We start from the raw sequence: 51,577 nt of genomic DNA, 5'->3' as shown, positions 1-51,577 counted from the left end.
CAATGACGTCGTGCTTGTGAATGGGCTTTGCTGCGCTCGATCCGTCCAGATTGGTGCCAGAAGCGCTTGCCTCACTTGCTGCGTCATCGCCCGACTCGATCGGGCGACCCAGGATGCCAGAGCGCCGGTGTCGACCGGTCCTCGCCTTTGGATCCCCGCCTGCGTGGGGATGACTACTGGTGACGGCGCGACGGCTGTCCCTATCGAAAGTCGGCTTCTACCTCACTCCGTCCTGGCGTAGCCTGAGACGATTGGTCGAGGGGGCGTAAGCAAGCCATGACTGAAGATCCTGATCCGTCCGCGCCCGAGCGCTCCACCGCGAAGACGGTGCTCGACGGCCTGCGCGCCGACCTCGCCGCGCCGGCGGCGGACGATCTGCAGACGCTGCTGAAGATCGCCGGCGACCTCGACGTGCTCGACCACCGCCACCTCAGCGTGGAAGAAGCCGCCGCCTGGCAGGCCCGCCCCGAAACCCGCCGCGAATATATCCGCGCGATGCACGGCCGGCAGAGCGGCTTCAAGCTCGGCCTGCTGGTCGGGTTCGTCGCCGGCTTCGCCTTGACCGGCCTGTTCGGCGCCATGCTGGCGATGCATTGGCTGGTGGTCGCGCAGCAGTGAGCCGGCGCGCACGGTCCGCGCCCCTCACGCATTCCTTGCCATCAATCCCCCGTCGACCGGAATCACCACGCCGGTGAGAAACGACGCGGCCGGCAGGCACAGGCTCAGCGTCATGTGGGCGACTTCTTCCGGGTCGCCGTAGCGGTGCAGCGCGGTGCGGCGCCTCGCGTATTTCTGCTTGTGGTCGTCGCTGATGCGGCCGGTCATTGCGGTGGTGATCGGGCCCGGGCAGATGCAGTTGACGGTGATGCCTTCGGGGCCGAGCTCGACCGCGAGCGAACGCGTCAGACCCGTGACGCCGGCTTTGGCGGCCGAGTACGCGCTGTGGCCGGCAGTGGCGCCGAGCGCTTCGGTGGAGGCGATGTTGACGATGCGCGGGCTGGCTGATTTGCGCAGATATGGCAGCGCGGCGCGGATCACGCGCGGATGCGCGCTCAGCATCACGTTCAATGCGCGGTCCCAGCCGGCATCGTAGCCGTCGTCGTCGATCGCCAGCCGCACCGAGATTCCGGCATTGTTGATGACGATGTCGAGCCCGCCGAGCGCCTGCGCGATCGCTTCGACGCCTGTCCTGATCGCGCCCCCATCACCGACATCGAGCGCGTATGCGGTCGCGTCGCCGCCGCGCGCTTTGATCGCATCGGCCACCGGCTGCGCGGCCTCGAGCGTCACGTCGGTGACGGCGACGCGCGCGCCTTCGTCGGCGAACACATGCGCGGTGGCGCGGCCCATGCCGCTCGCGGCCCCGGTGACCAGCACGCGCAGGCCTTTGACGGAACGGCTCAGGGGTTTGTAGCTCATCGGTTTCCTCCGGTTGTTTCTTGTTGCGGAATTGCGCGGACCACGTCGCGGTCCGGCTCCGATTGACAAGGCTCGCATCGATTGGGACACAGGTCAAACGCGCGCCGTCAGAGCCGCGACACGACAACAAGGGAGAAACCGCGATGAACGATCTCGATTTTGGCGGCCAGCAGATGCTGATCGTCGGCGGCTCGAGCGGCATCGGCAACGGCATCGCGCAGGCGTTTCGCGCCCGCGGCGCGAAAGTCTGCGTCACCGGCACCCGGGCGCAAACGACCGACTACGCGCCCGAGGACGGCAGCGATTTCGACGGGCTGACTTACGCGCAGCTCGACGTCAGCAAGCCGCAGGCGATCGAGGCGTTCGCGCCGCCGCTGGAGCGGCTGGACGTGCTGGTGCTGGCGCAGGGCGCGGTGATCTATCGCCGCGGCGAGTTCGCGATGGACGGCTTCCGCCACGTGATGGAAGTCAATCTGATCAGCCTGATGGCCTGCGCGGGCAAATTCCATCCGCTGCTGAAATCCTCCGGCGGCAAGCTGATCATCGTGTCGTCGACCGCGGCGTTCCACGCCACCAAGGGCAACCCGGCCTACAACGCGTCGAAGACCGGCGCGATGGGGCTGACGCGGACGCTGGCGCAGGCCTGGGCCGAGGACGGCATCCGCGTCAACGGCATCGCGCCCGGACTGGTCGATACCAAGATGACCAAGGTCACCACCGCCAATCCGGCACGGCTCGCCGGCGCGATCGAAGGCATCCCGATGAAGCGGCTCGGCACGCCGCAGGAGATGGCCGGCGCCGCATTGTTTCTCGCCTCGCCGCTGTCGTCCTACGTGCTCGGCCAGACGCTGGTGGTCGACGGCGGGCTGATTTTGTAGCGCAACAGCTTCGGCCTCATCCTGACATGCGGGCCGCCAAATCAACGCCCTATCCCCGTCATTGCGAGCGAAGCGAAGCAATCCAGTGCGCCGAGCACAAGAGTCTGGATTGCTTCGTCGCTTCGCTCCTCGCAAAGACGAACTGAAGCGCCTGATATTGTTGCTCTCATTTTGAGTCAGGCTCTGAGGAGCGCGCTTGCGCGCATCTCGAAGGATGGCGGCGCGGCCCCTGCCGCCTCATGGTTCGAGACGCCCGGCTTCGCTACGCGATGCCGGGCTCCTCACCATGAGGGGCGGGTGTGTGGGCGCGTTGAACGCTCGTCGGTGATCGCGTCGCGCTGGATCAGCGGAAGATCGAGAAGAAGCCCGATGCGGTCGGCGGCGGTGCGCGGCGGGTCTGCGGCTGCTGCGGCGCCGGCGCGAAGCCGAAGAAGCCGGAGGCGGCGGGCGGCGGTGGCGGCGGCGCGGCGCGGGCGACGCGCTTCTGCGGTTGCGGCTGGGCGGCGGCGGCCGGCGCAGCGCCGCCCGGCGTCGTGCTCGCCACCGGCACCGCGCTCTTCGGCGGCTCCTTCGGCGGCGGCGGCTCCTGCGCGCGTTCGACCACGATCTCGCGGCGCGGCCAGGCGTAGTCGTCGGCGCGGCCGGCCGGGGCGGCGAGCGGTTCGCCCTTCGTCAGCGTGCGCGCGACCAGCGCATCGACCGGCGCCGGCGCGACGCCGGGGCCGCCGAGCAGTCGTTCGGTCGAGACCGACGAGGCCACCAGCGGCATGATCGGGCCTGCGATCGGCCGCGGCGCCGGACCATCCGGCTTGGCGTTTGCATCCGGCGTGCCGGGATCGGTCGGCAAGGCGATCGGCCCGGAACGTGCGGCGAGCAGGCGGGCGATCTCGCGCTCGACATAATGCGCCAGCTTGCGGGCGCCGGACTTGGTGAAATATACGCCGTCATAGGAGCGCAGCCGGCGCGTCTGGCCCTCGAAGTCGGGGCCCTGCAGCACATAGCGCCCGGCCTCGTCGACGAAGCCGTCCCAGACGTCGACATAAGTGATCCCGGCCTTGCCGGCGGCATCGCGAAACAGCGCGTTGAGGAACTGCGCGTCCGAGGTCGATTTGGTGCCGCGCACCGCGGGCAGGCCGACCCACAGCACCGGCACGCCCTTGGTCTTGAGCACCGCGATCATTTCCTCGAGCTTCCTGTTGTAGAGCTCGATCCAGCGATCATCGCGGAACTGGGCCGTGCCGTTGCCGGCGCGCTTGCCCTTCTCCGGCGTCATGATCCGCAGCGGATCGTCGTCATCGTCCGCATCGTCGGCATCCGCCGCCTTGTCGTCCGGCTTCGCATTCGGCTTGGCGGCGCCGTCGGCGTCGTCCGGCTTGCCCTTGCCATCCTTCTTCTTGTCCTTCTCGGCCGCCGGTTCGGCGATCGGGACGCGGTCGCTGAGGCCGAGCATCACCACGATCGCGTCCGGGTTCTCGGCGGCGAGGATGTCCCTGGCGGCCGCTGCCCAGTCGGACGGCTCGCCCTTGGGCTGGTAGCGCAGCAGGCCGGAGACGGTCTTGTGCTTGCGGATCACGCCCATGTCGGGCTGCTCGGCATAGGCCTGTTCGAGGCCGTAAGCGAGCCAGTCGGCCATCGCGTCGCCGAGCACCACGACGTTGCGCTCGGGCTGCACCGCCTGGTCGCGCTTGTCCGGCGCGGGCGCGCGGGAATAATCCTCGCGCACCGGCGCGCGCTTCGGCGCCTGGTGCTGGAACGGCGCGAACACGTCGCTGCCGAAGAAGCCGCCGCCGCCGCCGCCACCGTTGTAGCCGCCGACGCCGCGCGGCGGGCGTGGCGGTTGCTGCGGCGGGCCGCCGAAGCCGAAGAACTGCGCCGAGGCCGGCCCGGCGATGCCGACCAGCAGCAGGGCTGCGACCGCCAGCAGCGCTCCGCGCGCGCTCAGCAGGCCCAGCAGGGTTTTCGGCTTGTCGGACATCCGCGTCGCGCGCTCGCATCGGGAACAGGAACACCGCCTATACTAGCGGATTCGGGCCGCAACCGGGCAGCCTTCGTGACGCATAGGCGGGCCTCCAGCCGCCGCCGTCAAGGGCCGGCTTTCGCAGCGGAAAGCCGGGCATCGATGGCGTTCGCGAGGCCGTCGCCGACGGCCGTCAGCGGCAGCCGCAATTCCGGGCTGTCGATCAGTCCCAGCCGCCACAGCCAGTGCTTCAGCGCCGCCGGCGAGGGCTCGGCGAACAACAGCCGCGGCACCTCGGCGAGCCGCTGCCACGCGATCGAGGCGCCGAGCCGGTCGTCGGCCAGGACGCGCTGCCGCACCGCGCCGAAGGTCTCGGTCTCGACATGCGCCGAGGCCAGCACCGCGCCGTCGCAGCCGCGCACCAGCGCGCCGAAATACAGCGCATCCTCGCCGCTCAGCACCGCAAAGCCGCGCGGCCTGTCGTGCAGCAGCTCGACGGTCTGCCCCGTATCGCCACAGCAATCCTTGACGCCGACGATGTTGCGGCGCCCGGCCAGCCGCAGCATCGCGGCGTTGCCGAGATTGACGCCCGTTCGATAGGGGATGTTGTAGATCATGATCGGCCGGCTGGTTGCGTCCGACAGCGCCTCGAAGTGCAGCACCAGCCCCTGTTGCGACGGCCGCGAGTAGTACGGCGTGGCGATCAGGTAGCCGTCGACCGGCCAGTTCGCGGTGCGCGCCTGCGTCCGCACCATCTTGCGGGTGTCGCTGCCGCACAGGCCGAGCCACACCGGCAGCTTGCGGCCGGTCCAGGCCAGCGCCTCGGCCGTCAGCATCACCAGTTGCTCGACTTCGTCGTCATCGAGCGTCAGGCCCTCGCCGGTGGTGGCGGCGAGGATCAACCCGTCGATCGGCTGGCGCGCATAGTGGGCGATCAGCCGGCGCAGAGAGGCTGCGTCGAGCGCGCCGTCGCGAAACGGCGTGATCAGCGGCAGCCACAGCCCGCTGGGCGGCTCGGATTCGGTCTCCATCGTCGTGTCTCCTTCAAGAGGAGCCGGCCGACGGAGCGCAACAAAAAACCCCGTCGAAACCGGCGGGGTTTGGGTGATCGCGAACTGCGTCTGTCGATCTAGCGCGCGCGTGCATCCCCGGCCCCGAAGGAGGCGCGGTATTTATTGTTGCGATGAGCGGCGCAGTTGATCATGCAATCAGTAGGGCCCGCGACGGGAGTTTTGTCAACAACGAAGGCGAGGAACCACCCGATTCCTGCTATCAATTCGATTGGCACCCGGTCCTGAAATCCGTCATTGGCGGGACAAGCCGGCCAGTTAGTGACCTGATAGTCTGCAGGTCATCTCGATTGCGCACAGCTTCGTCATCCTGAGAGTCTGACTCGGAATGAGAGCAACAAGATCAGGCACTTGAGTTCGTCTTTGCGAGGAGCGAAGCGACGAAGCAATCCAGACTCCTGTGTTCGGCGCACTGGATTGCTTCGCTTCGCTCGCAATGACGGGGATAGGGCCTTGAATTTGCGCCCTGTATTTTCGGTCAGGCTCTGAGGAGCGAGCGAAGCGAGCCTCGAAGGATGCGGCCGCGCGGACGGTGCCGCGGCCACCCTACGAGGTCCGCAAGAGCGTGCACGTCAGAGTCTGACCGAAAACGCGGTCAATGAAATCATGCACTTTCGCTTCAACTCGTCATGCCCGGCCTTGTGCCGGGCATCCACGTCTTGCAGCGGAAGCCGCGAGAAAGGCGTGGATGGCCGGGACAAGCCCGGCCATGACGGAATTCAATCGCAAAACGAGAGATCCACAACAGCGCTTGATTTTGCCGCCGCTTTTTCGGTCAGCCTCTCAGGATGACGGCCGGGATTTTTGCCAGGCCTTGACGAGGGTGGCCCCCGCGTCCGACGTCGCTCAGCGTCCCCTCAACTTCTCCAGCATATCCCCCGTCGCGAATCCGTCCGCGGGTGCGCCGATCGAGGCCTGGAAGTTGCGCAGGCCCTCCCGCGTCAGGCTGCCGAACTGGCCGTCCGGGGTGCCGCGGTAGAAGCCGCGCTGGGCGAGGAGTTGCTGCAGTTCGAGGCGTTCGCTGCGGGACAGCACGCGTTCGTGGCGGGGCCAGGGCTGGACGAAGGGCGGGCCGCCGCGCAGGCGGTCGGCGAAATGGCCGATCGCCAGCGCATAGGCTTCGGCGGGGTTGTACTTCATGATGACGCGGAAATTGGTCAGCATCAGGAAGCCGGGGCCTTCGGCGCCGGCGGGCGCCAAGAGATAGGCCTTGTCGGTGGCGCGTGGAAACGGCTGACCGTTCGGCCGCTTGACGCCCATCTGCTCCCATTGCGCCAGCGTCAGCATCTGCTTGCGGTCGGCCATCATGTAGTCGAAGCCGCGCGGCATCGCGACTTCGTAGCCCCAGGTCGCGCCCGGCTGCCAGCCGTCCTTCTTCAGATTGTTGGCGGTCGAGGCGATCAGGTCGAACGGATTGTCGACGACGTCGCGGCGGCCGTCGCCGTCGGCGTCGACGGCGAAGCGCTTGAACGCGGTCGGCATGAATTGCGTCGGCCCGAACGCGCCGGCCCACGAGCCGCGCAACTGCTCGGGGCGCAGATCGCCGCGATGCAGGATCTCCAGCGCGGTGATGAATTCGTCCTTGAAGTATTTCTGCCGGCGCCCGACGCAGGCCAGCGTCGCGGTCGAGTTCACCACGTAGCGGTCGCCCATCTGGGTCGAGTAGTTGGACTCGATGCCCCAGATGGAAGCAATGATGTAGCGGTCGACGCCGGTGGCGCGCTCCACGGCGTCGAATTGCGGCTTGTATTGCGCGAGGATCTCGCGGCCCCTCGCCAGGCGATTGTCGTTCACCAGGATGTCGAGATAGTCCCAGATCGACTTGGTGAATTCCGGCTGCGAATCCATCAGATCCATCAGTCGCAGATCGGGCGACAGCCCGGCGGTGTAGCGCTCGAAACTCTCGCGCGAGATGCGGCGGCGCTGGGCGTCGGGCCACATCGAGGCGACGCAATTGTCGAAATTCGCGGCGGCCTCGCGGATCGCCTGCGCGGTCATCAGCGGATGTCCGGATCCGCCGTCCTCGCCGCTCCAAGGTTGCACGGCGGGCCGCGCGCTGCCGTTGCCGGGCGGCGGCGCGCTCGGCGTCTGCGCGGTGACGTTGGCCGGGCGCGGGGCGGCGGGCGCGGCGGGCGTCTTGTCCGGCAAGGCGCCGGTGAAGAGGTTGAACACGTCGAACGGGCTCTGCGCCTGGGCGGCGTTTGTCTGCAGCGCGGCACCCAGCAGTGTCATCGCCGCGACGCGTGTCAGCCTGTTGCCGGTTTTCGTCATGCGTGGTCGGATCCCGTCGGCTCGAAAATGCCCCTGGTCAGGAGGCCTCGTTACGGTTTCGATCATCTTAACAAGGCGTTCTTTTGTCTCCGGCGGGCGCTGTGGCGTACCGAGTTTTTCCGCGTGCGGACCGGCTTGACCGGCGCGCCGATTCCGGTCGAGATCGACCGCCATTTCCCTTCGCGCAGGCACAAACGAATGCTCGGCATTCACGACTTCTGGCTGTTCGTCGCCTCCGGGCTGCTACTCAATGTCACGCCGGGGCCGGACACGGCGTTCATTGTCGGTCGCGGGCTGCAGTTCGGCTGGCGCGGCGGTGCGGCGGCGGCGCTCGGCGTCAGCGCCGGCTGCCTGGTGCATGTCACGGCTGCGGCGGTCGGGCTGTCGGCGCTGCTGATGGCCTCGACGCTGGCCTTCACCGCGGTCAAGCTGATCGGCGCCGCCTATCTGATCTGGCTCGGCATCGGCATGATGCTGTCGCGCGCCACCGGCTTTGCGGCGTCTGTCGATGCGCCGTCGCTGCGGCCCGCGCAGGTGTTCCGCCAGGGCATGCTGACCAACGCGCTCAATCCGAAAGTGGCGCTGTTCTTCCTCGCCTTCCTGCCGCAATTCGTCGATGCGGCGGCGCCGCACAAAGCGCTGGCGTTCCTGCTGCTCGGGCTGATCTTCGTCGCCAACGGCACGCTGTATTGCCTGGCGCTGGCGGCGTTCGCGGCGCGCGCCTCGGATCGGCTGCGCCGTTCGGGCAGGGTGCTGCAATGGATCAATCGCGGCCTCGGCGCGCTGTTCGTCGCGCTCGGCCTGCGCGTCGCGCTGATGCAGACGCGCTGATCAGCCGAGCATCCGCACCAGGGTCTCGGCGAACAGATAGCAGCCGAGCCCGGTGATCGAGATCAGGAACCAGCGCCGAAAGACATCCGGGTGCATCCGGTTGCGCACCGCCTGGCCGGCGAACATGCCGGCGAAGGCCGCGACCAGCGCGATTGCGCCCGGCAAAGCGGTGGCGACCGACAGCAGCCCGGCGTCGGTGAGGTTGAACGCCAGCGCCAGCGTCGCCGTGGTGAAGAACACGCCGAGGGCCTGCACCAGTTCGTTCTTCTCCATCCCGATCGCCTGCATGTAGGGCATCGACGGGATCACCTGGACCCCGGTCGCGGCCGAGACCACGCCGGTGACGATGCCGACCGGGCCACCGACCCATTTCTCGTAGGCGCGGGAGACGTGGAAGCGGGTTCGGCTGAGGCCGAGAATGCCGTAGATCACCAGCAGCACGCCGAGCACCAGCGTGCCGTAGCGCGCATAGGGGCCGGTCATCAGCCCGGAGCCGAGCCGGATGCCGATCACGGTGCCGAGCATCAGCGGCCACAGCCGGCGGATGATGTCGCGCAGATAGGGGCCCGCGAAGGTCTGCCAGATATTGGTGACGATCGCCGGCACGATCACGATCGCCAGCGCCTGCGCCGGCGGCATGATCACCGCGAGCAGGCCGATCGAGACGGTCGGCAGGCCGAGGCCGATGACTCCCTTGACGAAGCCGGCGAACGCGAACACTGCAGCGATGAGGAGAAGAAGCGGATCGGACACCGGCGCAAATTGGCCGATCGCGCTGGTCCGCACAAGTTGTGCTGTGCTTATGCCTGCGTTGCAGCGGCGCCTTCGGCATATTGGGCTGCGTAGTCCGCATTCGGCGGAATCGGCTTGATGATGTCGATCAGCACGCCGTTCGGGTCCGCGGTGATGAAATGCCGCTGGCCGAAATCCTCGTCGCGCAGCGCCAGCAGGATCGGCAGCCCGGCCGCCTGCAGCCGGGCATATTCGGCGTCCGGATCGGCGACCTCGAAATTCAGGATCAGGCCGGAGACCCGGCCACGGCCGGCCTCGGGCACGGTGGCGTGCTGGCCATCGAGCACGGCCAGATTGATGCCCGGGTCATTGGCCGACTGCAGGTGCACGTACCAGTCGGATTCGAACAGCGGCCTGAAGCCGAAATGCGCGGTGTAGAACGCCGCGGTGCCGCTGACGTCCGGCGTCATGATCACGGGGTAAAAACTGCTCGCCTGCATCGCCTTCCCTCCCTGACCGGATAAAGATACGCTGTGCATGTTTTAATAACATACAGGCTGTATGTATGCTAGCGACCAAGCGACGCACCAATCCGGCGCGCTCCAGCACGACTCGGTCGGCGCTGATCGCGGCCGCGCGTGAGGCTTTCATCGCGCGCGGTTATTCCGGGACCGGCACGCCGGATCTGGTCGAGGCCGCAGGCGTGACGCGCGGCGCGCTGTATCATCACTTCGTCGACAAGCAGGCGCTGTTCCGGGCGGTGATCGAGGCCGAATCCGCTGCAGTGGCGGCAGAGATCGAGACTGTGCCGATGGACGGTTCGCCGATCGCAGCGCTGATCGCCGGCGGCGAAGCCTATCTGACGGCGATGGCCGTGCCCGGCCGCACCCGGCTGTTGCTGATCGAGGCGCCGGCGGTGCTCGGCCGCGCCGAGGTCGACGCGATCGATGCCCGCCACGGCGTGCGGACGTTGCGCGAGGGCGTGCAGGCCGCGATCGAGGCCGGTGCGATCAAGCCGCTGCCGGTCGAGGCTACGGCGCAGTTCCTGGGAGCCGCCTACGACCGCGCCGCGCTTGCGATCGCGGGCGGCGCCGACTGCGGCGAGTGCAGCGCCGCGCTCAGGGCGATGATCGAAGGTCTTGCCGCACGACAGTGACCGAACGCCCCCGCGCTCAACTCATGCGTTGAGCAGCTTCATCAACGCGAGTCGGTTGAAGGGGTGTCGGAAGGATGCTCGGTTCGATCTCGACCGCGTTGGCCGAGAGCGCAGATGGAGACTCTCATAGCCCCCTCAAACCCCTTGACCGACTTCACTGAGCGCCCGTCGTAGCCATTGATGCCCTGGGTCGGCATCGTGTCGTGCGTGCCAGACCTGCACCACGCGGAATGGAGGAATCTCCAGTGGTGGCGGGAAAAGCCGGAGCGGTAGCCGCCCGGCCAACGGTGCGAACAGACGACTGGGTTCTGTCGCCACGAGGTCGGAGGCATCGACCAGCAAAGGCGCCATCAAGAAGTGGCCGACCGTCACCACGACATTTCTTTTCAATCCTCTCTCGGTGAGCACAGCATCGACATAGCCGCTCGGATTGCCCTTCGTCGAAACCTGAAGATGGCGAAGCGAGAGGTAGCGGTCGAGGTCAAGCCTTTCGTCCAGATGAGGGTGATCGCGACGGCCGGCGCAGATGAAGTCCTCTTCGTAGAGGAGTTCTTCGCGCATATGGCTCGGCGGCTGAGGGAAGTTGCCTGCGATGAGTTCGACCGCGCCGTCGTCCAGCATCGGTAAGCCAACGCTGCGGCTCGTGTTGCGGATCACCAGAGAAACGCCTGGTGCTTCGTGATCGAGCCGTGCAGTCAGACGTGGCAGAAGCACGAAAGCAGCATAATCGGACAGACCGAGGACGAATTGCCGAGTGCTTTCGGTCGGATCGAACGCGCGCCCGCCAAGCAGGACGCCCTCAACCTGTTCAAGGATGGACCGCACACGTGGTGCGATCTCCTGAGCCAGCGGCGTCGGCATCATGCCGCGTGGTGACCGGACGAACAGGGGGTCTCCGAACAGAGCCCGGAGGCGATTGAGCGAATGGCTGACCGCCGGCTGCGTCAGCCCAATTCGCTCGGCCGCGCGCGTCGCGTGCCGTTCTGCCACGAGGGTATCAAAGACGACCAGCAGATTGAGATCGACGTTGGCAATATGAATCTTCTTCATCGCGATAATCCTAATAATGAATTGGATTTATCTCAACCGTCTCCGCATGATCCAGCGCCGATGAAAGCGGGCCGATAGCAGCGATGGAGAACGTGAGTGCCAGATTCCGAGACCGACAACAGGGAAAATGCCAGCTCTCGCCGAGGCTTCATCGAAACGGCCTTCCTTGCAGCCGGCTCTTTCTCCATCAGCCGGAGTGCCCAAGCCATGACCCCTGAAACTCGAGAGGCCCCTGAAACTCATGAGGATCGGTTTTCACGCGGCCTGGCGATACTCCGCCGGATCGGAGGCCAGGACTTCGATGGGCCGATAAATGCTCTGGCGGAAACCTCCGCGGACCTTTCACGCTTCACCGTCGAATACCCCTACGGCGACGTGCTATCCCGCCCGGGGCTTGATCTGCCGTCAAGGCAGCTCTGCACCGTCTCGATGCTGCTGGCAGACGGCAGCGCCCAACCGCAACTGAAGTTTCATATAGCGGGCTTTCTCAATGCGGGCGGCGAGCCCCGGGCGATCGTCGAACTACTCTTCGTAGCGGTCGCGATCCTGGGCTTTCCAGCAACGATCAATGCCGTCGGCATCGTTCGTTCGGTATTCGCCGAGCGAGAGCTGAAGTTTCAGCCCATCGCGCCTGAGACAGGCGATGGAGCGGATCGCGGATCGACCGGACGGGACACGCTCGCCCGGCTTGCTGGCGGCGATGGGCAGGACTACTTCGATCGCTTTGCCGCCGCCGCTCCCGACCTCGCGCAGCTTTCGATCGATTTTGCGTTCGGAGAGGCGCTGTCCCGTGATGGGCTGGAGCTCAGATCAAAGCTGCTCGCGATTGTTGCGATGCTCGCCTCCAGCGGCAATCGCAACGATGCGCTCCGCCTTCATCTGGCCGGCGCGCTCGCCCATGGCGTCACGCGCGAAGAGCTCATCGAGCTTCTCATCCAACTCAGCGTCTACCGTGGATTTCCCGCGGCGCTGAACGCATTCTCGGTGGCCCGGAGCGTCTTCGCACGCGGCGTTCAGCCGCTTCAGGTCGACATGCCTACGCCCGTCGATGCGGAGAGTCGGACGGATCGGTTGGAGCGGGGGAAGGCTCTGCTTGCGAAAAGCTCGGCCGCATCGGGCGATGCTGTGGTCCGCAGCTTTGACGATATCGCACCGGACCTCGGGCGCATGATCGTCGAACATGCCTATGGCGAGGTTTTCTCCCGCCAGGGCATCGATCTGAAAACTCGCGAACTCAGCACCTGCGCGGCTTTGGCGGCCATCGGTTCGGCTACAACGGAAACCCCCTTGCGCGTCCACATCAACGCCGCCTTGAACGCTGGTGCGAGCCGGGAAGAGATCATCGAGACGCTGGTCAATCTCGTCGCCTACAACGGCTACCCCGCCACACAGCAGGCGATCCGCATCGCAGCGGAAGAGTTCGCCAAGAACCCGCTGTCGCGGCCGCGCAAGGAAGCAAGTGAATGATCGATCGACGTTGTGATCGAGGCCGGCATCCTGCAAGCTGGCGGCGACCGCGCAACTGTTGATGCGCGGCATCCGCGCGCATCGCCTCAGGCGTTCAACAATTTCATCGCCGCTTCATGCACCCGCTTGTCGCCGGCGGCGACGATGCGGCCGCCGTTCTGCGCCGGCTGGCCTTCCCAGGTGGTGATGATGCCGCCGGCGCCGGTGATGATCGGGATCAGCGCCGCGACGTCATAGGGCTTCAGCTCGGTCTCGATCACCAGATCGAGCTGCCCCGCTGCCAGCATGCAATAGGAGTAACAGTCGCCGCCGAACCGGGTCAGCCGGGTCTCGGCCTGCACCCGCTCGAAGGTGGCGCGATCGGTGTCGTTCATCAGCAGCGGCGAGGTGGTGAACAGCGTCGCGTCCTTCAGCGTCGCGCAGCGCCGCACCGTGAGCCTGCGTTCGCCGGACGGGCCCTTGTACGATGCCGAACCGTTGTCGCCCCAGAAACGTTCGCCGATGAAGGGCTGATGCATCATGCCGTACACCGGCGTGCCCTTGTGCAGCAGTGCGATCAGCGTGCCCCACACCGGAAAGCCGGCGATGAAGGATTTGGTGCCGTCGATCGGGTCCAGCACCCAGACATAATCGGCGTCTTCGCGTTCGTTGCCGAATTCCTCGCCGACGATGCCGTGCTGCGGGAAGCTGCCCTTGATCAGCCGGCGCATCACCGCCTCGCCGGCACGGTCGGCCTCGGTCACCGGATCGAAGTCACGCCCCGGCTGCTTGTTGTCGATCGTCAGCGACGTGCGGAAGAACGGCAGGATGGTGTCGCCGGACGAGGTCGCGAGGCGTCCGATAAAGGCGGCGAAATCGATGACCGTCACGGGCGATCCTTGTCAGTCTGGGGTTACACTGCACGAGGCCCTAGGCTTGCCTGAAACCCCGCCCGTCCGCCTCACTTATTATGGCGCATGATGCGCGGTCCAGAGGCTGAACCATCCGTGAAAGCGTCATTCACATTTTTCGGATGACGTTGCGATCGGTTCGTTTGGTTTCGGCCGGGCGACGAGGGTTGCACCGGGAACCTCGGCTTTTTTGTCGCAGCCGAAGCCCGGGAATCGATTTCATCTCATTGATTTGGCTCAAATAATTCGAACGTCCCCCGGTGCGTATCTGGTGCTCTGACATGCGTTTTTTGCATGGAAAACGGCTCAAAAACACTTGCGCTTTGTGCGCCGCGGTCGCATATTGTTGCGGTGCGGTAGCGCCTTGCGCTATCGCTGCCCTCCTTGGGCGTTTCCTCCCTAGACTTGGGCCGCTTGCTATCGCAAGCGGCCCTTTTTTCTTTTGCGGCCCGCTTGGCTGTCAGGTGTTCTTGTCAGCGACGTGTCGGAGGCCCGCGCAATGTTCGGCGCGTCAGCGTGCGTTGCGACGCTTGGCGCATGATGCTGCTATTCGGCTGCAGCCTGGAACGGCCCGAGATCGGCGAGCGGAATCGTCGCGAGTGCATCGGCCAGCACCGTGAAATCCTCGGCCACCCGGTGGAAGCGCTCGGCGCGCTGGCGCAGCCGCTCGTCCATATAGATTGCGCGGTTGAGTTCGACCTGCACGGCGTGCAGGCCGTTCGACGGGTTGCCGTAATGCTCGGTGATGAAGCCGCCCGCATAGGGTTTGTTGCGGCCGACCGAATAGCCCCGCGCCGCCATCGTCTCTTCGACCACGCTGGCGATCAGCGGCGCGCAGCTGGTGCCGTAGCGATCGCCGATCACCACGTCGGGCCGCCGCGGCTCGTCGCGGGCGACGCCGACCGACGGCATCGAATGGCAATCCACCAGAATCACCGTGCCCCAGGTCTGGTGGGCCTTGTTGATCAGCCGGCGCAGCGCGCGGTGATACGGCTTGTACAGCGTCTCGATCCGGCCGAGCGCGTCGTCGACCGGAATCCGCTCGCGATAGATCTCCTGGCCGTCGCCGACCACGCGGGGAATTGTGCCCAGCCCGCCGGCGACCCGCATCGAGCGGGTATTGGCGAAGCTCGGCAGCCGGCCGTGGAACATCCGCGGATCGAGCTCGTAAGGCTCGCGATTGACGTCGATATAGGACCGCGGAAAATGCACCCGGGCCACCGGGAACCCATGGTCGTACAGGTGGTCGATCAGCTCGTCCATGAACGAATCTTCGGAGCGCCGCAGCGCCTCGAGGTCGATCCGGGATGTGTTGAGGAAGGCGTTCGGATACACCGAACCGGAATGCGGCGAATTGAAAATGATCGGAGCGCGCCAGACCGCCGGCTCGGCGATCTCGAACGCGGGCGAGAATTCATCGTCGAACCCGGTCATCGTTGTCCGTCGTCCGTCAAATCCGCTGACCTCCGGCTTGCCCCAACCTTGCGATGATGTCTCGGCGAGATTGTCGGCGTTCGCCCCGGCGGTGCCAAGCAAAATCATTCCAAGTTGGGTCTAATGGCCGCCGCCGCGAAAAGTGCCTCGAATGTTGCTTCCCGTGGTGATCGGGCGCAGGATTGATCCGATCTGCGACCCCCCGCGGCGGAAATTTCACCCGAAATTTACCAACACCGCGTCTAACTGAATCGCAGTTCTCCCGTCCGGATCAAAGCCAGCAGCCATGCACAAGATTCTCCTCGCCGAAGACGACAACGACATGCGCCGGTTCCTGGTCAAGGCGCTGGAAAACGCCGGATTCCAGGTGTCCTCCTTCGACAACGGCATGTCGGCCTATCAGCGGCTGCGCGAGGAGCCGTTTGAAATGCTGCTTACCGACATCGTGATGCCGGAGATGGACGGCATCGAACTGGCGCGCCGCGCCTCGGAGCTCGATCCGGACATCAAGATCATGTTCATCACCGGGTTTGCCGCGGTTGCGCTGAATTCCGATTCGGAAGCGCCGAAAAACGCCAAGGTTCTGTCCAAGCCTGTGCATCTGCGGGAATTGGTCAGCGAAGTGAACAAGATGCTGGCCGCCTGATCGCGGTCCGAAATCCCCGCTGAATCCTGCTTTGGTGTCCTTGCCTGTCTGGCGCGAAGCCGATATAGGGACGCCACCCGTACAGCCGACCAAGGGCGCGTAGCTCAGCGGGAGAGCACCTCGTTGACATCGAGGGGGTCACAGGTTCGATCCCTGTCGCGCCCACCATCCTTCGCCGGATAGGCCCAATCTCCTGAAGCCTTCCACCGAAGCCTTCCCCGCCGAAGTCATTCCCCGCCGAAGTCTCCCCACTGATCTATTTGCCGGGCCGGGTCTCGCGTCCGGCGCCGTAGCGCAGCCCGTCGATCAGCAGCGCGACCATGCGGCTTGTATGGTCCGGATCGCAGCCGGGTGCCGAGGTGCAGAGCTGCGCCACCGCCTTCAGCAGATCGAACGGCTCGATGTCGCGCCGGATTTCGCCGGCCGCGCCGGCCGCATCCAGCAGCGACTGCAGCGCCGGGCGTAGTCGCTGCTCGAAATAGGCCGGCAGGCTGTCATAGGCCGGGTCGCCCGAATACAGCGCCGCGGCGAGCCCGCGCTTGGTGGCCACGAAGTCGACATAGCGCTGCATCCAGAGGCTGAGCGCTTCGAACGGCGCATGCGAGGCGGCCAGCTCCGCGGCCGCCTCCGCGCAGGCATCGACCCCGTTGCGAAACACCGCCACGATCAGATCCGAGCGCTGCGGAAAATGGCGGTACAGCGTGGCGACGCCGACGCCGGCCTTCTCGGCGATCTCGCGCACCGGGGCATCCACGCCCGAGGTGGCGAACACAGCCAGCGCCGCGTCGAGCAGCGTCTTCAGATTGCGCTGCGCATCCGCGCGGACCCGCCGCGGCGTGCCTTTCGGCGGCGGCTTTTCGGACACAAGAATACCTCTTGATAAACGGAACAACGTTCCGTATAAGGAGCTGCCGGTCCGTTATCTCACATCGATGCCTGCCGGGCTACGCAGCATCGGTGCCAGCAACCCAGGCCCAGAACCAATAAGCCGCTTCGCGGTTAGCGCTTTCTCCGTCCCGTGCAGCGATGCGGCGGATGCCGCCGTTTGCGCTTTTGTACCAAAACATCCTCGAAGGAGACCACATGACCGCCGATCGAAGTGCTGCATCAGCCGGATCGATCCGGATCAATGGAGTCGACTGCGCCATTCCCTCCGATCCCCGCGTGTCCCTGCTCGATCTGCTGCGCGAGACGCTGCATCTGCACGGCACCAAGAAGGGCTGCAATCAGGGCGCCTGCGGCGCCTGCACCGTGCTGGTCGACGGCGAACGCATCGTCTCGTGCCTGACGCTCGCCGTGCAATATGCCGGGCGCAACGTCACCACCATCGAAGGCCTCGCCGACCAACACGGGCTGCATCCGCTGCAGCAGGCGTTCATCGAGCATGACGGTTTTCAATGCGGCTACTGCACGCCGGGCCAGATCTGCTCTGCAATCGGCATGGCGTCCGAACTGAAGCGCGGCGTGCCGAGCCACGTCACCCATGATCTTGCCGACGACAATATCCCGCTCACCCATGACGAAGTGCGCGAGCGGATGAGCGGCAATCTGTGCCGCTGCGGCGCGCATAACGGCATCATCGATGCCATCAGCGAAACCTATGCGGAGGCGGCGGAATGACTCCTTTCGATTATTCCCGGGCGGTCGACGTCGCCGAGGCGCTGCGGATCGGCGCCGGCGTGCAGACCAAATTTCTCGGCGGCGGCACCAATCTCATCGACCTGATGCGCGAGACGATCGAGCGCCCGACCGCGCTGGTCGACATCACTGGTCTGCCGGCGGATATCACCGAGCGCGCTGATGGCGGTCTGCTGATCGGCGCCGCGGTGCGCAACACCGCGCTCGCCGAGCATCGTGCGGTGCGCACCCGCTATCCGGTGCTGTCGCGCGCGATCCTGGCGGGCGCCTCGGCGCAGATCCGCAACATGGCGACGGTCGGCGGCAACCTGCTGCAGCGGACCCGGTGCACCTATTTCTACGACGACGCCGGCTCGCGCTGTAACAAGCGCCATCCGGGCCAGGGCTGCGATGCGATCGACGGATTCAACCGCAACCACGCCATCCTCGGCGCATCGAAGTCCTGCGTCGCGACGCATCCGTCCGATATGAGCGTCGCGCTCGCGGCGCTCGATGCGGTGGTGCATGTCCAGGGCAATGGCGGCGAACGCTCACTGCCGCTGGTCGAACTGCATCGTCTGCCGGGCGATCGACCCGACCTCGAGACGATGCTGCAGCCCGGCGAACTGATCACCGCGATCGAACTGCCGGCGCAGAAGATCGCGGCGCGCTCGACCTACCGCAAGGTCCGCGATCGGTCGAGCTACGCGTTCGCGCTGGTGTCGGTCGCGGCCGCGCTCGACGTCGAGGGCAATACGATCAAGGACGTGCGGCTCGCGCTCGGCGGTGTCGCCCACAAGCCGTGGCGTGCTCATAAGGCCGAGCAGGCGCTGCGCGGCCGCGAGCCCGACGCGGAGACGTTCCGCGCCGCCGCCGAGGCGGAACTCGCCGACGCCGTGCCGCTTCGCGACAACGCCTTCAAGATCGAGCTGGCGAAACGCACCATCACCGCCGTTCTCGACGAACTTGCAGGAGCAGCCCGATGAGCATCGTCAACGAAGCCAAACAGGCCGTGCGCGGCGCCGTGCAGGATGTGATGGAGAAGGCCGTCGCGCTTGCGCCGGATAGCTGGATGCCGGGCGGCGAGCCTGATCCGCTGAGCCGCGCCAAGCACGGCTCGATCGGCGCGTCGGTGCCGCGGATCGACGGCCCGCTGAAGGTTCGCGGCGCTGCGCCGTTCGCGGCGGAGTTCGCGCTCGACGGCATGCTCTATGCCGCGCTGATGTTCAGTACCGTCCCGAAGGGCCGGATCGCGACGCTCAGCACGACGCAGGCAGAGCAAGCGCCCGGCGTCGTGCTGGTGATGACCCATCACAACGCGCCGCGGATGGCGCCGATGCCGCTGTTCATGACCGCCGAGAAGGCCGGCGGCGGCGACAATCTGCCAATCATGCAGGACGACCGCATCCACTGGAACGGCCAGCCGATCGCATTGGTGCTGGCGGAAACGCAGGAGCAGGCCGATCACGCGATCTCGCTGATCCGCGCCACCTACGAGGCCGAGCCGGCGGTGACCAGCTTCGGCACCGCGAAGGCCAGAGGCACCGAGCCCGGCCTGTTCATGGGGCAGCCGCTCAAGGCCGAGAAGGGCGATGCCGAAGCCGCGCTCGCCAAGGCGCCGGTCCGGGTCGATTGCCGCTATTCGACGCCGCGGCACAATCACAATGCGATCGAGCCGCACGCCGCGACGGTGGCGTGGGTCGGCGACAGGCTGATCGTCCACGACGCCTCGCAGGCGGTGTCGCATACCGCGTGGTCGCTCGGCAAAGTGTTCGGCATTGCCGAGGAGCAGGTCCACGTCACCTCGCCGTTCGTCGGCGGCGGCTTCGGCGGCAAGTGCCTGTGGCAGCACCAGGTGCTGGGCGCCGCGGCGTCGAAGCTCGCCGGCCGGCCGGTGCGGATCGCGCTGTCGCGCGAGGGCGTGTACCGGCTGATCGGCGGTCGCACCCTGACCGAGCAGCGTTTCGCCATCGGCGCCGATCCCGACGGCCGGTTCGTCTCGCTGATCCACACCGGCACGGTTGCGACCGCGCGGCAGAATGCGTTTCCCGAGCCGTTCATCCTGCCGACGATGAGTAGTTACGGTTCGCCGAACATCAAACTCGACGTCGAGGCGGTCAATCTCGACATGCTCGCCAACACCTTCATGCGGGCGCCGGGCGAAGCGGTCGGCACCTTCGCGATGGAGTCGGCGATCGACGAAATGGCGGTGGCGCTCGGCATGGACCCGGTCGAACTGCGCATCCTGAACCAGCCGGAAGAGGATCCGCTGAAGGGCACGCCGTTCTCGGCCCGCCACATCGCCGAGGCCTGGCGCGCCGGCGCGGAGCGCTTCGGCTGGTCGAAGCGCAACCCGACCGCCGCCAGCGTTCGCGACGGCGAGTGGCTGGTCGGCATCGGCTGCGCCACCGCGACCTATCCGTATCACCGGATGCCGGGCGGCGCGGCGCGGATCACGCTGACCCGCGACGGCGCCGCCCGGATCGAAATCGCCGCGCACGAAATGGGGATGGGCACCGCCACCGCCCACACCCAGGTCGTCGCCGAACGCCTCGGCCTGTCGCGCGATCAGGTGAACTTCGCCTATGGCGACTCGCTGATGCCCGGCGTCGTGCTCGCCGGCGGCTCGCAGCAGACCGCCTCGATTGGCGCCTCGGTGATCGCCGCGCATCACGTGCTGATCGCGGAACTGCTCAAGCTCGCCGGTAACGACTCGCCGCTGGCGGGCCTCAGCGCCGACGAGGTCGGCACGGTGAATGGCGGCCTCGCCAAGCTCGACGATCCGTCGCGGCACGAGAGCTACGTCTCGGTCCTCACCCGGTCGGGCCGCGATCACGTCACGGTCGACGGCAGCGCCTCGGCGCCGCTCGAGACCATGCACTGGTCGATGCATTCGTTCGGCGCGCTGTTCTGCGAGGTCGGGGTCAACAGCGTCACCGGCGAAGTCCGTGTCCGGCGTTTCCTCGGCTCGTATGATTGCGGCCGCATCCTCAACCCGAAGACCGCGGCGAGCCAGTTCCGTGGCGGCATCATCATGGGCCTCGGGCTGGCGCTGATGGAGGAGACGCAGTTCGACGAACGCAACGGCCGCGTGATGAATCCGAGTCTGGCCGAGTATCACGTCCCGGTGCATCTCGACGTGCCGGCGATCGACGTGATCTGGACCGACATCCCGGATCCGCGCGCCCCGATGGGCGCCCGCGGCATCGGCGAGATCGGCATCACCGGCGTCGGCGCCGCGGTCGCCAACGCCGTGTTCAACGCCACCGGCAAGCGTATCCGCGACCTGCCGATCACGCTCGACAAGCTGATGTGAGGCAGCGCAGCTGCTTGGTTGAAACGATCTGCTGCTTGCCAGATGCACTGCCCCTCATCCTGAGAGCCTGACTCAAAATGAGAGCAACAAGATCAGACACTTAAGTTCGTCATTGCGAGGAGCGAAGCGACGAAGCAATCCAGACTCTTGTGCTCGGCGCACTGGATTGCTTCGCTTCGCTCGCAATGACGGGGATAGAGCGTTGATTTGGCGGCCTGCATTTCCAGTCGCCACCCCGGTCCAATGGCCTCCCTCGCGGAGGCCGTTGCGGTTTCCGGACGCGGATTCATCGCGGCGAAACTTCTGGCCTCCATGCTGTGGGCGCGATAGCGACGGGGGTCACATGACCGGATCGACCGGCAGTGCGCTGGAATTGCGGGGGCTTTACAAGGCATACGACCGCCCGGCGGTGGACCGGCTCGACCTCACGGTGCGGGCCGGCGAGTTCTATGCACTGCTCGGCCCCAACGGCGCCGGCAAGACCACCACGTTGCGGATGGTCGCGGGGCTGCTGAAGCCCGACGCCGGGTCGATCAGCGTGCTCGGCATCGACGCGCTCAAGGACCCGGTCGCGGCCAAGCAGATCACGGCCTGGGTCTCCGACGAGCCGATGATCTACGACAAGCTGACGCCGCTGGAATATCTCGCTTTCGTCGCCGGCCTGTGGGGCTGCGATCCGGACGTGGCCGAGGCGTCCGCGAACCGGCTGCTCGACGAGCTCGGCCTCGGCGCGCACATCCACCAGCGCTGCGAAGGGTTTTCCAAGGGCATGCGGCAGAAGGTGGCGCTGGCTGGTGCGCTGGTGCACGAGCCGCGGCTGATCATCCTCGACGAGCCGTTGACCGGCCTCGATGCGGTGTCGGCGCGCCGCGTCAAGGAGATCCTGCAGGATCGGGTGCGCGCCGGCGCCACCGTGATCATGACCACGCACATTCTCGAAGTCGCCGAGCGGATGGCGGACCGGATCGGCGTCATTGTCGCAGGAAGGCTGGTCGCCGAAGGCACGCTCACGGAGCTGCGCTGCCAGATCGGCGAGGGCGATTCCAGCCTCGAAGACATCTTCGTCGCGCTGGTCAGTGGCGAAGCGGCGGCGGCATGAGCGCGGCGACGCTCGCAGGCTTCGCGCGTCACGATGTCAGGCTGGCCTGGCGCGACTTCGCCGCGATGATGAGCGCCGGCCGTCGCGCCCGCGCCCGCACCATCGTGCTGGCGCTGATCGTGTTCGCGGCGATCCTGCATCTGCCGGCCTGGGCGATGGTCGGCGGCTATGCGGGCCTGACGCAGGACGCAGACCGCGCCAGCCTGATCGTGATCACCGCGACGGTGGCGCTGGGCTGGCTGCTGATGCTGTCGCAGGCGATCGAGTCGGTGACGCGGGTGTTCTACGCCCGCGCCGATCTCGATCTGATCATGTCGTCCCCGGTGCCGCTCGAACGCGTGTTCTCGGTGCGGATGGGGGCGATCGCGCTGACCGTCACCGCGATGGCGCTGCTGTTCGCCGCCCCGGTGATCGACGTGCTGGCGCTCGGCGGCGGCGCGCATTGGCTGGGCGCGTTCGGCGTCGTCGCGGCGGTCGGCATCTCGGCATCGGCGATGGCGATCCTGCTCGCCGTCGCGCTGTTCCGGCTGATCGGGCCGCGGCGGACGCGGCTGGCGGCGCAGATCATGTCGGTGGTGATCGGCGCCGGCTTCGTGATCGGGCTGCAGGTCGCGGCGATCCTGTCGACCGGGACGCTGTCGCGGTTCACGCTGCTGACCTCGGATGCTGTTGCGGCCTGGGCCCCGGCGATGAGCAGCGTGCTGTGGTGGCCGGCGCGGGCGGTGCTCGGGGACGGCATTGCGCTCGCGGCGTTGCTCGGCGCCAGCCTGGCGCTGCTCGGGCTGGTGATGATCGTGGTCGCGCCGATGCTCGGCGACCTGGTGGTCAACGCCGCCAGCGTCGCTGTGACGACGCGCAAGGGCAGGGGCACGCCGTTCCGCGGCCGCTCGCGGCAGCAGGCGCTGCGGATCAAGGAGTTCGTCCTGCTGCGGCGCGACCCCTGGCTGGTGTCGCAATCGCTGCTGCAATTGCTCTATCTGATCCCGCCGGCGCTGCTGCTGTGGCGCAGCTTTTCGGACAGTTCGAGCGCTGTCGTGCTGATCACGCCGGTGATCGTGATGGCGGCAGGGCAGCTCGCTGGCGGGCTGGCGTGGCTGACGATTTCCGGCGAGGACGCGCCGGATCTGGTCGCGACCGCGCCGTTGCCGGCCTCGGCGGTGATGCGGGCACGGATCGAGGTGGTGCTGATGGTGATCGCGATCGTGGTGACGCCGCTGCTGCTGCCGCTGGCCTGGCTGTCGCCGCGGCAGGCGCTGGTCACCGCCGCGGGATGCGCGATCGCGGCGGCGTCGGCGACCGCGATCCAGCTCTGGTTCCGGGTGCAGGCGCGGCGCAGCCAGTTCCGCCGCCGTCAGACCTCGTCGCGGATCGCGACCTTCGCCGAAGCCTTCGTCTCGATCGGATGGGCGGCGACCGCGGCGCTGGCGCTGACGATTCCGTTGTTCGCGCTGATCTCGGCCGCCTTCACGCTCGGCATGCTGGCGCTGACCTCGATGTTCAGTCCGCGTCGGGCGGCGTGACGCCGGTGCAATCGCGGCACCGTCGCTTGCCGTGAGTGGCGATGTCGAGGCTCTTGCAGACCAGCCGCCTGGCCATCGCCTGCAACGGGCTGCGGGCGAGTTGAAGCATGAAATACATCTCAATCATCAGTCCATCTCCGAAGGTCGTTCGCAGATGGCAACGGCGGGCGGTGAGTAAAAGTGCCGCAGCCAGCGCATCAGCCATGCAAAAGTAGATGCATCTGCATGAAACAGGCGCGACGTCACTCGGCGGCGTGACGGGCGTCGCCGATGGCGCCGCCCATCGACGATCACGTCAACCGGCGAGGGACGCCGGCGCGTCCGAGCGAATCCTCGAGCGTGGCACGATCCCAATTCCCTGAATCGGCCGCCGCGTCATAGGTGCTCTGAAGGAAGTCGAGCAGCGCCTGGTCCGGGTCCTGCGCGGTGCGGACCGCGTCGTAGGGCAGGACGAATTCGCCGAGCTTCTCATCGTAGAACGCCTCCGCCGGCCGCACTTTCGCCGCGCGAAAACCCTCCGGCGCCGGATAGGCGTAGGAGTAGAACGCCGGATAATCGAGGCCGGCGCCGGGCCAGAAGCCTGCGCTGCTGACCTCGTGCGAATAGGCCTCCTGCGCGATCTCGTCGGCGAGATAAGGCACCCCGCCCGGATGCAGCGGCGCCGTTCGTCCGGAAAACCGGGTCACGGCGAGATCGAAACTGCCCCAGAAGAAATGCACCGGGCTGGCTTTGCCGAGAAAGCCGGTGCGGAACTGTTTGAAGACGCGATCGATCTGTACCAGCGCCTGAAAGAACCGCCGGACCGCGTCACGATCGTAGCTGGCATGGACGCGGTCTTCAGAGAACCGCAGCGGCGACGGCAATTCGCACGGCCACTCGTCGATACTGACGTCGATTTCGAGGTCGGCGAGCGCGGCCATCACCGCCGCGTAGAACTCGGCGACCGGCTGCGGCGCCAGCTCCAGCCGGCGCGTGTCGCCATCGCTGGTAGTGATGATCAGCGCGTGGTCGATGAAGTCGAAGTCGATCTGGAACGTGCGCGCACCGTCCGGGATCGGCGAGGTCGTCAGCCCGCGCGTGGTGAGATAGAGCCCGATGTGCCAGGAGTGATTCTGCCATGGCGTATTGGCGAGCCGGATCTTGCCGACGATCTGAGTCCACAGGTGTAGTGTCTCGCTGGTCGCACGCCAGTCCGGATAGGGCAGAGCGGGCCACGCTTCGACTTTGATCGGTGTTTCAGCCATCTGGGGTTCCTCCGTCGCATCCTGTTTGTGGAACTGAGGGCGAGGCGCCGTGGCGGCGCCTCGCGATCCTGGACGACAATTAACTCGGATCAGCCGTGCAGCTTGATCGCGGTCTCGGCGATGGTCTTGCCCTGATAGCGCGCGCCGGCGAGTTCGTTGGCGCTCGGCTGCCGCGAGCCGTCGCCGCCGGCGATCGTGGTTGCGCCATAGGGCGAGCCGCCGGTGATTTCGTCGAGCGTCATCTGGCCGGCGAAGCCGTAATTCATGCCGACCACCACCATGCCGAAATGCAGCAGGTTGGTGATGATCGAGAACAGCGTCGTCTCCTGGCCGCCGTGCTGGGTCGCGGTCGAGGTGAAGGCGCCGCCGACCTTGCCGTTCAGCGCGCCCTTCGCCCACAGGCCGCCGGCCTGATCGAGGAAATTGGACATCTGCGACGCCATCCGGCCGAACCGGGTGCCGACGCCGATGACGATCGCGTCGTAATTGGCGAGGTCGTCGATGGTGGCGACCGGCGCGGCCTGATCGAGCTTGTAGTGCGACGCCTTGGCGACGTCCGGCGGCACCAGCTCGGGCACGCGCTTGATATCGACGGTTGCGCCGGTCTCGCGCGCGCCCTCGGCGACCGCATTCGCCATCGTCTCGATGTGGCCGTAAGCCGAGTAGTAAAGAACAAGTACCTTCGCCATGGGAATCTTCCTTGAGTGGGGATTGTGGTAATGAGGTGATCGGTGGGGTCGAGTTATTAGTTAGCCGTCATGGCCGGGCTTGACCCGGCCATCCATCCCCTTCGCAAGGACTCTTCCGAAGAGAGATGGATGCGCGGGTCAAGCTCGCGCATGACGCCTGTGGGAGGCAGCGACGCCACGCCAACGCACGGCGTCGCTTCTGGTTTGCGGCTGCAGCCTTACGCCGCGTCGACCAGCACCAGTTCGGCGTCCTCGAGCGCGGTGATGGTCAGCCTCGACTCGTCGCGGATCGCGGCGCCGTCGCGGGCACCGACCCGCACGCCGTTGACCTCGACGCTGCCGGCCGCCGGCACCAGATACAGATGCCTGGTCTTGTCGGCGGCATATTCGGCGGTTTCGCCGGCCTTCAGCGTGGTCGCCAGCACCCGCGCATCGGCCCGGATCGGCAGCGCGTCATTGTCGCCCTTGATGCCCGAGGCGATGGTCACGAGCTTGCCGGAGCGGTCGGACTTCGGAAATGGCTTCGAGCCCCAGGTCGGCTGGCCGCCGCCTTGCGCCGGCTCGATCCAGATCTGGAAGATCCGGGTGGTGTCGGGCTCCAGATTGTATTCCGAGTGCCGAACGCCGGAGCCCGCGCTCATCACCTGGACGTCACCGGCTTCGGTGCGGCCGCGGTTGCCGAGCGAGTCCTCGTGGGTGATGGCGCCGTCGCGGACATAGGTGATGATCTCCATGTCGCGATGCGGATGCGGCGGGAAGCCGGTATTCGGCGCGATCTCGTCGTCGTTCCAGACCCGCAGGGACCCGTGACCCATGTTGTTGGGGTCATAATAGCTCGCGAACGAGAAGTGATGCCGCGCCTTGAGCCAGCCGTGGTCGGCGCCGCCGAGCTTGTCGAAGGGACGAAGTTCGATCATGGGAAATCTCCCGGTGTGGCGCCGGTATCTGGCGCCGGTGAAGTGATTGGTGTCTGGATAGTCCTTCGCTTGCATCCAAGAAATAGAAATGATTGAAACTCATTGTTTCCAAAAATGCACTCCGAGGCGCCGATGACCAAGCTGCCGGATTTCGAAGCGCTGGCGATTTTCGCCAAGGTCGCCGAATTGCGATCCTTTGCGGCCACGGCGACCGAGCTGGCGCTGTCCAAGGCGACGGTGTCGAAGGCGGTGACCCGGCTCGAGGCCCGGCTCGGCGCCCGGCTGTTCAACCGCACCTCGCGCCGGCTGGCGCTGACCGACGCCGGCACCCGCCTGGCCGAGCGCGCCGCGCAATTGCTGGCCGACGGCGAGGCGGCGGAGAGCGAGGCGCTGGCGCAGTCGGCGGCGCCGCGCGGCCTGGTGCGGCTGGCGGTGCCGATGACGTTCGGCGTCAAGGTGATCGCGCCGCTGCTGCCGGATTTCCTCGCCGCCTATCCGGGAGTCTCGATCGACCTGCATCTGGCGGATGCGATGGTCGATCTGATCGGCGAGGGCTTCGACGCCGGCGTGCGGATCGCCTCATTGCCGGATTCCTCGCTGGTGGCGCGGCGGCTGTGCGCGATGCCGCGCTACACGGTGGCATCGAAGGCCTATCTGGCGCAGCACGGCCGCCCGACCCACCCGATGCATCTCGCCGAGCATCGCTGCTTCGGCTACGCCTATCTGTCGACGCCGAATGTCTGGACCTACACCAATGCGGCAGGCGAACAGGCGTCGGTGCGGCCGTCCGGTCCGCTGCGGGTCAACAACGGCGAGGCGCTGCTGCCCGCGGTCCTCGCCGGGCTCGGCATCGCCGATCTGCCGGAGTTCATCGTCGGCGACGCCATCGCTGCCGGCGACGTCGAGGTGATCCTGGAAGGCTGGCACCAGCGCGAGGGCTCGGTGCATCTGGTGATGCCGCCCGGCGGGCCGCGGCCGGCGCGGGTCGAGGTGCTGGCGGCGTTCTTCGCCGACCGGCTGGCGCAGAAGCGCCGCCCGCCGCGCTGAACGCCTCGCGACGCGCGACCGCCTCAGTTCAGGTTGACGTTGAACTCGTAGGATTTTTCGGGTCCCACCAGCGTGAATTTGAGCGCTGCGCCCTCCGCATGGGCGCCGGGCGGCAGACCTTCGAGCGGAAACATGAAGCGTTGCACGCCTTCGGGCGCATTCGGACTCCGTTTCGGGATCGGCAGCGCCCAGTCCGGCGTCGGGCCTTCGACGAACAGGCTCACCTTGCTTTCCGCCGGCGCGGCGACGTCGACCCACACTTCGGTGTCGCCACGCATCACGACGTCGCGGATCGTCACCGGATTCGGATCGCCGACATTGGCCGGGACCGGCACGGTATCGATCGCCGCGGCGAGCGCGCCGTCCTGGGTGCTGGCGACGTTGTTGAATGCGAGTTCGGGACTGGCCTCGACCGGGATGCACAGCTTCTCGCACACCGCGTAGCTGATCGCGGCGCGCAGCGTCACCGGCTTGTCGGCATTCTTCGCCACAATGCGGAGCGGCAGGACGACATGCGACTGGTAGCCGAGCGAGGTGCCGCCTGCGCCGTCGGGAAACGCCGTCGGCGCCGGCCACAGGATCGTCACTGCCTCGACGTTGTCGGATTTCGAGAAATCGAACCGCGGTGGCACGCCGGAGTCGCCCGGGGTGCGCCAATAGGTTTTCCAGCCCGGCTGCAACTGGAAAGCAATGCCACCCAGCAGCACCGCGCCACTGCGCGATCCTGCGAGCAGCCGCACTGCGGAGTACGATTCACTGATCCACGGCGAGGCGTCGTCGGCGCGAACGCCGCCCGCCGTGGCGACGATCAGGAGAGCGGAGAGCAGGACTGAACGGAGCGGAACGATTGCGGTCATGTGACGTATTTACGCACTCGGACCACGAAGAACCACTGAATAGGCTGTGATTTCGTGCACGTCCTGCGGCGACTGGTTGATTGACAGGATTGGCACCCAATATCAGGATAATGGCGCAACGCGAGGATCCCCTGATGGCGACTAAGTCCAAAAGACCCAAGTCAGGCGAAATGTCAGGCCACGAGCCCGGCGACGCGGGGACGAGCGATCTGGGCAACTATCTCGACGGCCAGTTGCTGATCGCGATGCCGGTGATGGAAGACGAGCGCTTCGCCCGGTCGGTGATCTACATCTGCGCGCATTCGTCGGAAGGCGCGATGGGCATCATCGTCAATCGCCCTGCCGGCAGCATCGATTTTCCCGAATTGCTGGTGCAACTCGACATCGTCGAGAAGCCCGAGCAGATCAAGCTTCCGGATCATGCCGAGTCCATGAAGGTGTTGCGGGGAGGGCCGGTCGAGACCGGCCGGGGCTTCGTGCTTCATTCCAGCGACTTCTTCATCAAGGACGCCACCCTGCCGATCGATGACGGCATTTCTCTGACCGCGACCGTCGATATCCTGAAGGCGATCGCCAGCGGCGCCGGGCCGAAACACGCCATCCTCGCGCTCGGCTATGCCGGCTGGGCGCCGGGCCAGCTCGAGACCGAGATCCAGGACAATGGCTGGCTGCATTGCGACGCCGACGCCGACCTGGTGTTCGGCAACGACATTGAAGAGAAATACGACCGCGCGCTGCACAAGCTCGGCATCGAGCCGGGGATGCTGTCGGCCGAAGCGGGACACGCGTAGTTCGCGTTTCGCCTAAGGTGGCACCGTGTAGGGTGGGCAAAGCGCAGCGTGCCCACCACTCCCGAACGCATGTCGCCGAGCACGCTCGCACGGCACGCGTGGGCACGGCGCTCCACGCCCTTGCCCACCCTACAACTGTGTCACAACAACTTGCCGTCATACGCGGGCTTGACCCGCGTATCCATCTTCTCGAGCACAATGCTTGTCACGAACGATGATGGATTGCCGGGTCAAGCCCGGCAATGACGCACCAGGGGCTGCAGCTACGCGCAGCTCAGCTCGCGGCTTCCAGCCGTTCTTCGGTCAGCAGCCGCATCGCGGCGTCGGCGTCCATCGGCTCGCCGAAGGCGAAGCCCTGGGCGTATTCGCAGCCGAGCTGATACAATTCCACCGCGTCCGAATCCGTTTCCGCGCCTTCTGCAACGACGTCCATGCCGAGGTCGTGCGCCAGCGCGATGATCGATTTCAGGATCACCGGGCGGGTGCCGCGGCTGGTGGTGCGGACGAAGGACTGGTCGATCTTGATGGTGTCGAACGGGAACCGCTGCAGATAGCTCAGCGATGAATGGCCGGTGCCGAAATCGTCCAGCGACAGGCCGGTGCCGAGCTCGCGGATCCGCGTCAGCATCTGGGCGGCGTGCTCCGGATTCTCCATCACCAGCGATTCGGTGAGTTCGAGCTTCAGCGTGCCGCGGGCGATCGAGGAGCGCGACAGCACGGTGCGGATGTCGTGCAGCAGGTCGTGGCGCAGCAATTGCCGCGACGACACGTTGACGCTGGCGAAGATCGGCTCGCGCGAGCGCATCGCGCGCTGCCAGATCGCGAGCTGCTTGGCGGTCTGGTCCATCACGAACATGCCGAGTTCGACGATCAGGCCGATCTCCTCGGCGATAGCGATGAATTCGGAGGGCGCCATCCGCCCGAGCTTGGGATGGTCCCAGCGCGCCAGCGCCTCGAAGCCGGCGACGGAGCGATCCTCCAGCCGGACGATCGGCTGATACAGGATGGTGATTTCCTGGCGTTCGATGGCGCGGCGCAGTTCGGATTCCAGCGTCAGCCGGTCCGACTTCCGCGCCCGCATCGCCGGCTTGTAGACGTCGATGCGGTCGCCGCCGATCCGCTTGGAGTGATACATCGCCAGCTCGGCGTCCTTGATGATCTCGTCGGAGAGCTGGGTCTGCGGGTCGGAGAGTGCGAGGCCGATCGAGGCGGTGAGGAAGATCTCGCGGTCGTTGAAGGCGATCGGCGCCTTGATGGTCTTGCGGATGGTCTCGGCGAAGGCGGTGATTTTGGCGGGATCCTGCTCCGACAGCAGGATCAGGCCGAACTGGTCGCCGGCGATCCGCGCCAGCGTATCCTGCGGCTTGAGGATGCGGGTGAGCCGTCGCGCCAATGTCAGCAGGATGGAATCGCCGACCGCGATGCCGACGGAATCGTTGACCTGCTTGAAGCGGTCGAGGTCGATCACCATCAGGGTCGGCCGCAGGTTCGGCATCGTCTTGGCGAAATTCGCCACCGCGCCGAGCCGGTCCATGAACAGCTTGCGGTTGGGCAGGCCGGTGAGATTGTCGTGCACCGAATCGTGCAGCATCCGCTCTTCGGCGTTCTTGGCCTCGGTGACGTCGGTCAGCGTCCCGACCACGCGGGTGACTTCGCCGTCGGCGCCGACCACCGGCCGCGCCTTCAGGGCGAACCACATGAAGTGCCCGTCCGGCGTGCGCAGCCGGAAGTGCTGGGTCAGCCGGCCGCGGCGCTGGTCGAGCACCGAGTCGAGCGCGGCGCGAAAGCGGTCCTGATCGAGCGGGTGCAGCACTTCGAGCCAGGTCGCGGCCGAGCCTTCCAGCGCGCCGCGCTTGAGCCCCAGCAGCGCCTCGGTCTCCGGGCTGGTGAACACCTTGTCGGCGGAGACGTCCCAGTCCCAGATCAGGTCGCCGGAGCCGATCAACGCCAGCGCCCGGCGCTCGACGTCCGAGACCACGCCGCCGGTCGCGCCCGAGCCCGCGAAGGCGTGCTGCATCACCGTGAAGCCGATCAGCATCACGATCAGCACCAGGCCGCCGAGCAGCGCCGGGCCGACGATGTCGTTGGTCACCGAGCCCGCCACCGCCATGCCGGAAGCGATCACCCAGATCACCAGCAGGAACCAGGTCGGGATCAGCAGCACCGCGCGATCGAAGCCGTGGGTCGACAGATACACCACCAGCCCGAAGCCCGCGAAGGCGATCAGCACCAGCGACATCCGGGCGATGCCGGAGGCGACCGCGGGATCGAACAGCGCCAGCGCCACCAGCGAGCCGAGGAAGGCGAGCCAGCCCAGCGTGATGTGCGAGTAGCGCACGTGCCAGCGGCTGAGATTGAGATAGGCGAACAGGAACACCAGCAGCGTCGCCGCGAGGATCGCTTCGCCGGAGGCGCGCCACACCCGCTCGGCGCCCGCCGACATGTCGAACACCTTGCTCCAGAACCCGAAGTCGATGCCGATATAGACCAGCACCGCCCACGCCAGCGCCGCCGCGGCCGGGAACATGATGCTGCCCTTGACCACGAACAGGATCGTCAGCACCAGCGCCAGCAGGCCCGAAATGCCGATCACGATGCCCTGGTACAGCGTGAACGAGTTGACCTTGTCCTTGTAGGCCTCGGGCTCCCACAGATAGAGCTGCGGCAGCTTGTCGGTGCGTAGTTCGGCGACGAAGGTGATCACCGAGCCGGGGTCGAGCGTGACGCGGAAGATGTCGGCGGTGCCGGAGTCCTGCCGCTCGGGGCGGTCGCCGGTCGACGGCGTGATGGTGGCGATCCGCGACAGGCCGAGATCGGGCCAGAACAGCCCGGACGCCACCATGCGATAATGCGGCGCGACGATCAGGCGGTCGAGCTGATCGTCGGTGTTGTTGGCGAGCGCGAACACCACCCAGTTCTGTCCGCCCTCGCGGGCGCGAACCTCGACGCGGCGGACGATGCCGTCACTGCCCGGCGCGGTGGAGATCTGGATGCGGTCGGTGTCGCTGCGCTGATGGTCGAGCACGCCGGTGAGGTCGATCGCGGGCGCGTCGCTGCGGACGCTGACAGCGTCGAGCGCATGTGCCTGCGGGGCGGCCGCGATCATCATCAAGCCGAGCGCCAGAAGCGCAAGGCGTCGGATCAGACGCAAGTCAGTTCTCCGCGTTCACACCGGCCTGGAAGCGCGGCCCCCGCGCGCATCCGACGACGGATAAATGACATGAAATCCGGAGAAAACATAGGCATATCAACCGGGGGCCGATTCAGACCGTCAACACAATTTTGCCAATATGCTGGCTGGTCTCCATCCGCCGGTGGGCGTCGGCGGCGTCTTTCAACGCAAAGGTGCCGTCGATCAGCGGCTTGATCCGGCCTTCGTTCAGCAGCGGCATCACTTTGGCCTCGATCGCGGCGACCATCGCGGCCTTGTCGGCGTTGCTGCGCGGCCGCAGCGTCGAGCCGGTGTGATTCAGCCGCTTGATCATCAGCTTGGTGAAATTGACGGTGGTCTTGGCGCCGCCGAGGAACGCGATCTGCACGATCCGGCCGTCCATCGCGGCGGCGTCGTAGTTGCGCTCGATGTAGTCGCCGCCGACCATGTCGAGGATCACCTCGACGCCCTTGCCGCCGGTGGCGTCCTTCACTGCCGCGACGAAATCCTCGGTCTTGTAGTTGATCGCCCGCATCGCGCCGAGCTTGAGGCAGGCGTCGGCCTTGTCCTGCGAGCCGACGGTGGCGATCACCCTGGAGCCCAGCGCGACCGCGAGCTGAATCGCCATGGTGCCGATGCCGGACGAGCCGCCATGCACCAGCAGGGTCTCGCCGGGCTGCAACGCGCCGCGCTCGAACACGTTGTGCCACACCGTCATCAGCGTTTCCGGCGTGGCGCCGGCCTCGATCATCGAGAACGCAGCCGGCACCGTCATCGCCTGGGCGTCCTGCGCGATGCAGTATTCGGCGTAGCCACCGCCGGCGACCAGCGACATCACCTTGTCGCCGAGCTTGTGCCTGGTCGCGCCGTCGCCGAGCGCCACCACTTCACCGGCGATCTCCAGCCCGGGCAGGTCGCTGGCGCCGGGCGGCGGCGGATAGCTGCCGGAGCGCTGTGCCACATCGGGACGGTTGACGCCGGCAGCCGCGACCTTGACCAGGATTTCGCCGGGGCCGGGCGTCGCCACCGGCCGCGTTTCCGGCAGCAGAACCTCGGGGCCGCCGGGCTTGCTGATCCCGACCACGGTCATTTGCGAGGGGACCGGTTCCATGATTTGTCCTTGGCTTGGCGGGGTGGCGGGTGCCATGTGGCAGCCTGATTAGACAGCCGCGGCGCGGCTGGCAACCGGACCGGATCACGAACGGCGTGAGGGACGCGATGGCGATCGAGGACGACGACAAGCCGAGCAGGAAAATCGGCCACGAGATCGGGCAGGATCTGTCGCTGCTGTCGGTCGAGGAGCTCGCCGGGCGGGTCGCGCTGCTGGAAGAGGAAATCGACCGGCTGAAGGCGGCGATGACGATGAAGCGCGCCACCCGCGACGCCGCAGACCGCTTCTTCAAGGCCTGACGGCCACGCCGCCTCCGAACGAACTATCAGCCACCGCCGGGGCGCGTCGCGAAGCCGCCGCGGGCGACGCTGCTGTCTTGTCTCGTTGTGGCACAGCGCTTCCGCGCGTGACGCATGGCGAATGCTTTGTCAACAAAATCGCTCATTTACGAGCGATTAAGCTTTCCGGTGTATTACTTCGATTGTCCATCTTTGGACCGAGTGGCTCCTGTCCACTCTGTTTTGACGCCTCCCTGTTATCAACTTCAAAGCCGCCGGAAACGGCGGCTCTTTTTTTGCGGTTTTTTAACCCTGTCACGGGTTCGTCACCCGCCGCATTGACCCTCCGGGCGCTGTCCGCGTTAACCGTTGCGAGCGCGCGCGCTGGACTCCCGGCGTCGCCCGCGCAATGATTTGTTCATCATAAGCCGGCGTCTGAGCCGGCGGCGTAATCGATAGCGTGAGGCGTTTACCATGTCGGAAGTTTCGCAGAGCGAAGCCCCGCTCGTCGTGCTGAGCGAACGGCTCACAAATTCGGCCGCGTTCACCGCGCTGTTTCGTGAGGGGATGGATCTGGTCGAGGAAACCGCCGCCTATCTCGACGGCGACGGTCGCGCCGAGGCGAAGGTCCTCGAGCGTTCGGTCAGCCTGACCTACGCCACCGAGAGCATGCGGCTGACCACGCGGCTGATGCAGCTCGCCTCCTGGCTGTTGCTGCACCGGGCGGTGAAGGAAGGCGAGATGACGCTGATCCAGGCCAACCGCGAAAAGTCCAAGGTCAAGCTGTCGGCCGCCGATCCCGGCGCGCCGGACATGCTGGAGCGGCTGCCGGAGCAGCTGCAGTCGCTGATCGCCCGGTCGATGAGCCTGCAGGCGCGGATCCGCCGGCTCGACGCCTCGATGCACCTGCCGCCGCCGTCGGAGCGGGCCGCGATCGGGAACCCGCTGGTGCCGCAGCTCAACATGCTGAAGGCTGCGTTCGAGCGCTGAATCGCGGACGAAAAGGCTGAGCGCGGACGAAAAAGTTTGTCGCCAACGCAAAACGCCCCGCAATTCGCGGGGCGTTTTCGATTCCGGATTTCGAGGGCCGAGGCCCGCGACCATCAATCTTTTTTGAGAAAGCCCGAAAATTTCTTCTGGAAGCGCGAGACACGGCCGCCACGGTCGAGCACCTGCTGGGTGCCGCCGGTCCAGGCCGGATGCGAGCGGGGGTCGATGTCGAGGTTCAGCTTGTCGCCTTCCTTGCCCCAGGTCGATCGCGTCTGATACTCGCTGCCGTCGGTCATGACGACGGTAATGTTATGATAATCCGGGTGAATTTCGGTCTTCATGGGATATCCCTTGCGCGCAATGGCGCCTCGGTCGCGATGATTTCGGGCGAATTTGCGCGCTCTATACCGTAGCGCTGCCTCCAAGACAAGGTTTCGACGTCATCACGACCCCAATACCGCAATGTCCCGGATTTGCCAGCCGCGGCGGTTGGGGCCTATGTGGGGTCCGGCTGGAAGGCCTCTAATTCGACGTGCAGTTCGATTGGCAGTTTCGATGACGACAGCAAGCAAACGGCAGAGCTCCGAACCCAAGGGCTCCGAACCCAAGGTCTCGGAGCCAAAGACCTCGGCGATCGCCTTGTCGCTGGACGCGATCGCGGCCACCGAGAATGTCGGGCCGCGCACCGGCACGCTGCGCGCCGATGCCGATGTCAGCGAGGTCGAGGAAGCGGTCAAGCGCGGCCGGCTGCGGCCGCTGCTGGAGCTGGCGCCCTATGTCGGGCGCTATCGCGGCCGCGCCCTGATGGCGCTGGCCGCCCTGATCGTCGCGGCGGTGACCACGCTGATGGTGCCGCTCGCCGTGCGCCGACTGATCGACATCGGTTTCAGCGGCGACGGCATCGAACTGATCAACAGCTACTTCAGCGTCATGCTGATCGTGGTCGGCGTGCTCGCCGCCGCCAGCGCCGCGCGTTACTATCTGGTGATGACGATCGGTGAACGCATCGTCGCCGACGTCCGCCGCGACGTGTTCAGACATCTCACCGCGCTGTCGCCGTCGTTCTTCGATTCCGCGCGCAGCGGCGAACTGATCTCGCGCCTCACCGCCGACACCACCCAGATCAAATCCGCGGTCGGCGCCTCGGTGTCGATCGCGCTGCGCAACATCCTGCTGTTCTTCGGCGCGATCACCATGATGGTGATTTCCAGCCCGCGACTGAGCGGCTTCGTGCTGGCGGCGATTCCGCTGATCGTGATTCCGCTGGTCGCGTTCGGCCGCTGGGTGCGGCGGCTGTCGCGCAACGCGCAGGATACGCTGGCGGATGCATCAGCGTTCGCCTCCGAACTGGTCGGCGCGATGCGCACGGTGCAGGCCTACACCAACGAGCGGCTCGCGAATGCGCGGTTCGGCGCCGAGGTCGAGCAATCCTACGAGGCGGCGCGCAGTTCGACCCAGGCGCGCGCGATCCTCACCGCGATCATCATCTTCATCGTGTTCGCCAGCGTGGTGGCGATCCTGTGGGTCGGTTCGAACGACATCGTGACCGGCACGATCACGCCGGGCCGGCTCGGCCAGTTCATCCTCTACGCGGCGTTCGCGGCCTCCAGCCTCGGCCAGCTCAGCGAAGTCTGGGGCGAGGTCTCCGCCGCCTCCGGCGCCGCCGAGCGGCTGTTCGAGATCCTGCGGGTCAAGCCGGCGATCGCCGCGCCGGCGAAGCCGCGGCCGCTGCCGGTGCCGGTGCGCGGCGAAGTCACCTTCGACAATGTCTCCTTCGCCTATCCGACGCGGCCGGATCATCTGGCGGTGAACGGCCTGTCGCTGTCGATCAGGGCCGGCGAGAAGGTCGCGATCGTCGGCCCCTCGGGCGCCGGCAAGAGCACGCTGTTCCATCTGCTGCTGCGGTTCTACGATCCCGCCGCCGGCACGATCTCGATCGACGGCGTACCGATCGCCGCCGCCGATCCGCAGGCGGTGCGCGAGCGGATCGCGCTGGTGCCGCAGGATTCCGTGGTGTTCGCCGCCACCGCCCGCGACAACATCCGGTTCGGTCGCGACGACGCCAGCGACGCCGATGTCGAGCGCGCCGCGCAGCAGGCCCACGCCACCGAATTCATCGAGCGCCTGCCCGGCGGTTTCGAGGCGCCGCTCGGCGAACGCGGCGTGACGTTGTCCGGCGGCCAGCGCCAGCGCATCGCCATCGCCCGCGCCATCTTGCGTGACGCGCCGCTGCTGCTGCTCGACGAGGCGACCTCGTCGCTCGACGCCGAAAGCGAGACGCTGGTGCAGACCGCGCTGCAGGGCCTGATGCGCGATAGAACCACCCTGGTGATCGCGCATCGGCTGGCCACCGTGCTGTCCTGCGACCGCATCGTGGTGATGGAGAACGGCCGCATCGTCGAACAAGGCACCCACGCCCAACTCGTCGCCCGCGGCGGGCTCTACGCGCGGCTGGCGAAACTGCAGTTCGAGGCGGCGTAGCGCCGAGCACAACCGTCACGCCCGCGAAAGCGGGCGACCCAGTATCCCAGGGCGTTGGCGATTTGTTTGCAGCGCTGCAGCGTACTGGATCCTCCGCGTTCGTGGAGGATGACAGTGCCAGGCGTTGAAGTGCCGCCGGCTACACGGGCCCCCATCGCATGTTCAGCACCGGCCGACCCGAGCTGTTGGTCTCCTCGCCGGTCACCGCGAAGCCGTGGCGGCGGTAGAACTTGATCGCGCGATAATTGTCGGCGTTGACCTTCAACGTCACTTCGCGCGGCGCCAGCCGCTTGGCTTCGTCGACCAGCGCTTCGGCGACGCCCCAGCCCCAATGCTCGGGCTCGACGACGAGCTGATCGAGATAGCCCGCGGCGTCGATCGTCACGAAGCCGATCATGCCGCCGCTGTTCTCGGCGATGACGATGGCGGCGTGCGGCACCAGCTCGCCGCGCCAGCGCCCGCGCCACCAGTCGACGCGCTTGTCGAAATCGATCGCCGGATAAGCGAGCCGCCAGGTGCGCAGCCACAGGCCGATGGCGGCGTCTTCGTCGGCGTCGCGATACGGGCGGAGGGTGAAGGCGGTGGTCATGACCAGCGAGCCGTCATTCCGGGGCGTGTGCAGCGAAGCTGCGCACGAACCCGGAATCTGAAACCGGCACGGGGGCGAGATTCCGGGTTCGCCGCTGCGCGGCGCCCCGGAATGACGAACGAGAGGGTTGGGGCGTCCGCAAGATCACCGCTCCGTCAGCTTCAGTTCGATGCGGCGGTTGCGGCGGTAGGCGTCTTCGGTGTTGGCGGTGTCGAGCGGCTGGAATTCGGCGAAGCCGGCGGCGACCAGGCGCTGCGCCGGGACGCCGAGCGACACCAGATACTGCACCACCGAGATCGCCCGCGCGCTCGACAGCTCCCAGTTCGATTTGAACGCGCCGGTGATCGGGCGGCGGTCGGTGTGGCCGTCGACGCGCAGCACCCAGCCGATCTCGGGCGGGATCTTCTTGTCGAGCTCGGTCAGCGCGCTCGCCAGCTTGTCGAGCTCGGCGCGGCCCTCGGGCAGCAGCAGAGCCTGCCCGGTGTCGAAGAACACTTCCGACTGAAACACGAAGCGGTCGCCGACGATGCGGATGTCGGGGCGATCGCCGAGGATGGCGCGCAGCCGGCCGAAGAATTCCGAGCGATAGCGCGACAGCTCCTGCACCCGCTGCGCCAGCGCCAGATTCAGCCGCTGGCCGAGATCGGCGATCCGGCCCTGCGATTCCTTGTCGCGCTTCTCGGTGGCCTCGAGCGCTTCTTCCAGGGCTGCGAGCTGGCGGCGCAGCGCCGAAATCTGCTGGTTCAGCACCTCGACCTGCGCCAGCGCGCGGGCCGAAAGCTGCTTTTCCGACTCCAGCGCCTTGCCGAGCTCGCCGGCGCGGCCGGCGGCGTCGTTGCCGGCGCCGGCGAGGCCGTCATACAGCCCCTTGACCCGGTCGCGCTCGCTCTGCGCCGCAGACAGCCCGGCGCGGACCTGCGACAGCTGCTCCTCGATATTGAGCTTGCCGAGCTTCTCCAGCGACAAGAGGTCGTTGAGCTGCGCGATCCGCGCGTTGAGCTCCTGCAGCGCCTTGTCCTTGCCGGTGACCTCCTGCGACAGGAAGAACTGCACCACCAGAAACACCGACAGCAGAAACACGATCGCCAGCACCAGCGTCGACAGCGCGTCGACGAAGCCCGGCCAGTAGTTGAACCCGGTCTCCTGCCGCCGTCCGCGAGCCAGCGCCATCAGCGAACTCCTGTGAGCCGCAGAGCCGCAACGACGGTAGCGCGCTCCCTCTCCCCGCGCGCGGGGAGAGGGGTGGGGTGAGGGGGCGTCTCCGCGAGTCTGAGCCGCTCGGCCTCGGCGAGGCGCCCCCTCACCAGGATCGCATCTGGCGATGCGATCCGACCTCTCCCCGCACGCGGGGAGAGGTGAGGCGCGTGCCGCTTATGCATCGCAGCCATCAGCTCTTCTCCGGCTGGCGCACCAAAGCGCTCAGCAGATCCCTGATCTCGCGGTTCTGCTCGCCCTGGGCGTCGGCCCATTCGCGGATCATCTGCTGTTCGTTGCGCATATGCGCGACGAGGTTCTGGATCGCGTCGGCGAGGTTGGCCATCGCCGCGGTGGTGGCGCGGTTGGCGCCGCCGTCCTCCAGCGTCAGCCGCAGCCGCTCGATCGCGTTCTGCAGATCGCCGCTGCCGGCGATGCCGCCTTCCGCGCCGGCGCCGCGCACGGTCGAGGCCAGCCAGTCCTCGAGGTCGGTGTAGAACCGGTTTTGCGCCTGGCTCGATTGCAGGTCGAGGAAGCCGAGCACCAGCGAGCCGGCGAGGCCGAACAGCGACGACGAGAACGAGATGCCCATGCCGCCGAGCGGTGCGGCGAGGCCTTCCTTCAGCGTGTCGAACAGCGAGCCGGCGTCGCCGGTCACCTTCAGCCCGCCGATCACCCCGCCGATCGAGCCGACGGTCTCGATCAGACCCCAGAAGGTGCCGAGCAGGCCGAGAAACACCAGGAGGCCGGTCATGTAGCGCGAGATGTCGCGCGCCTCGTCGAGCCGCGTCGCGATCGAATCCAGCAGATGCCGCATGATCTCGGGTGAGATCGCGATTCGCCCGTTGCGCTCGCCGCCGAGGATCGCCGCCATCGGTGCCAGCAGCGTCGGCCGCCGATCGATCGCGAGGCCGGGATCGTTGATGCGGAAATTGTTGACCCAGGCGACCTCCGGATACAGCCGGACCACCTGCCGGAACGCCAGCACGATGCCGATCAGCAGCACCGCGCAGATCAGCGCATTGAGCCCGGGATTGGCGAGGAACGCCGCGATCACCTGCTTGTACAGCACCACGACGACGAGCGCGCACAGCACCAGAAACACCAGCATCCGCACCAGGAAGATCCGCGGCGACGACAGCTTGGTGAGTTCGATCTCCATCGCCGGGCGGGAAGAGGGGCCAGCTGCCATCGCGCGTTCGATCTCCGGTTTGCCGGGAGGGGTTGTTTCCATCAATATGGCACAGTGCGACGCGGAAGGAAGGCTCGGCGGTGGTTATCCCGCTCCTGCCTGCGCGGTTATCCCGCACCCTGCCGGCGCCATCCCTCGCATCGCGGAACCCGGGTTGAAACCGGGACTTGAACGATCGCGTATTTGCGGGGAACGTGGCGCGGCCATCCAGGACGATTTGCAAGGATGATTTGATGACGGTTTTGTATCTCGAGGCCCTGGTGGCGATCGGGCTGGCGCTGGCGGTGCTGATGGCGGGCGCCTGGGTGGTGCAGCAGAAGACCGGCAATTCCGGCTGGGTCGACACCATCTGGACGTTCTCGCTCGGCCTCACCGGCGCCGCCGCGTCGCTGTGGCCGGTCGATGGCGCGGAGCCGAATGCGCGGCAATGGCTGGTGGCGGCGCTGGTGCTGGTCTGGTCGGTGCGGCTCGGCTCGCACATCGCCGCGCGCAGCCGCCACATCGGGGATGATCCGCGCTACGCCGCCTTCGCCAGGGATTGGGGCGCCGACGCGCCGAAGAAGATGTTCGTGTTCCTGCAGCAGCAGGCCTATGGCTCGATCCCGCTGGTGTTCGCGATCTTCGTCGCCGCGCGCGCGCCGGCCGGCGAATTGCGGCTGCAGGACTATATCGGCATCCTGATTCTCGTGATCGGCATCGCCGGCGAGGGGCTGGCCGACTCGCAGCTGAAGGCGTTCCGCCAGAACCCCGCCAACAAGGGCATGGTCTGCGACGCCGGGCTGTGGGGCTGGTCGCGGCACCCGAACTACTTCTTCGAATGGTTCGGCTGGCTGGCCTATCCGGTGATCGCCATCCCGTTCGCCGATCCCTTGTCCTATCCGTGGGGCTACGCGGCGCTGCTGGCGCCGCTGTTCATGTACTGGATTCTGGTACACCTCACCGGCATTCCGCCGCTGGAGGAGCAGATGCTCAAATCCCGCGGCGAGCGCTACAAGGCGTATCAGGCGCGTACCAGCAAGTTCTTCCCGCTGCCGCCGGGAAGCGCCGCGTCGGGAGGGCCCGCGACGTCATGAGTCTCGTCTCCTCGATCATCGGCGCCGCCGAGCGCGTGCCGTTGCCCGATCCGGTGATCCGCGTCGCGATCAACCGGCTGTGCGCGCGCACCGCGGCGAAGATGTCGCGCGGCAACGAGGCCGCCGACGCCGCCTTCGCCCGCGAGATGGCGGCGCGCGCGGTCGCCGAACACACCGATGCCGCCAACGCCCAGCACTACGAGGTGCCGGCGGCGTTCTTCGGCAAGGTGCTGGGCCCGAACCGCAAATACTCCTCGTGCTTCTACCGGGAGGCCGACACCACGCTGGCACAGGCCGAAGAAGAAGCGCTGCGGCTGACGATCGACCATGCCGATCTGCGCGACGGCCAGAGCGTTCTCGAACTCGGCTGCGGCTGGGGCTCGCTGTCGCTGGCGATGGCGCGGCGGTTTCCGTCTTCCCGGATCATCGCGGTGTCGAATTCGGCGTCGCAACGCCAATACATCGAAGCCGAAGCGATCGCGCGCGGTCTGTCCAACCTGCAGATCGTCACCAGCGACATGAACGTGTTCGAGCCGCACGCGCAGTTCGACCGCATCGTCTCGGTCGAGATGTTCGAGCACATGATGAACTGGCGCAAGCTGCTCACCTCGATGCGCGGCTGGCTGAAGCCCGGCGGCCTGTTTTTCATGCACATCTTCACGCATCGCCGCGGCGCCTACCTGTTCGACCGGGCCGACCGCGAGGACTGGATCGCGCAGCATTTCTTCACCGGCGGGGTGATGCCAAGTCACAAGCTGATCCAGCAATATGCCGATCTGTTCAGCGTTGAGGAGCAGTGGCGCTGGAGCGGCCGGCACTATCAGCGGACCGCTGAAGACTGGCTTGCCAATTTCGACGCGCATCGCGAGGAGATCGAAGCCATCCTGCGGCCGGTTTACGGCGACGACACCGCGTTGTGGATGCGGCGCTGGCGCTGGTTCTTCCTCGCCACCTCCGGGCTGTTCGGCTACGCCGACGGCGACGAATGGGGTGTCAGTCACTACCGGCTGAAGCCGGTCTGACTTCGGGTGTGTGATGCTGCGCACGCGTCCTGTCGACTCGTCACGACTTGGTGAGTTCCCGGAACGGAGCCTGGTTCACCGAAAAAACCGATTAACGATCAACTAACTACGCGCTATCATCGCGCCGCGCCGGAGGCGGCCGGCGCCGCAAAATTGATCCTGCGCAATGCCGGCCAGCGGTACTGGCGTCTACCTTTCTGCCCGACAAAGGCAGGGAGACGTGGTGTGTATCTGGATTCGGTCGGTTCGCTTGTGTTGTTCCTGGCGTGTGCCGTTGCGCCGGCGTTGATCGCGTATCTGGTCCTCGACGACGTGCGGCAGAGGTTGTTCCGGCGTACGCAGCCGCAGCAGGCAGAGCCTGTCGCACCCGCGCCTCCGCCGGTGCGTGCGCGGCGGATCGGCCTGTTCGCCTGGGCGAATTCCTGATTTGAAATTAGAGGCGGAGCACCCGCCGCCGACGGTCCGGGTGCAAGCATCAGAAACCACAGTGAGGATGAAGCCTTGACCATTGTTGCATTGATCGCTGCGATCTACGTGCTGGTCGGCCTGATCGGTATCGTCGCGCTGGTCGTCGGCGGACGCGAATTCGTGTCCGAGACGGCGCACTGGAAGCGTTTCGACGACGCGCACTACTGGGACGACGCCGCCGAAGACTGGCGCCCCCACGAGCACCTCGCCGTCGCCTCGCGGGCGCGCTGAACCAGCAGCGCTGGCAGGTCCAGTAATCTGAACTAACAGCCGGCATCCGCCTTTTCAGGCGGATGCCGATTCCGTTTCCGGCGGGTCGGGTACGAATTCGAGGATATCGCCCGGCTGGCAATCCAGCGCCGCGCAGATCCGCTCCAGCGTATCGAAGCGAATGCCCTTCACCTTTCCCGACTTCAGCAGCGAGACGTTCTGCTCGGTGATGCCGATGCGCTCGGCCAGTTCTTTCGAGCGCATCTTGCGCCGCGCCAGCATCACGTCGAGATTGACCACGATCGCCATCGGCTAGACGAAGCTCGCATTTTCGTCGGCGAGCCGCGTCGCCTCGCGCATCACCGCAGCGACCGCGATCAGCACGCCGCCGACGATCACCGAGATGTAGTCGTTGCTGGAGAAGGTCAGCACCAGTAGCCGCTGACCCGGCGGGTTGCCGAGCGACAGCACCAGCGCCAACACGGTCGCGGTCAGCGGGCCGAGCGGTCCCTGCGCCGCCACCGCGATGCCGAAACGCTGCAGATGCGTCGCAGTCGCCGCCGTGAAGACGCGCCCGCGCGCGAAATCGCCGAACAGCGCGCGCACGTTCAACAATCCCCACACCAGCACGGCGACCGGCACCGCGATGATGATCGCGGCCAGCGCCTGATTGCCGGCGTCGAGCGGCAGCCGGTTGCCGACGTCGCCGAGCTTCGTCAGCAGCAGGTTGCGGGTCCAGTTCTGGAACATGAAGGCGGCGCCGAGCAGGCCGACGATCAGCACGATGCCGCCCGTCGTCACCCATTCCATCGCGCGCGACAGCCGCACCAGGCGGGCCGCGGCCGGGCCATCAGGCGCCGTCGAGGCGATCGTGGAAGGGGCTTGCATTGCGGAACTCCATCATCTATTTCGAGATGAAATTATCGTAGTACGATAAATTATTATCGTCAAGATAGGATCCGCTTATGAACATCTCAGCTTTCGCCAGACCGCTCGCCGCTGCTGCCGCCGTCCTGGCGGTCGCTGCGCTGACGGCCTGCAGCTCCGTGCCGGTGACCTCGATGGTCAAGCTGGCGCGCACTGATCTTGCCACGGCCGATCCGGCGGCGTTGCGGATTGCCGTGCGGCTGCCGCAGGGCCTGCGGCCGCGCCGCGTGACGTTGCGGATCGCTGTGGCGGTGGGCGCCGACAAGAGGGAGCAGGCGTTCGTGCTGGCCGATCTCGACGATCCGGCCGAACTGCTGTCGCTGGCGGGCGAAGTGACCAACGACACCATGATCTACGCGTTCCGGATCGCGCCGGCGGACGTGCCGCGCGTGCTGGCGCTGCGGGACGAGATGGCCGCGCACAAGGCGAAGGGTGAGCGCGGCTCGCTGACGCTCGGTGTCGGCGCTGAAGCGTGCCGCACCGGTGCGTTGCCAGCGAAGACGCTGATCACGACCTATCTCAAGACCGAGCGCGCCGGCGATTTCTTTCCGCTGGTGCGCGATGTCGACCTGCGCAAGGAGGTGCCGAAGGAGGCCTCCCCCGAACGCATTCCGCTGTGCGGGTGATGCGCGGGCAGCCTAACCTCTCCCCGCGCGCGGGGAGAGGTCGGCCCGGCGGAGCGTAGCGTAGCCGGGCCGGGTGAGGGGGCGTCTCCGCGCGCCTGAGCGTCTGAGAACCATTCGACCGCCAGGCGTCATGATCCACGCTAAGCTCGGCCGCGCGGAGACGCCCCCTCATCCCACCCTTCTCCCCGCACGCGGGGAGAAGGAGCAGGCAGTGCCCTGGGGCAGCTCTTTCTTCGGAGCTAGTGGGCAGTTCGCCGACTCCGGCTCAGCTCTTCGGACATGTCGGAGGCGTATCGTCCGACCATTCCGGCGCCGACAATTGCAGGTCGTCGAGGCCGAGCAGGCCGATCGCGCGCAGCGCGATGTGGTCGATCATCTCCGCCAATGAGCGCGGCCGCTGATAGAACGCCGGCGAGATCGGCGCGACGATGCCGCCGATCTCGGTGACCTGCGCCATGGCGCGGATATGGCCGAGATGCAGCGGCGTCTCGCGCAGCATCAGCACCAGCCGGCGGCGTTCCTTGAGCTGCACGTCGGCGGCGCGCACCAGCAGATTGTCGAGATTGCCGGTGGCGATCGCCGACAGCGTGCGGATCGAGCACGGCGCCACGATCATGCCGCTGGTGCGGAACGAGCCCGAGGCGATGCTGGCGCCGACATCGTTGAAATCGTGATGGCGGTCGACGACCTCGAGGATGTGCTCCAGCGCCTGGGCGCCGACCTCGTAGGCGATGGTGCGCTCGGCCGCAGCGGAGACGACGAGGTGCAGTTCGCAGTCGGTGGTGGCGAGCAATTCGACGACGCGCAGCCCGACCGCCGCGCCCGACGCGCCGCTGATGCCGACGACGATGCGATGCGGCGTGCTCATCGCAGCAGCCTGCGTTGCGCCGCCGCCGGCGTCGGCGCCGGTGCGAGCCCGAGTCCGGACCACATCGCGTCGACCCGCGCGATCACGTCCTTGTCCATCTCCAGCACCTTGCCCCATTCGCGCTCGGTCTCGGTGCCGATCTTGTTGGTGGCGTCGATGCCCAATTTGCCGCCGAGCCCGGATTTCGGCGAGGCGAAATCCAGATAGTCGATCGGCGTGTCGCTGATCGACACCATGTCGCGCGAGGTATCGGCGCGGGTCGACACCGCCCACATCACGTCGGCCCATTCGCGGACATTGACGTCGTCGTCGACGATGATCAAGAGCTTGGTGTAGCTGAACTGCGGCAGCATCGACCACAGCCCCATCATCAGCCGCCGCGCCTGGCCGGGATAGCGCTTCCTGATCGAGGCGACCGCGATCCGGTAGGAGCACGCTTCCGGCGGCAGCCACAGATCGACGATCTCGGGAAACTGCCGCCGCGCCACCGGCAGGAAGACGTCGTTGAACGCCTCGCCGAGCCGCGACGGCTCGTCCGGTGGCCGGCCCGTATAGGTCGACAGATAGATCGGGTTGCGCCGCATCGTGATCGCGGTGATCCGCATCACCGGGAATTCCTCGACCGCGTTGTAATAGCCGGTGTGGTCGCCATAGGGGCCCTCCGGCGCGGTCTCGGTCGGCGACACGAAGCCTTCCAGGACGATCTCGGCGTCGGCCGGCACGTTCAGCGGAATCCCCACGCAGGGCGTCATGTTCGGGCGGTCGCCGCGCAGCAGCCCGGAGAATTTGATCTCCGAAATGCTCTCCGGCAGCGGCAGCACCGCCGACAGGATCATCGCCGGATCGGCGCCGATCACGATCGCGACCGGCATCTCGCGGCCCTCGGCCTTCCATTGGTAATGATGCTTGGCGCCGCCGCGATGCGCCAGCCAGCGCATGATGACGCGGTCCCTGCCCAGCACCTGGATGCGGTAGACGCCGACATTGTCGGTGCCGGATGCGCCGGGCGGCGGCCTGGTGAACACCAAGGGCCAGGTGATCAGCGGCGCCGGCTCGCCGGGCCACGGAATCTGGATCGGCAGCCGGCCGAGATCGACCGCGTCGCCGGTCAGCACCACGTCCTGCGCCGGCGCGGACTTGGCGGTCTTCGGCCGCATCGACAGCGCCGCGCGGGCCATCGGCAATTTGCTCAGCGCGTCGGTCAGGCTCTGCGGCGGCGCCGGCTCGCGCATTTCGGCGAGCGCCTCGCCGAGTGCCGACAGATTCTGCGGCTCGATACCGAGCCCCCACGCCACCCGCTCGACGGTGCCGAACAAATTCACCAGGATCGGCATTTCCGACGGCGTGCCATCGGCCTTGACCGGATGTTCGATCAGCAGCGCCGGGCCGCCGGCGTGCAGCACGCGGCGATGGATTTCGGTCAGCTCGTGGACCACCGAGACCGGCTTGCGGATCCGGTGCAACTGCCCGCGGGATTCCAGATAGGCGGCGAATGCGCGGAGGTCCGGGAAGGGCGGTTTGACGCGGCTCAGCATGGTGTCTCCGTGCGGACGGTTCTGGTCAGCACTTGCGATCGGGTCTGTCTTTGATCAGGCGCAAAGAAGTACCGCCGGGACCGGGTTACCCGATTTGTTCACGATAAGGTGGCCCATGTCGGTATCCAATTCGCCCGTCTCCAGGATGCCCGCGCCGCTTGCCCTCGCGACGCGGGTTCTGCCGCTGTTGCCCCTGCAGGTGTTGCTCGGCGTTTGCCTGCGGGAGATCCGCAGTCGTCATCCCCGCATCTTCGATCGCCTCGGGTCGCATACCGGCAAGCGCTACGGGCTCGATCCGAGCGATCTGCCGATCGCCTTCGTGCTCGAGCCGCGCCGGATGAATCCGCGCGTCACCGTGGTGCGCACGCTGCCGTCGAACATCGACGCGCGGATCGCCGGGCCGCTGTCGGCGCTGATCGGCATGACCGACGGCTCCTATGACGGCGACGCGCTGTTCTTCTCGCGCGACATCGAGATCGACGGCGACATGGAGGCGGTGGTCGCGCTGCGCAACGCGATCGACGATTCGCGGGTCGATTTCCTCAAGGAGTCGGTGGCGTGGTTCGGCCCGCTGGCGACGCCGATCGAGCGAATTCTGCGGAGCATCGTCGGCGCGCAGCCGGCATATCGCGAAGAAATGGGCGTCGGGGGAGGCTAGAGCATGGAACTGATCTGTCCGGCGGGTACGCCCGCGGCGCTGCACGATGCCGTCGCGGTGGGGGCCGATGCGATCTATTGCGGCTTCAACGACGAAACCAATGCGCGCAACTTTCCGGGGCTGAATTTCAGCCGCGAGGAGATGCGGGAATCGATCGCGCACGCGCATCGCTACGGCTGCAGCGTGCTGGTGGCGATCAACACCTTCGCCCGCGCCGGCAATGTCGAATTGTGGCAGCGCGCGGTCGACGACGCGGTCGAGGCCGAAGCCGACGCGGTGATCCTCGCCGATGTCGGCGTGATGGATTACTGCGCGAGAACCCATCCGCAGCAGCGCCTGCACGTCTCGGTGCAGGCCGCGGCGGCGAATGTGGATTCGATCCGGTTCTACATCGATTCGTTCAACGCCAAGCGCGTGGTGTTGCCGCGCGTGCTCAGCGTGCAGGAGATCGCGGCGATCACCAAAGAGGTCGATTGCGAGACCGAAGTGTTCATCTTCGGCGGGCTGTGCGTGATGGAGGAGGGCCGCTGCTCGCTGTCGTCCTACGCTACCGGCAAGTCGCCGAACATGGACGGGGTGTGCTCGCCGGCCGGTGCGATCCAGTATCGTGAGGAGAACGGCGCGCTGGTGTCGCGGCTCGGCGACTTCACCATCAACAAATTCGCCAAGGGCGAGGCGGCGGCCTATCCGACGCTGTGCAAGGGCCGCTACCAGACCGACGAGGGCTGCGGCTATCTGTTCGAGGACCCGGCGAGCCTGGACGCCACCACGATGCTGCCGGAGCTGCGCGCCGCCGGCGTCGCGGCGCTGAAAATCGAAGGCCGCCAGCGCGGCCGCGCCTATATCGAGCGCGTGGTCAAGACCTTCAAGGAGGTGCTGAGCGCGCTGGACGATGGCAGGCCGCTGCCGGTCGACGCATTGCGCGGTCTGACGGAGGGCCAGTCGACCACGACGGGCGCCTACAAGAAAACCTGGCGCTGAAGACCCGGCGCTAATCACCGCCGGCGGCAACGGCGATCGGCGTAGCGCGCGAGCGCGGCGCCGCCAACTCACAGCGAGGCTATTCCCATGCAACTCACGCTCGGACCGGTGCTGTACAACTGGAAGCCGGAGGCATGGCGCGACTTCTATTTCCGCATCGCCGATGAAGCGCCGGTCGACGTCGTGATCGTCGGCGAGGTGGTGTGCTCGAAGCGCTCGCCGTTCCTCGATCCGCACATCCCGGCGGTGGTCGAACGGCTCGCGACCGCCGGCAAGACCGTGCTGATGGGCTCGCTGACGCTGATGTCGCTGCCGCGCGAGCGCAAGGCGATGCTCGAACTCGCCGGCGACGATCAGTTCACCATGGAGGTCAACGACCTGACTTGCCTGGGCATGCTCGGCGGCAAGCCGCATGCGATCGGCCCGTTCGTCAACATCTACAACGAGGCCACCGCGAAGTATTTTGCCTCGCGCGGCGCGACGCGGATTTGTCTTCCGCCGGAACTCCCGCTGTCGGCGATCCGCGCGATCGCGCAATCGCTGCCCGAGGTAACGTTCGAGGTGTTCTCGTTCGGCCGCGTGCCGCTGGCGATCTCGGCGCGCTGCTATCACGCCCGGCTCAACAAGCTGTCGAAGGACAATTGCAAATTCGTCTGCGACCAGGACCCCGACGGGCTCGCGGTCACCACACTCGACGACGAGCCGTTTCTGGCGATGAACGGCGTGCAGACGCTGTCCTACACCTCCGCCAGCCTGCTCGGCGACGTCGACAAGCTGCGCGACGCCGGCGCCGGCGCGATGCGGCTGTCGCCGCAGCAATGCGACATGGTCGCGGTGTCGCAATTGTTCCGCGACGCGATCGACGGCAAGGTCGATGCGTCCGAAGGCGCGGCGAAGCTGACGGCGATCTATCCGCTGAAGCAGTCCAACGGCTTCCTGTTCTCGAAGCCCGGCGCCGCCTTCGTCACCGACTCGGGCGACGTGCGCCGGATCGTGCCGGCGGCGTAGCGCGCGACTTACCCTCTCCCCTCGTGGGAGAGGGTGGCTTCGCGCAGCGAAGCCGGGTGAGGGGGCCGCGGGCAGGGCGTCCGCGTCGACCCCTCATCCGACGCGGACTTTCGTCAACCCCTCATCCGACGCGGACTTTCGTCCGCGCCACCTTCTCCCACAAGGGGAGAAGGAAGAAGCGCCACGCTCTGTCTCAGCTCAGCGGCTTCAGGATCTTCGCCAGCGTGCCGTGGATGGCTTCGTTGCCGCAGACGATGTCGCCGGTCTTCAGCACGTCGCCGCCGTTGATGTCGCTGACGGTGCCGCCGGCTTCGCGGACGAAGACGATGCCCGCGGCGATGTCCCAGGGCGACAGGTTGCGTTCCCAATAGCCGTCGAAGCGGCCGGCCGCCACGAAGGCGAGGTCGAGCGAGGCGGTGCCCATCCGGCGCAGGCCGGCGACCTTCGGCTGCAGCGCCGCCATCTCGCGCTGGTTCTGGGCGAAATCGCCGCGGCCGAGATGCGGCAGGCCGCAGGCGATGACGCAGTCGTGCAGTTCGCGGCGGCCGGCGACCCGCAGCCGGCGGTCGTTGACGAAGGCGCCCTTGCCGCGCTCGGCGATGTAGAGGTCCTCGGTCGCCGGATTGTAGATCAGCCCGGCGATCAGCGTGTCATCGCGCTGCAGGCCGATCGAGATCGCGAAATGCGGGATGCCGTGCAGGAAGTTGGTGGTGCCGTCGAGCGGATCGACGATCCAGGTGTGGCTCTTGTCGGCGCCCTCGCGGATGCCGCCTTCCTCGCCGAGGAAGCCGTAGCCCGGCCGCGCCTTGGTGAGATCCTCGTACAGCATCTCCTCGGCGCGCTTGTCGGCGAGCGAGACGAAATTCGCCGGGCCCTTCAGCGAGACCTGGAGATTCTCGACTTCGCCGAAATCGCGCTTGAGGCTGCGGCCGGCGCGGCGCGCGGCCTTGACCATGACGTTGATGAGGGCGGAATGGATCATGGGCTGAGGTCTCGCGGCGACCTGCGGCAGGTCTGGATGAGGTTTTTGGGGGGATTATTCCGAAGGGGTGCCCTGCGCAGGGGATGGCGTCAACCCCGGATCATTTCCCGCCGACCCATTTCTTAGCGGCCTCCTGGGCCCTGGCGCGCTCCTCGGGGCTGAGCTGGGCCTGCGCCTCGTCGAGCATCAGGTCGCCCTTGCCGGCGGTCTTGGCGACCAGGTGCCATTTGATCGCCTCGACCGGGTCGCGCGGCGCGCCCTGGCCGCTGAACAGCACATGCGCCAGCCGGTTCTGCGCGATCGGGTTGTTGGCCCGCGCCGCCTTGCGCAGCAGCGCGACCGCGGCCGGTTCGTTCTTCACCGTGCCGGTGCCGTTGTAGAGCGCGATCGCGTATTCGACCTCGGCGGGGACATTGCCGGCGACCGCCGCGGCCTGCAGCAGCCGCACCGACTGCTCAACGTTCTTCTCCACCCCGGTGCCCTCCTTGTAGAAGGTCGCCAGCGCGTATTGCGCCTCGGGATTGCCGGCGTCGGCGGCCACCCGCAGCAGCTCGGCGGAGCGCTTGATGTCCTGCGGGAAGGTCTGGCCGTCGAGATACAGCAGCGCCAGATTATACGCCGCCCTCGGTTCGCCGAGCTTGGCCGAGGACGCCAGCCATTTGGCGGCTTCCTCACGGTTCGCCGGCCCGCCGCCGCGTCCCGCCATCCGCGCCATCGCGAGCGCGAACATCGCCTCGCGGTCGCCGAGATCGGCGGCGCGCCTGTACCATTCCACCGCCTTGTCGTAGTCGCGCCTGATCCCGAGCGCGTTGGCATAGAGCTCGCCCAGCATCGTCATCGCCTTGGGATCGTTCAGCTCCTGGGCGCGCTTCAGGGCGAGATCGAAGGCGGTCTTGTAGAACCCGCGCTGATACGCGCCGTACACCAGATCGACATTGGGATCGTCGGGGTCGACCGCATCCGAGCTCTCCGGCGCAGCACCCGGCTTCGCCGCGCCGGCCTTGTCGGCAGTCGTTTTTTTCGCGTGATCCTTGTCGGCCGGGGCGGCGGCAGGCTTCGGCCGCGGCTTCGGCTTTTCCGGCTCGAGGGGCTTCGGGAACGGATTCGGCGGCGACGGCGTCAGCGACAATTGCGCCGACGCGCCGGTGGCGAGCAGCAGCATGGCCGCAGCGATCGAGATCGGGCGTAGCGCCTTCATGGATTATCCTTGCGCCGGCGCTGGCGCGGTCCCGGCAAAGCCCTGCTTCAGCGCCGCCTCGGCGTCCGCGAGCGCCGCCGCCGCGCCGTCCGCTTCGGCCCAGATATGCTCGCCGACCAGCACGAAATCCGCGCCGG

The 51,577-nt window shown here is 66.8% G+C and carries 52 protein-coding genes and 1 tRNA gene (1 of these 53 running past the window's edge); 25 read left to right on the top strand and 28 right to left on the bottom strand.

Translation table 11 applies throughout. The features are described from left to right. Window positions 1–276 precede the first annotated feature (276 nt). Window positions 277–618 (top strand): hypothetical protein, encoded by a 342-nt coding sequence (locus ACTZWT_RS14075; protein ID WP_444770290.1) that lies wholly within the window; start codon window positions 277–279, stop codon window positions 616–618. Window positions 619–642: 24 nt separating this feature from the next. Here ACTZWT_RS14075 and ACTZWT_RS14070 read toward each other — a convergent pair whose 3' ends face one another. Further along, on the bottom strand, window positions 643–1,419 hold the full coding sequence (locus ACTZWT_RS14070) for an SDR family NAD(P)-dependent oxidoreductase (protein WP_444770289.1): 777 nt from the start codon (window positions 1,417–1,419) through the stop codon (window positions 643–645). Between the two features lie 143 nt (window positions 1,420–1,562). On the opposite strand from ACTZWT_RS14070, the gene ACTZWT_RS14065 reads away from it, so the two are divergent. Next, a complete protein-coding gene (locus ACTZWT_RS14065; protein WP_444770288.1) occupies window positions 1,563–2,297 on the top strand; it encodes an SDR family NAD(P)-dependent oxidoreductase in 735 nt (244 codons plus the stop codon). Between the two features lie 343 nt (window positions 2,298–2,640). Here ACTZWT_RS14065 and ACTZWT_RS14060 read toward each other — a convergent pair whose 3' ends face one another. From ACTZWT_RS14060 to ACTZWT_RS14050, 3 genes are all read right to left on the bottom strand, one after another. Further along, window positions 2,641–4,272: an SGNH/GDSL hydrolase family protein gene (locus ACTZWT_RS14060; RefSeq protein ID WP_444770287.1), complete on the bottom strand. Its 1,632-nt coding sequence runs from the start codon at window positions 4,270–4,272 to the stop codon at window positions 2,641–2,643. A 107-nt stretch (window positions 4,273–4,379) separates the two neighbouring features. Continuing rightward, entirely contained in the window at window positions 4,380–5,285 is a 906-nt protein-coding gene (gene dapA / locus ACTZWT_RS14055; RefSeq protein WP_444770286.1) for a 4-hydroxy-tetrahydrodipicolinate synthase, read from the bottom strand. Between the two features lie 885 nt (window positions 5,286–6,170). After that, a complete protein-coding gene (locus tag ACTZWT_RS14050; RefSeq protein WP_444770285.1) occupies window positions 6,171–7,595 on the bottom strand; it encodes a lytic murein transglycosylase in 1,425 nt (474 codons plus the stop codon). 198 nt (window positions 7,596–7,793) lie between these two features. Between ACTZWT_RS14050 and ACTZWT_RS14045 the strand changes: the two genes are divergently transcribed. Next, a complete protein-coding gene (locus ACTZWT_RS14045) occupies window positions 7,794–8,426 on the top strand; it encodes a LysE family translocator (RefSeq protein WP_444770309.1) in 633 nt (210 codons plus the stop codon). On the opposite strand, the gene ACTZWT_RS14040 is transcribed toward ACTZWT_RS14045, so the two are convergent. Both ACTZWT_RS14040 and ACTZWT_RS14035 read right to left on the bottom strand, forming a co-directional pair. Continuing rightward, window positions 8,427–9,179 carry a sulfite exporter TauE/SafE family protein gene (locus ACTZWT_RS14040; protein ID WP_444770284.1) on the bottom strand — a complete coding sequence of 251 codons (753 nt, stop codon included), beginning with the start codon at window positions 9,177–9,179 and terminating at the stop codon, window positions 8,427–8,429. 47 nt (window positions 9,180–9,226) lie between these two features. After that, window positions 9,227–9,658 (bottom strand): VOC family protein, encoded by a 432-nt coding sequence (locus ACTZWT_RS14035; protein WP_444770283.1) that lies wholly within the window; start codon window positions 9,656–9,658, stop codon window positions 9,227–9,229. A 65-nt stretch (window positions 9,659–9,723) separates the two neighbouring features. Here ACTZWT_RS14035 and ACTZWT_RS14030 point away from each other — a divergent pair, with 65 nt between their 5' ends. Next, the gene (locus ACTZWT_RS14030) at window positions 9,724–10,314 is read left to right on the top strand and encodes a TetR/AcrR family transcriptional regulator (protein WP_444770282.1); all 591 of its coding nucleotides are present in this window, start codon (window positions 9,724–9,726) and stop codon (window positions 10,312–10,314) included. Between the two features lie 135 nt (window positions 10,315–10,449). Here the strand turns inward: ACTZWT_RS14030 and ACTZWT_RS14025 are convergent, their stop codons facing one another. After that, window positions 10,450–11,364, bottom strand: coding sequence for a LysR family transcriptional regulator (locus ACTZWT_RS14025; protein WP_444770281.1), 915 nt, complete (start codon window positions 11,362–11,364; stop codon window positions 10,450–10,452). A 96-nt stretch (window positions 11,365–11,460) separates the two neighbouring features. Here ACTZWT_RS14025 and ACTZWT_RS14020 point away from each other — a divergent pair, with 96 nt between their 5' ends. Further along, window positions 11,461–12,831, top strand: a complete 1,371-nt coding sequence (locus ACTZWT_RS14020) for a carboxymuconolactone decarboxylase family protein (RefSeq protein ID WP_444770280.1) — start codon at window positions 11,461–11,463, stop codon at window positions 12,829–12,831. A gap of 86 nt (window positions 12,832–12,917) precedes the next feature. On the opposite strand, the gene hisN is transcribed toward ACTZWT_RS14020, so the two are convergent. Together hisN and ACTZWT_RS14010 are read right to left on the bottom strand one after the other, a co-directional pair. Then, window positions 12,918–13,700 (bottom strand): histidinol-phosphatase, encoded by a 783-nt coding sequence (gene hisN, locus ACTZWT_RS14015; protein ID WP_444770279.1) that lies wholly within the window; start codon window positions 13,698–13,700, stop codon window positions 12,918–12,920. Window positions 13,701–14,267: 567 nt separating this feature from the next. Further along, the gene (locus ACTZWT_RS14010) at window positions 14,268–15,155 is read right to left on the bottom strand and encodes an N-formylglutamate amidohydrolase (RefSeq protein ID WP_444770278.1); all 888 of its coding nucleotides are present in this window, start codon (window positions 15,153–15,155) and stop codon (window positions 14,268–14,270) included. A gap of 286 nt (window positions 15,156–15,441) precedes the next feature. Between ACTZWT_RS14010 and cpdR the strand changes: the two genes are divergently transcribed. Both cpdR and ACTZWT_RS14000 read left to right on the top strand, forming a co-directional pair. Beyond that, complete coding sequence (gene cpdR / locus ACTZWT_RS14005) at window positions 15,442–15,801, top strand: cell cycle two-component system response regulator CpdR (RefSeq protein WP_011443381.1); 360 nt, start codon at window positions 15,442–15,444, stop codon at window positions 15,799–15,801. Window positions 15,802–15,894: 93 nt separating this feature from the next. Then, a tRNA-Val gene (locus ACTZWT_RS14000) sits at window positions 15,895–15,969 on the top strand. An 88-nt stretch (window positions 15,970–16,057) separates the two neighbouring features. Here the strand turns inward: ACTZWT_RS14000 and ACTZWT_RS13995 are convergent. Continuing rightward, window positions 16,058–16,666, bottom strand: a complete 609-nt coding sequence (locus tag ACTZWT_RS13995; RefSeq protein ID WP_444770277.1) for a TetR/AcrR family transcriptional regulator — start codon at window positions 16,664–16,666, stop codon at window positions 16,058–16,060. Between the two features lie 218 nt (window positions 16,667–16,884). On the opposite strand from ACTZWT_RS13995, the gene ACTZWT_RS13990 reads away from it, so the two are divergent. From ACTZWT_RS13990 to ACTZWT_RS13970, 5 genes are all read left to right on the top strand, one after another. Continuing rightward, the gene (locus ACTZWT_RS13990) at window positions 16,885–17,421 is read left to right on the top strand and encodes a 2Fe-2S iron-sulfur cluster-binding protein (RefSeq protein WP_444770276.1); all 537 of its coding nucleotides are present in this window, start codon (window positions 16,885–16,887) and stop codon (window positions 17,419–17,421) included. Then, window positions 17,418–18,404 carry an FAD binding domain-containing protein gene (locus ACTZWT_RS13985; protein WP_444770275.1) on the top strand — a complete coding sequence of 329 codons (987 nt, stop codon included), beginning with the start codon at window positions 17,418–17,420 and terminating at the stop codon, window positions 18,402–18,404. Before ACTZWT_RS13990 ends, ACTZWT_RS13985 begins: the two co-directional genes overlap by 4 nt. Window positions 18,405–18,454: 50 nt before the next feature. Next, window positions 18,455–20,734: a xanthine dehydrogenase family protein molybdopterin-binding subunit gene (locus ACTZWT_RS13980; protein ID WP_444770308.1), complete on the top strand. Its 2,280-nt coding sequence runs from the start codon at window positions 18,455–18,457 to the stop codon at window positions 20,732–20,734. Window positions 20,735–21,077: 343 nt separating this feature from the next. Beyond that, complete coding sequence (locus ACTZWT_RS13975; protein WP_444770274.1) at window positions 21,078–21,833, top strand: ABC transporter ATP-binding protein; 756 nt, start codon at window positions 21,078–21,080, stop codon at window positions 21,831–21,833. Further along, a complete protein-coding gene (locus ACTZWT_RS13970; RefSeq protein WP_444770273.1) occupies window positions 21,830–23,353 on the top strand; it encodes a permease in 1,524 nt (507 codons plus the stop codon). The genes ACTZWT_RS13975 and ACTZWT_RS13970 overlap by 4 nt, the downstream gene beginning before the upstream one ends. Here the strand turns inward: ACTZWT_RS13970 and ACTZWT_RS13965 are convergent. From ACTZWT_RS13965 to ACTZWT_RS13950, 4 genes are all read right to left on the bottom strand, one after another. Then, window positions 23,331–23,480, bottom strand: a complete 150-nt coding sequence (locus tag ACTZWT_RS13965; RefSeq protein ID WP_444770272.1) for a hypothetical protein — start codon at window positions 23,478–23,480, stop codon at window positions 23,331–23,333. The genes ACTZWT_RS13970 and ACTZWT_RS13965 overlap by 23 nt on opposite strands. Before the next feature lie 163 nt (window positions 23,481–23,643). After that, a complete protein-coding gene (locus ACTZWT_RS13960) occupies window positions 23,644–24,597 on the bottom strand; it encodes a DUF5996 family protein (protein ID WP_444770271.1) in 954 nt (317 codons plus the stop codon). Window positions 24,598–24,686: 89 nt separating this feature from the next. Next, window positions 24,687–25,286: an NAD(P)H:quinone oxidoreductase gene (wrbA, locus tag ACTZWT_RS13955; protein ID WP_444770270.1), complete on the bottom strand. Its 600-nt coding sequence runs from the start codon at window positions 25,284–25,286 to the stop codon at window positions 24,687–24,689. A 218-nt stretch (window positions 25,287–25,504) separates the two neighbouring features. Then, window positions 25,505–26,203, bottom strand: a complete 699-nt coding sequence (locus ACTZWT_RS13950; protein ID WP_444770269.1) for a pirin family protein — start codon at window positions 26,201–26,203, stop codon at window positions 25,505–25,507. A 132-nt stretch (window positions 26,204–26,335) separates the two neighbouring features. Here ACTZWT_RS13950 and ACTZWT_RS13945 point away from each other — a divergent pair, with 132 nt between their 5' ends. Then, window positions 26,336–27,250, top strand: coding sequence for a LysR family transcriptional regulator (locus ACTZWT_RS13945; RefSeq protein WP_444770268.1), 915 nt, complete (start codon window positions 26,336–26,338; stop codon window positions 27,248–27,250). Between the two features lie 23 nt (window positions 27,251–27,273). Here ACTZWT_RS13945 and ACTZWT_RS13940 read toward each other — a convergent pair whose 3' ends face one another. Then, the gene (locus tag ACTZWT_RS13940; protein WP_444770267.1) at window positions 27,274–28,107 is read right to left on the bottom strand and encodes a protein-disulfide reductase DsbD domain-containing protein; all 834 of its coding nucleotides are present in this window, start codon (window positions 28,105–28,107) and stop codon (window positions 27,274–27,276) included. Window positions 28,108–28,241: 134 nt separating this feature from the next. On the opposite strand from ACTZWT_RS13940, the gene ACTZWT_RS13935 reads away from it, so the two are divergent. Beyond that, window positions 28,242–28,898: a YqgE/AlgH family protein gene (locus ACTZWT_RS13935; RefSeq protein ID WP_444770266.1), complete on the top strand. Its 657-nt coding sequence runs from the start codon at window positions 28,242–28,244 to the stop codon at window positions 28,896–28,898. A 274-nt stretch (window positions 28,899–29,172) separates the two neighbouring features. On the opposite strand, the gene ACTZWT_RS13930 is transcribed toward ACTZWT_RS13935, so the two are convergent. Together ACTZWT_RS13930 and ACTZWT_RS13925 are read right to left on the bottom strand one after the other, a co-directional pair. After that, window positions 29,173–32,049, bottom strand: coding sequence for an EAL domain-containing protein (locus tag ACTZWT_RS13930; RefSeq protein ID WP_444770265.1), 2,877 nt, complete (start codon window positions 32,047–32,049; stop codon window positions 29,173–29,175). A gap of 112 nt (window positions 32,050–32,161) precedes the next feature. Beyond that, window positions 32,162–33,160, bottom strand: coding sequence for an NAD(P)H-quinone oxidoreductase (locus ACTZWT_RS13925; protein WP_444770264.1), 999 nt, complete (start codon window positions 33,158–33,160; stop codon window positions 32,162–32,164). A gap of 107 nt (window positions 33,161–33,267) precedes the next feature. On the opposite strand from ACTZWT_RS13925, the gene ACTZWT_RS13920 reads away from it, so the two are divergent. Next, window positions 33,268–33,459 (top strand): DUF1192 domain-containing protein, encoded by a 192-nt coding sequence (locus tag ACTZWT_RS13920; RefSeq protein WP_322515545.1) that lies wholly within the window; start codon window positions 33,268–33,270, stop codon window positions 33,457–33,459. A gap of 453 nt (window positions 33,460–33,912) precedes the next feature. Beyond that, window positions 33,913–34,428 carry a protease adaptor protein RcdA gene (gene rcdA, locus ACTZWT_RS13915; protein WP_322515546.1) on the top strand — a complete coding sequence of 172 codons (516 nt, stop codon included), beginning with the start codon at window positions 33,913–33,915 and terminating at the stop codon, window positions 34,426–34,428. Window positions 34,429–34,541: 113 nt separating this feature from the next. Here rcdA and rpmE read toward each other — a convergent pair whose 3' ends face one another. Next, a complete protein-coding gene (rpmE, locus tag ACTZWT_RS13910) occupies window positions 34,542–34,769 on the bottom strand; it encodes a 50S ribosomal protein L31 (protein WP_322515547.1) in 228 nt (75 codons plus the stop codon). Window positions 34,770–34,983: 214 nt separating this feature from the next. Here rpmE and ACTZWT_RS13905 point away from each other — a divergent pair, with 214 nt between their 5' ends. After that, a complete protein-coding gene (locus ACTZWT_RS13905; RefSeq protein ID WP_444770263.1) occupies window positions 34,984–36,909 on the top strand; it encodes an ABC transporter transmembrane domain-containing protein in 1,926 nt (641 codons plus the stop codon). Window positions 36,910–37,048: 139 nt separating this feature from the next. On the opposite strand, the gene ACTZWT_RS13900 is transcribed toward ACTZWT_RS13905, so the two are convergent. The 3 genes from ACTZWT_RS13900 to ACTZWT_RS13890 all read right to left on the bottom strand — a co-directional run bounded on the left by ACTZWT_RS13900 (window position 37,049) and on the right by ACTZWT_RS13890 (window position 39,884). After that, the gene (locus tag ACTZWT_RS13900; RefSeq protein ID WP_444770262.1) at window positions 37,049–37,498 is read right to left on the bottom strand and encodes a GNAT family N-acetyltransferase; all 450 of its coding nucleotides are present in this window, start codon (window positions 37,496–37,498) and stop codon (window positions 37,049–37,051) included. Window positions 37,499–37,642: 144 nt separating this feature from the next. Then, window positions 37,643–38,668, bottom strand: coding sequence for a peptidoglycan -binding protein (locus ACTZWT_RS13895; protein WP_444770261.1), 1,026 nt, complete (start codon window positions 38,666–38,668; stop codon window positions 37,643–37,645). A gap of 217 nt (window positions 38,669–38,885) precedes the next feature. Then, the gene (locus tag ACTZWT_RS13890; protein WP_444770260.1) at window positions 38,886–39,884 is read right to left on the bottom strand and encodes a flagellar motor protein MotA; all 999 of its coding nucleotides are present in this window, start codon (window positions 39,882–39,884) and stop codon (window positions 38,886–38,888) included. Window positions 39,885–40,117: 233 nt separating this feature from the next. Here ACTZWT_RS13890 and ACTZWT_RS13885 point away from each other — a divergent pair, with 233 nt between their 5' ends. The 4 genes from ACTZWT_RS13885 to ACTZWT_RS13870 all read left to right on the top strand — a co-directional run bounded on the left by ACTZWT_RS13885 (window position 40,118) and on the right by ACTZWT_RS13870 (window position 42,678). Then, complete coding sequence (locus ACTZWT_RS13885; protein ID WP_444770259.1) at window positions 40,118–40,957, top strand: DUF1295 domain-containing protein; 840 nt, start codon at window positions 40,118–40,120, stop codon at window positions 40,955–40,957. Next, the gene (locus tag ACTZWT_RS13880) at window positions 40,954–41,979 is read left to right on the top strand and encodes an SAM-dependent methyltransferase (protein WP_444770258.1); all 1,026 of its coding nucleotides are present in this window, start codon (window positions 40,954–40,956) and stop codon (window positions 41,977–41,979) included. Before ACTZWT_RS13885 ends, ACTZWT_RS13880 begins: the two co-directional genes overlap by 4 nt. Before the next feature lie 225 nt (window positions 41,980–42,204). Continuing rightward, window positions 42,205–42,405, top strand: coding sequence for a hypothetical protein (locus ACTZWT_RS13875; protein WP_444770257.1), 201 nt, complete (start codon window positions 42,205–42,207; stop codon window positions 42,403–42,405). A 75-nt stretch (window positions 42,406–42,480) separates the two neighbouring features. Then, window positions 42,481–42,678 carry a hypothetical protein gene (locus ACTZWT_RS13870; RefSeq protein ID WP_444770256.1) on the top strand — a complete coding sequence of 66 codons (198 nt, stop codon included), beginning with the start codon at window positions 42,481–42,483 and terminating at the stop codon, window positions 42,676–42,678. A gap of 54 nt (window positions 42,679–42,732) precedes the next feature. Here ACTZWT_RS13870 and ACTZWT_RS13865 read toward each other — a convergent pair whose 3' ends face one another. Further along, a complete protein-coding gene (locus tag ACTZWT_RS13865) occupies window positions 42,733–42,966 on the bottom strand; it encodes a helix-turn-helix domain-containing protein (RefSeq protein WP_444770255.1) in 234 nt (77 codons plus the stop codon). A 3-nt stretch (window positions 42,967–42,969) separates the two neighbouring features. Beyond that, window positions 42,970–43,545, bottom strand: coding sequence for a DUF2975 domain-containing protein (locus tag ACTZWT_RS13860; protein ID WP_444770254.1), 576 nt, complete (start codon window positions 43,543–43,545; stop codon window positions 42,970–42,972). Between the two features lie 77 nt (window positions 43,546–43,622). On the opposite strand from ACTZWT_RS13860, the gene ACTZWT_RS13855 reads away from it, so the two are divergent. After that, window positions 43,623–44,210, top strand: a complete 588-nt coding sequence (locus tag ACTZWT_RS13855) for a hypothetical protein (protein WP_444770253.1) — start codon at window positions 43,623–43,625, stop codon at window positions 44,208–44,210. Window positions 44,211–44,475: 265 nt separating this feature from the next. Here ACTZWT_RS13855 and ACTZWT_RS13850 read toward each other — a convergent pair whose 3' ends face one another. Together ACTZWT_RS13850 and ACTZWT_RS13845 are read right to left on the bottom strand one after the other, a co-directional pair. Next, window positions 44,476–45,078 (bottom strand): UbiX family flavin prenyltransferase, encoded by a 603-nt coding sequence (locus ACTZWT_RS13850; protein WP_444770252.1) that lies wholly within the window; start codon window positions 45,076–45,078, stop codon window positions 44,476–44,478. Then, window positions 45,075–46,613: a UbiD family decarboxylase gene (locus tag ACTZWT_RS13845; protein ID WP_444770251.1), complete on the bottom strand. Its 1,539-nt coding sequence runs from the start codon at window positions 46,611–46,613 to the stop codon at window positions 45,075–45,077. The genes ACTZWT_RS13850 and ACTZWT_RS13845 overlap by 4 nt, the downstream gene beginning before the upstream one ends. Before the next feature lie 115 nt (window positions 46,614–46,728). Between ACTZWT_RS13845 and ubiT the strand changes: the two genes are divergently transcribed. From ubiT to ACTZWT_RS13830, 3 genes are all read left to right on the top strand, one after another. Further along, window positions 46,729–47,271 carry a ubiquinone anaerobic biosynthesis accessory factor UbiT gene (gene ubiT, locus ACTZWT_RS13840; RefSeq protein ID WP_444770307.1) on the top strand — a complete coding sequence of 181 codons (543 nt, stop codon included), beginning with the start codon at window positions 46,729–46,731 and terminating at the stop codon, window positions 47,269–47,271. A gap of 3 nt (window positions 47,272–47,274) precedes the next feature. Next, window positions 47,275–48,252: a ubiquinone anaerobic biosynthesis protein UbiU gene (gene ubiU, locus ACTZWT_RS13835; RefSeq protein ID WP_444770250.1), complete on the top strand. Its 978-nt coding sequence runs from the start codon at window positions 47,275–47,277 to the stop codon at window positions 48,250–48,252. An 87-nt stretch (window positions 48,253–48,339) separates the two neighbouring features. Further along, complete coding sequence (locus ACTZWT_RS13830; protein WP_444770249.1) at window positions 48,340–49,260, top strand: U32 family peptidase; 921 nt, start codon at window positions 48,340–48,342, stop codon at window positions 49,258–49,260. Between the two features lie 193 nt (window positions 49,261–49,453). On the opposite strand, the gene ACTZWT_RS13825 is transcribed toward ACTZWT_RS13830, so the two are convergent. From ACTZWT_RS13825 to ACTZWT_RS13815, 3 genes are all read right to left on the bottom strand, one after another. Then, entirely contained in the window at window positions 49,454–50,242 is a 789-nt protein-coding gene (locus ACTZWT_RS13825; RefSeq protein ID WP_444770248.1) for an inositol monophosphatase family protein, read from the bottom strand. Between the two features lie 100 nt (window positions 50,243–50,342). Then, window positions 50,343–51,440 (bottom strand): tetratricopeptide repeat protein, encoded by a 1,098-nt coding sequence (locus tag ACTZWT_RS13820; RefSeq protein ID WP_444770247.1) that lies wholly within the window; start codon window positions 51,438–51,440, stop codon window positions 50,343–50,345. A gap of 3 nt (window positions 51,441–51,443) precedes the next feature. Beyond that, a protein-coding gene (locus ACTZWT_RS13815) for a thiamine phosphate synthase (protein ID WP_444770246.1) crosses the window boundary here: on the bottom strand, window positions 51,444–51,577 show its final stretch. 538 nt of this gene lie beyond the right edge of the window; 134 of the gene's 672 nt are visible here — the last part of the coding sequence; its start codon lies off the right edge, out of view; the stop codon is at window positions 51,444–51,446.

The organism is Rhodopseudomonas sp. NSM (genome assembly GCF_052445935.1).
GTDB lineage: Bacteria > Pseudomonadota > Alphaproteobacteria > Rhizobiales > Xanthobacteraceae > Rhodopseudomonas.
Note: the sequence above shows the minus strand (reverse complement) of the source record. Positions and strands in the feature narration are given on the sequence as shown.

Coding starts and splice junctions, on each gene's coding strand:
- ACTZWT_RS14075 (WP_444770290.1), top strand. CDS start 277: ATGACTGAAGATCCTGATCCGTCCGCGCCCGAGCGCTCCACCGCGAAG.
- ACTZWT_RS14070 (WP_444770289.1), bottom strand. CDS start 1,419: ATGAGCTACAAACCCCTGAGCCGTTCCGTCAAAGGCCTGCGCGTGCTG.
- ACTZWT_RS14065 (WP_444770288.1), top strand. CDS start 1,563: ATGAACGATCTCGATTTTGGCGGCCAGCAGATGCTGATCGTCGGCGGC.
- ACTZWT_RS14060 (WP_444770287.1), bottom strand. CDS start 4,272: ATGTCCGACAAGCCGAAAACCCTGCTGGGCCTGCTGAGCGCGCGCGGA.
- dapA (WP_444770286.1), bottom strand. CDS start 5,285: ATGGAGACCGAATCCGAGCCGCCCAGCGGGCTGTGGCTGCCGCTGATC.
- ACTZWT_RS14050 (WP_444770285.1), bottom strand. CDS start 7,595: ATGACGAAAACCGGCAACAGGCTGACACGCGTCGCGGCGATGACACTG.
- ACTZWT_RS14045 (WP_444770309.1), top strand. CDS start 7,794: ATGCTCGGCATTCACGACTTCTGGCTGTTCGTCGCCTCCGGGCTGCTA.
- ACTZWT_RS14035 (WP_444770283.1), bottom strand. CDS start 9,658: ATGCAGGCGAGCAGTTTTTACCCCGTGATCATGACGCCGGACGTCAGC.
- ACTZWT_RS14030 (WP_444770282.1), top strand. CDS start 9,724: ATGCTAGCGACCAAGCGACGCACCAATCCGGCGCGCTCCAGCACGACT.
- ACTZWT_RS14025 (WP_444770281.1), bottom strand. CDS start 11,364: ATGAAGAAGATTCATATTGCCAACGTCGATCTCAATCTGCTGGTCGTC.
- ACTZWT_RS14010 (WP_444770278.1), bottom strand. CDS start 15,155: ATGACCGGGTTCGACGATGAATTCTCGCCCGCGTTCGAGATCGCCGAG.
- cpdR (WP_011443381.1), top strand. CDS start 15,442: ATGCACAAGATTCTCCTCGCCGAAGACGACAACGACATGCGCCGGTTC.
- ACTZWT_RS13990 (WP_444770276.1), top strand. CDS start 16,885: ATGACCGCCGATCGAAGTGCTGCATCAGCCGGATCGATCCGGATCAAT.
- ACTZWT_RS13985 (WP_444770275.1), top strand. CDS start 17,418: ATGACTCCTTTCGATTATTCCCGGGCGGTCGACGTCGCCGAGGCGCTG.
- ACTZWT_RS13980 (WP_444770308.1), top strand. CDS start 18,455: ATGGAGAAGGCCGTCGCGCTTGCGCCGGATAGCTGGATGCCGGGCGGC.
- ACTZWT_RS13975 (WP_444770274.1), top strand. CDS start 21,078: ATGACCGGATCGACCGGCAGTGCGCTGGAATTGCGGGGGCTTTACAAG.
- ACTZWT_RS13970 (WP_444770273.1), top strand. CDS start 21,830: ATGAGCGCGGCGACGCTCGCAGGCTTCGCGCGTCACGATGTCAGGCTG.
- ACTZWT_RS13965 (WP_444770272.1), bottom strand. CDS start 23,480: ATGATTGAGATGTATTTCATGCTTCAACTCGCCCGCAGCCCGTTGCAG.
- ACTZWT_RS13960 (WP_444770271.1), bottom strand. CDS start 24,597: ATGGCTGAAACACCGATCAAAGTCGAAGCGTGGCCCGCTCTGCCCTAT.
- wrbA (WP_444770270.1), bottom strand. CDS start 25,286: ATGGCGAAGGTACTTGTTCTTTACTACTCGGCTTACGGCCACATCGAG.
- ACTZWT_RS13950 (WP_444770269.1), bottom strand. CDS start 26,203: ATGATCGAACTTCGTCCCTTCGACAAGCTCGGCGGCGCCGACCACGGC.
- ACTZWT_RS13945 (WP_444770268.1), top strand. CDS start 26,336: ATGACCAAGCTGCCGGATTTCGAAGCGCTGGCGATTTTCGCCAAGGTC.
- ACTZWT_RS13940 (WP_444770267.1), bottom strand. CDS start 28,107: ATGACCGCAATCGTTCCGCTCCGTTCAGTCCTGCTCTCCGCTCTCCTG.
- ACTZWT_RS13935 (WP_444770266.1), top strand. CDS start 28,242: ATGGCGACTAAGTCCAAAAGACCCAAGTCAGGCGAAATGTCAGGCCAC.
- ACTZWT_RS13925 (WP_444770264.1), bottom strand. CDS start 33,160: ATGGAACCGGTCCCCTCGCAAATGACCGTGGTCGGGATCAGCAAGCCC.
- ACTZWT_RS13920 (WP_322515545.1), top strand. CDS start 33,268: ATGGCGATCGAGGACGACGACAAGCCGAGCAGGAAAATCGGCCACGAG.
- rcdA (WP_322515546.1), top strand. CDS start 33,913: ATGTCGGAAGTTTCGCAGAGCGAAGCCCCGCTCGTCGTGCTGAGCGAA.
- rpmE (WP_322515547.1), bottom strand. CDS start 34,769: ATGAAGACCGAAATTCACCCGGATTATCATAACATTACCGTCGTCATG.
- ACTZWT_RS13905 (WP_444770263.1), top strand. CDS start 34,984: ATGACGACAGCAAGCAAACGGCAGAGCTCCGAACCCAAGGGCTCCGAA.
- ACTZWT_RS13900 (WP_444770262.1), bottom strand. CDS start 37,498: ATGACCACCGCCTTCACCCTCCGCCCGTATCGCGACGCCGACGAAGAC.
- ACTZWT_RS13895 (WP_444770261.1), bottom strand. CDS start 38,668: ATGGCGCTGGCTCGCGGACGGCGGCAGGAGACCGGGTTCAACTACTGG.
- ACTZWT_RS13890 (WP_444770260.1), bottom strand. CDS start 39,884: ATGGCAGCTGGCCCCTCTTCCCGCCCGGCGATGGAGATCGAACTCACC.
- ACTZWT_RS13885 (WP_444770259.1), top strand. CDS start 40,118: ATGACGGTTTTGTATCTCGAGGCCCTGGTGGCGATCGGGCTGGCGCTG.
- ACTZWT_RS13880 (WP_444770258.1), top strand. CDS start 40,954: ATGAGTCTCGTCTCCTCGATCATCGGCGCCGCCGAGCGCGTGCCGTTG.
- ACTZWT_RS13865 (WP_444770255.1), bottom strand. CDS start 42,966: ATGGCGATCGTGGTCAATCTCGACGTGATGCTGGCGCGGCGCAAGATG.
- ACTZWT_RS13860 (WP_444770254.1), bottom strand. CDS start 43,545: ATGCAAGCCCCTTCCACGATCGCCTCGACGGCGCCTGATGGCCCGGCC.
- ACTZWT_RS13855 (WP_444770253.1), top strand. CDS start 43,623: ATGAACATCTCAGCTTTCGCCAGACCGCTCGCCGCTGCTGCCGCCGTC.
- ACTZWT_RS13850 (WP_444770252.1), bottom strand. CDS start 45,078: ATGAGCACGCCGCATCGCATCGTCGTCGGCATCAGCGGCGCGTCGGGC.
- ACTZWT_RS13845 (WP_444770251.1), bottom strand. CDS start 46,613: ATGCTGAGCCGCGTCAAACCGCCCTTCCCGGACCTCCGCGCATTCGCC.
- ubiT (WP_444770307.1), top strand. CDS start 46,729: ATGTCGGTATCCAATTCGCCCGTCTCCAGGATGCCCGCGCCGCTTGCC.
- ubiU (WP_444770250.1), top strand. CDS start 47,275: ATGGAACTGATCTGTCCGGCGGGTACGCCCGCGGCGCTGCACGATGCC.
- ACTZWT_RS13830 (WP_444770249.1), top strand. CDS start 48,340: ATGCAACTCACGCTCGGACCGGTGCTGTACAACTGGAAGCCGGAGGCA.
- ACTZWT_RS13825 (WP_444770248.1), bottom strand. CDS start 50,242: ATGATCCATTCCGCCCTCATCAACGTCATGGTCAAGGCCGCGCGCCGC.
- ACTZWT_RS13820 (WP_444770247.1), bottom strand. CDS start 51,440: ATGAAGGCGCTACGCCCGATCTCGATCGCTGCGGCCATGCTGCTGCTC.